This is a genomic window from Pseudomonas sp. BP01 (assembly GCF_022760795.1).
GTDB lineage: Bacteria > Pseudomonadota > Gammaproteobacteria > Pseudomonadales > Pseudomonadaceae > Aquipseudomonas > Aquipseudomonas putida_Q.
Map to the genome: position 1 here is coordinate 113327 of NZ_JAFBKA010000009.1, position 57671 is coordinate 170997.

Genomic DNA, 57671 nt, shown 5'->3' on the forward strand with positions numbered 1-57671 from the left:
ACAACAGCCGCCGCTTCGAAAACTACAACGTCGCTGACGGCCGTTATGAGCAACGGGTGCGCTGGCTGCGTTCGATCCTCGACTACCAGATCAGCGACAGCACCAGCGTGCAGAACACCCTGTACCACTACAACGCCCAGCGCGATTACCGCAACCTCGAACGCTACGCCTACACCAGCGATGGCAAGGTGCAGCGCAGCAGCCCTTACCTGCAGCGCCACGACCAGAACCTGCTGGGCGACCGCATCGAGCTGCGCCACGATAACCAGCTGCTCGGCCTGGCCAGCCAATGGTCGCTGGGGCTGGAGTACTCGCGCATGCGCCAGACGCTCTACCCCACCTCCGCCAGCTGGAGTGACGTGGTCGATGCCGAGCACTTCGACCCCGGCAGCTTCGATGACATCCCCGGGGTGAATGCCGGCCTGACCAAGCAACGCCACCACGAGGTCATCAACCGCGCAGTGTTCGCCGAAAACCGCTTGCAGCTGACCGAGCGCCTGGCCCTGCTGACCGCCCTGCGCTACGACTACCTGGACATGGAAGTGACCAACTACGGCGCAGTCTCCCCCACCTCGCCGGCCTATTTCGAACGGCGCTGGGAACCGCTGTCCGGGCGCATCGGCCTGACCTATGCGTTGACACCTTCGGCCAGCGTGTACGTGCAGTACAGCTCTTCGGCCGATTTACCGGCCGGTTCGCTGGCAGCGGCGACCTACTCCAACGTCGGGCTGTTCGACCTGTCCAAGGGCGAGCAGTGGGAAGTGGGCAGCAAGTTCGACTTCCTCGACGGGCGCGGTGCGGCCACGCTGGCGCTGTACCAGATCGTGCGCAAGGACTTTGCCGTGCGCGACTCGAACGACGCTAACCTCACAGTCCAGGCCGGGCAACAGACCTCACGCGGTGTCGAACTGTCCGGGCGCCTGCAGGTAACGCCGAAACTGCTGGCCGAGGCCAACTATGCCTATGTCGATGCGCAGTACGATGAGTTCAACGAGGCAGTCAACGGCCTATCGGTTTCACGCAAGGGCAATGCACCGACCAACGTACCGGCCAATGTCGCCAACCTGTGGCTGACCTACAGCGTGTCGTCGGCATGGTCGGTGGGCGCGGACGGGCGCTACGTGGGCTCGGTGTATGCCGACAACGCCAACAGCCTCAAGGCCCCGGCCTACACCCTGTTCGGCGCGTTCGCCCGCTACCGGCTGGATGAGCACACCACGCTGACCGGGCGGGTGCGCAACCTGACCGATGAGGTGTATGCCAAGCAGGCCTACAACAGCCAGTACTACATGGGGCCGCCACGCACTTTCGAGCTGGCGCTGGACGTGCGCTTCTGAGGTGAAGGGCGGTATCGGCCATGGCGCCGATACCGCAAAGCCATACCTTTCCTACACGAAAAGCACACAAAACCCTCAATCATTTTGAGTGATAATATTCGTTCTCATTACCACCGGCATGAAGGCCGGCTCTATCACATCAAGGAAGTTTCTGTGTTCAAATCGTTGTCTCCGGCTATCGTGGCCGCCGCAATCATTGCCTTGGCGGGTTGCCAGAACCGGCCTGTCCCCGAGGCGGACAAGCAGGCGCGCCAGACCTTCGTCAGCGACATGCAGCAAGCCCTGAAGCTGGGCATCGCCACAGCAGACACGGACAAGCAGGTCGGCGTGGTCATGCTGGATGTCAAACTCGACCAGCATTCCGCGCCCATCAGCTGCAAAGCCAGCAAGGCACCGATGAAGTACGAAAAGGTGCTGCCTGCCGACCTGACCCGCTCGGACTTCAAGGCGCTGGCCAGCATGGTCGAGGCGCAATGCTGGAAGACCATCTATCCCGTGGTGCCCAAGTCGATGCGCGACGAGGACGGCACGGTGGCAATACGTGCGCCGCTGTTCGTGGATCTGCCCGCTGCCGCCCAGGCGCCGGATACGCCACGGCGCCAGGCCAACGCACAACGTGAATTTTTCTGGCAGCACCTGTTCCGCGAACAGCCGGTAAACAGCATCGGCAGGGCCTCGCTCTATTATGAGGCGAATGCGCAGGGCAAGGTCCAAGGCTGCCTGGTACAAATCTATCCCCACCCTAACCGGCCGGATGACTTTCGTCTCGATGGCAAGCTGCAAGCCGAACTCAACAGCCGCTGCATGGCGCTTGACCTGAGCAGCCTGCCGGGCTTCAAGGCTGACATGCACGGCAAAGCCGAAGGCTACAGCGAGCTGGAATACGCGCCATGGAAGGTCGGCCGGCTGTAAACCGTTACAGCGGTTGAATCAGGTATCCCGAGGTCGCCCTCGACGAAGCACCTTCCTGTACCCGGTTATCTACTGGCAAGCACAACAATGATGGCGCGGCCGGACCGCGCCACTTTCATCATGGCTGCCAATGGAACCGGAGAGCACCCGCATGTCCGCACCTCATGAGGTATCCCCCGCCACCCTGCGCAGGGTGATCGCCGCCTCGGCCATCGGCAATTTCGTCGAATGGTTCGACTTCGCCGTGTATGGCTTTCTCGCCACCCTGATCGCCAGCCAGTTCTTTGCCAGCGAAGACCCCAGCGTGGCGTTGCTCAAGACGTTCGCGGTATTTGCCGTGGCCTTTGCCCTACGCCCGCTGGGCGGGATCGTGTTCGGCGCGCTGGGCGACCGTCTGGGGCGCAAGCGTATCCTGTCGCTGACCATCCTCTTGATGGCCGGCTCCACCACCCTGATCGGCCTGCTGCCGACCTACGCCAGCATCGGCCTGGCAGCCCCCGTGCTGCTTACCCTGGCGCGCTGCCTGCAGGGCTTTTCTGCCGGTGGCGAGTACGCGGGGGCCTGCGCCTACCTGATGGAGCATGCGCCCAATGACAGGCGGGCCTTCTACGGCAGCTTCGTGCCGGTCTCGACCTTTTCCGCCTTCGCCTGCGCCGCAGTGATCGCCTATGGGCTGGAAGCCAGCCTGTCGGCCGAGGCGATGAATGCCTGGGGCTGGCGCGTTCCGTTCCTGATTGCCGCCCCGCTGGGGCTGGTCGGCCTGTACCTGCGCTGGCGCATGGAAGAAACCCCGGCATTTCGCGAAGCCGTCGCCCAGGGCAAGGAACATGAGCATTCACCGCTCAAGGACACCCTGCGTCACCATGGCCGGGTCATTCGCAACCTGGGGGCTTTCATCTCGCTGACCGCGCTGTCCTTCTACATGTTCACCACCTACTTCGCCACGTACCTGCAACTGGTGGGCAACCTGACCCGCGCACAATCACTGCTGGTGACCACCGTGGCGCTGCTGTTCGCCGCCGTCGGCTGCCCGCTGGCGGGGGCGTTTTCGGACCGGGTGGGGCGGCGCAAGACCATTGGCTTTACCTGCCTGTGGGTGATGCTGTGCGTGTTCCCGGCGTACTGGCTGGCCAGCTCGGGCTCGATGTCCGGCGCACTGCTGGGGGTGATCCTGCTGGCGGTGGGGGCTTTGTGCAGTGGCGTGGTGACCGCGGCGTTGCTGTCGGAGAGCTTCCCCACCCGCACCCGCTATACCGCTTCGGCGATTACCTACAACGTGGCCTATACGCTGTTTGGCGGTACTGCGCCGCTGGTGGCAACCTGGTTGATCGGGCAGACCGGCAGCAGCCTGGCACCGGCGTTTTACCTGGTGGTGATTGCGTTGGTGGCATTGGTGGGTGGGTTGGCGTTGCCGGAGACTTCGCGGATTTCGTTGCATGATGAGGTGGCGGTAGACGGCGAGCGGTCTGTGGGCCGTAGCACCGTGTGAGATTTTTGGGGCTGCTGTGCAGCCCATCGCGACACAAGGCCGCTCCTACAGAGACCGCGTCATTCCCTGGCTAACGCGGCCACTGTAGGAGCGGCCTTGTGTCGCGATGGGCCGCACAGCGGCCCCAGATTATCAGCCCTCCTGCTGCTCCTCGCGCCGATACGCCCACTGATACAACGCCGGCAACACCAGCAACGTCAACGCGGTAGAAGACAGAATCCCGCCAATCACCACCGTCGCCAACGGCCGCTGCACCTCCGCCCCAGTCCCGGTAGCCAAGGCCATCGGAATGAACCCCAGCGAAGCCACCAGCGCCGTCATCAGCACCGGCCGCAAGCGCGTCAGCGCGCCCTCCTCCACCGCCACCCGCAATGGCCGCCCTTGTTCGCGCAGGCCACGGATAAAGGCGATCATCACCAGCCCGTTGAGCACCGCCACCCCCGACAGGGCAATGAACCCCACGCCAGCAGAAATGGACAACGGAATGTCCCGCAGCCACAGCGCTAACACCCCGCCGGTCAGCGCAAACGGAATGCCTGTGAACACCAGCAGGCCATCCCTGAGGTTGTTGAACATCATCAGCAACAGCGCCATGACCAGCAGCAGGGCCACCGGCACCACCACCTGCAGGCGCTCGGTTGCCGATTGCAGCTGTTCGAACTGGCCACCCCAGCGTGTCCAGTAACCCGGCGGAATCTGCACCTGCTTGATCAGGGCCTGTTCGGCATCCGCCACAAACGAACCCAGGTCACGCCCACGTACGTTGGCACTGACCACCACCACCCGCTTGCCATCCTCGCGGCTGATCTGGTTAGGCCCCAGTTGCAGGTTCAAGGTGGCCACCTGGGACAGCGGGATGAAACCGATCTGCGCCGCGCCCGCTGCGGCACTGGCCGGTACCGGAATCAGCAGGCTGGACAGCCCGTCCACATCGGTGCGCAAGGTTTCGGGCAGGCGCACCACCATGTCGAAGCGCCGGTCGCCTTCATACAGCGTGCCTGCCGTGCGGCCGCCCACGGCAATCGCGATGGCATCCTGCACGTCACCCACGTTCAGGCCATGGCGGGCCGCCTTGTCGCGGTCGATGTCGATGGTCAGCACCGGCAGGCCGGTGGTCTGCTCGACCTTCACCTCGGACGCACCCGCTACACCCTGCAGGCTGCTGGCGATCTGCGCGGCGGTGCGGTTGAGCACGTCCATGTCATCACCGAACAACTTCACCGCCACATCGCTGCGCACCCCGGAAATCAGCTCGTTGAAGCGCAACTGGATCGGCTGCGACAGCTCGTAGTTGCTGCCCGGCACGCTGGCGGCAGCACGTTGTACCTCGGCGATCAGTTCGTCACGCGGCTTGCCTGGGGCTGCCCACTGCTCGCGCGGGCGCAACATCACATAGGCGTCGGAGATGTTCGGTGGCATCGGGTCGGAGGCGATTTCGGCAGTACCGGTACGGGCGAACACCCGCTCCACTTCCGGCACCCGGGCGATGATCGCCTGCTCCAGGCGCTGCTGCATGTCGACCGACTGCGTCAGGCTGGTACCCGGCACACGCAGGGCCTGCAAGGCAAAGTCGCCCTCGCTGAGGCTGGGGATGAACTCGCTGCCCATGCGGCTGGCCATGACCCCGGACAGCACCACCAGGGTAGCCGCAGCGGCAAACGCCAGCTTGCGCCGGCCCAGCACCCAGGCCAGCACCGGGGCATAGCGCTGACGCGCCGTGCGCATCACCAGGCCTTCCTCTTCCTTGACCTTGCCGGTGACGAACAGGGCGATGGCCGCCGGCACGAACGTGACCGAAAGAATCATGGCGCCGAGCAGGGCCATGACCACGGTAAAGGCCATGGGGTGGAACATCTTGCCCTCGACCCCGGTCAGGGCAAAGATCGGCAGGTACACCACCATGATGATCAACTGCCCGTAGATCAGCGGCCGACGTGCCTCACGGGCGGCGGCGAACACCTCATGGAAGCGCTCACTTCTGGTCAGCGTGCGGCCATGGCGTTGCTGGGCATGGGCCAGGCGGCGAATGGCGTTTTCCACGATCACCACCGCGCCGTCGACGATGATGCCGAAGTCCAGAGCACCCAGGCTCATCAGGTTGGCGCTGACCTTGTTGCTGAACATGCCGGTGAAGGTGAACAGCATCGACAGCGGGATGACCATGGCCGTGATGAGTGCAGCGCGGATGTTGCCCAGGAACAGGAACAGCACGGCGATGACCAGAATGGCCCCTTCGACCAGGTTCTTCTTCACCGTGGCGATGGCTTTTTCCACCAGGTTGGTGCGGTCGTACACGGTCACCGCCACCACGCCCTTGGGCAGGTTGCGGTTGATCTCGAGCAGTTTGGCGGCTACGGCCTGGGACACTGTGCGGCTGTTTTCGCCAACCAGCATGAACACCGTACCCAGCACCACTTCCCGGCCGTTTTCAGTGGCCGCACCCGAGCGCAGTTCTTCGCCCAGGCCAACCTCGGCAACATGGCTGACACGTATCGGTGTGCCATCGACGCTGGAAATGACGATGTTGGCAATGTCTTCGGCCGAAGCCACCTGGCCCGGCGCCCGGATCAGCAACTGCTCGCCATTGCGCTCGATGTAACCGGCGCCCACGTTGGCGTTGTTACGCTCCAGGGCCGCGATCAGGTCGTTGAGGGTGAGCTTGTAGGCCGCCAGCCGTTTGGGCTCCGGTGCAATCAGGTACTGCTTGGCATGGCCGCCGATGCTATTCACTTCGGCCACCCCCGGCACATTGCGCAGCTGCGGCTTGATGATCCAGTCCTGGATCACCCGCAGGTCAGTCAGGGTGTACGGGGTGCCATCCTCCTTCAGTGCCCCCTGTTCGGCCTCCACGGTCCACAAAAAGATTTCGCCCAGCCCTGTAGAGATCGGCCCCATGCCCGCTTCTATGCCCTCGGGCAATTGCTCACGGGCCACTTGCAGGCGCTCGTTGACCAGCTGGCGGGCGAAGAACAGGTCGGTGCCGTCATCGAAAATCACCGTGACCTGCGACAGGCCCGAACGCGACAGCGAGCGGGTCTGCTTCAGCCCTGGCAGGCCGGCCATGGCGGTCTCGATGGCGAAGGTGATGCGCTGCTCGGTCTCCAGCGGCGAGTAGCCGGGCGCGGCGGTGTTGATCTGCACCTGGACGTTGGTGATGTCCGGTACAGCGTCGATCGGCAGTTTCTGGTAGCTGTGGATACCCACCGCGGCCATCAGGACCACGGCCAGCATCACCACCAGGCGCTGCTCGATGGCAAATTGGATCAGGCGTTCGAACATGCAGGTGTCCCCGTGATCAATGGCTATGCTCGGCCGAGCCCTTGCCCAGTTCCGACTTGAGGACAAAGCTGCCAGCGGCGGCTACCTGGGTGCCGGCGGCCAAGCCGCTGGTAATTTCCACCTGGCCGGCGTCGCGGCGGCCGGCCTTTACCGGGCGGGCCTCGAAGCCTTCCTCAGTGCGGGCAAACACAACGGTCTGGTCTTCCCAGGTTTGCAGGGCGCTTTGCGGCACCACCACGGCGGCATTGAAGCGCTCGACGCTGACCGCGATAGTGACGAACAGGCCGGGGCGCCAGGCGCCGTTGGGGTTGGCCAAGGTGGCGCGGACTGTGGCGGCGCGGTTCTGCTCGCCGAGCAGGCTGCCGACATAGTTGACCTGGCCCTCGACCTGGGCGCCCAGGTCCGGTGCGCTTACCGTGACATTGCGACCGGTCACCACCTTGTCCAGGTCGCGCGGCGCCACGGCGAAGGTGGCCCAGACCCGGCTCAGGTCAGACAAGGTGAAGGCGTTGCTGGTCTCGTCGACCACCTCGCCCACGCTCAGGTGCTTTTCCACCACGACCGCATCGAACGGCGCGCGCAGTTCATAGCGGTTGCCAGCGCCGGCCGGGCCTACGGCAGCGACCTTTTGCCGGGCGTTGGCCAAGGCGATCTCGGCCTCTTGCAGTGCCTGGCGCGCCTGCAGGTAATCCTGCTCGGCGCTGATGCGCTCCTGCCACAGCTGCTGTTCGCGCTGGAAGGTCAGGCGCGCCAGCTCCAGACGGCGCTGGGCGGCCTGCTGCTCGCTGCGCAGGTCAGAAATCTGCTGGCTGGCGATCACCGCCAGTACCTGGCCACGCTTCACCGCCTGGCCCAGTTCGGCTTGTACCGCCTCGACCACACCGGGTACACGCGGCACCACGTGAGCAGTGCGGTCTTCGTCGAAGCGGATCTCCCCCGGGAAGCTGAAGGCGGTGCCCAACTCACGAGGGCCGGCGGCAGCCAGCTGCACGCCGGCGGCCTCGATCTGGGCGGCGGACAGGTGCAACTGGCCCTCTTCTTCGCCGTGCCCTTCCTCTGCATGGCCTTCAGCGGCCTTGTCGGCGCCATGGCCATGGCTGTCTTCGCCATGGTCGTCGTGCCGGGCCTGCGCATTCGACGCCTGGCCGAGGTTGCCGGTCCAGGCCAGCCCGCCCAGGCCGAGCGCGGCCATGGCGGCGACCAGAAGGGCTATCTTGCGTGGGTTAGTCATTGTTGCTCCTGCTGTTCAAGGGGGTGCTCAGGTCATCGAGGTCGCCATAAATCCGCTCGACCTGCGCCCTCGCGTCGGTCGCCGATGCCAGAGCCTCCAGGTACAGCCCGCGGGCCTCGATCAGCGTGCGCTGGGCGTCGAGTACATCGAGGAACGCGAACTTGCCCATTTCAAAACCACGGGTGGCGGTGTCCACGGCCTGCTGCGCAGAAGGCAGGATGGTGCGGTCGTAGGCCTCTACCTCCTGCATCGCCGTATGCCACTGGCTGACAGCGCTGCGGGTTTCGCTGCGCAGGCGCAGTTCCACAGCGTTACGCAGGTCACGCGCCTGGTCGGCACGGCGTGCAGCCGCCAGCACGTTGCCCTGGTTGCGGTCGAACAGTGGCAATGGCATGGACAGGCCAACTACATTCACGCGCTCGCGGTCCTCGCGGCTGTACTGGCTACCGAGGCTGACGGTGAGGTTGGGAATACGCTGTGCCTTTTCCGATCCCAGCGACGCGTCGCCGCGCTCGACCTGGGCAGCAGCCAGACGCCATTCGGCCGTTTGTGCGACCCGGTCGAGCAAGGCGTCGGCACTGGGCGCCACGCCAGGCGAAAGGTTTGCGGCCTGCAACAGGTCGAAGCTTGCCAACGGGCTGCCGGTCAGCCGTGCCAGAGCCTGGTAGGCCACACTGCGCTGGGTGTGCGCGCGGCGCACTTCAGCCTGGGCCTGGGCCAGTTGCACCTGGGCACGGGTGGCCTCCACGGGCGAGGACTGGCCAGCGGCCACCCGCCCCTGCACCACGCGCAGCCCACGCTCGGTCAACGCCTGTGATTGCTGCGCCAGCTCCAGCGCGGTCTGCGCGCGCAAGGCGGCGTGAAACGCCTGCACCACATCGGCACGCAGGCCGTTGCGCTGGCGTTCCAGGCCAAGCTGGGCCATGGCCTGGCCGGTGCCGGCCACGGCAATACGTGCGCCGCGCTTGCCGCCCAGTTCCAGCGGCTGGCTGAGGGTGACGGTGGTGGTGCTGGTATCGCGGCGGGTGTCCTCGACCTCCCAGGAGAGCTCTGGGTTGGGGATCAACCCGGCCTGGCGCCGCTCACCGTCGGCAATGCCGATTTCCCGGCCGGCTGCGGCCAGTTCCGGGTTTTGCGCAAAGGCGGCGGCCAGCGCCTGCGGCAGGCTCAGGCTCTGACTGGCCTGGGCGCTGGTGACACTGGCCAGCAACAGGCAGAGCAAGGCGATCTTGCGGGGGATGGGCACGAACAAATCCTCGTCGACGCGTGTAGGCGAAGGACTGTAGAAAGCCGTGCTTATCGGGGCGGTGGCGGAAAAATTACAATTCTGTAATGCACCCGGAGATACGAATATCCCTTGTAGGAGCGGCCTTGCGTCGCGAAAGGGCTGTAGAGCAGCCCCGGCGTTATAGGCGGCGAAGCTGAAAATGTGGGGCCGCTGCGCGCCCCGTTCGCGACACAAGGCCGCTCCTACAGAGGCTCCGCCAACTTCAAGAGTTCGATAATCGCCCACTTTCCCGGTACGACGTTTTAGGCCAATTGACTAAACTAACCAGGCAGTACAAAACTAGGTGCATCCAACAACAACAAAGCGATGCTCGTCATGAAGCCCCTTATTCTCGTGCTCAACGGCCCCAACCTGAACATGCTGGGTACCCGCGAGCCTGCCCAATACGGCCACGAAACCCTTGCTGACCTGGCCCAGAGCTGTGCCGATACTGCCCATGCCCACGGCCTGGAAATCGAGTTCCGCCAAACCAACCACGAAGGCGAACTGATCGACTGGATCCACGCCGCCCGCGGCCGTTGCGCCGGTATCGTGATCAACCCCGGCGCCTGGACCCACACCTCGGTGGCCATCCGCGACGCCCTGGTGGCCAGCGAACTGCCGGTCATCGAAGTGCACCTGTCCAACGTGCACAAGCGCGAGCCGTTCCGCCACCTGTCATTCGTATCGTCCATCGCCGTCGGCGTGATCTGCGGTCTGGGCAGCCATGGCTACCGCATGGCCCTCAGCCACTTCGCCGAAATGTTCCAGGAGCGCACGGCATGAGCCAGCACGCCATCCTCGCCGGCTTGATCGGCCGCGGCATCCAATTGTCGCGTACCCCTGCCCTGCACGAACACGAAGGTGACGCCCAGGCCCTGCGCTACCTGTACCGGCTGATCGATGCAGACCAGCTGCAACTGGAAGACAGCGCCCTGCCCGGCCTGCTCGACGCCGCGCAGCACACCGGTTTCACCGGGCTGAACATCACCTACCCGTTCAAGCAGTCGATCCTGCCGCTGCTCGACGAACTGTCGGAAGAAGCCCGGGGCATAGGCGCGGTGAATACCGTGGTGCTGAAGGACGGCAAGCGCGTCGGCCACAACACCGACTGCCTGGGCTTTGCCGAAGGCTTGCGCCGCGGCCTGCCCGATGTGGCTCGGCGCCAGGTGGTGCAGATGGGTGCCGGTGGCGCCGGTTCGGCCGTAGCCCACGCCCTGCTGATTGAAGGGGTCGAACAATTGGTGCTGTTCGAAGTGGATACGGCCCGCGCGCAAGCGCTGGTAGACAACCTGAATGGCCATTTCGGCGCTGGGCGCGCCGTGCTCGGTACTGACCTGGCCACGGCCCTGGCCGAGGCGGACGGGCTGGTCAACACCACGCCAGTGGGCATGGCCAAGCTGCCGGGTACGCCGCTACCGGTCGAGCTGCTGCATGCGCGCTTGTGGGTGGCGGAAATCATCTACTTCCCGCTGGAAACCGAACTGCTGCGCGCAGCTCGGGCACTGGGTTGCCGCACGCTGGACGGCAGCAATATGGCGGTGTTCCAGGCGGTAAAGGCGTTCGAGCTGTTCAGCGGGCGCCAGGCGGATGCGGCGCGGATGCAGGCGCACTTTGCCAGTTTCACCTGATAGACAAGTGTTGGCCTCTTCGCGGCGGTTCGACGCCGCGAGGAGGCCGGTACAGGCTAATCACCTTTTTCAGCCAGCAAAGCCTGTATCACCTGTTCCTGCCCGCCATAATCCCCCTCGCCAAAGTGCACATGGCGCACCTGTCCTTTACGGTCGACAAAATAATGCGCCGGCCAGAACTGGTTGCCCCAGGCATTCCACACCTTATAGTCATTATCCACCGCCACCGGGTAACCGATACCCAACCCGGCCACCTTGTTTCGCAGGGTGCCCAGGTCGTGTTCGTAGTCGTACTCCGGCGTATGTACGCCCACCACCACCAGCCCCTGATCGGCATAACGCCGCGCCCAGTCGTTCACATGAGGCAGGCTGCGCTGGCAGTTGATGCAGTCCCAGGTCCAGAAGTCCACCAGCACCACCTTGCCCTTGAGCGCTGGCCTATCCAGCGGGGTCGAGTTGATCCACTGGCTGGCCCCCGACAGCGACGGCATGGCGCCGTAGCTGTCACGGGCCATCAGGTGCCCGGCCAAACCCAGCCCCGTCAGCACCAAGGCAATACCACCCACCTTCAGCATCAGGCGGCGATCAATTCTCATGGCAACCGCCGGTGGCATAGGTGCGGTACTGCACGCTCTGCTGATGGCCCTTGGAGTCGAGGTAGTCCATACGGGTGTTCACCAGGCCGCAGGCGTCGCTCTGGTCGTCCTGCACCGACAGCACTTTCTTCACATCCAGGTGTTCACCGTAGCGGTATTGCATGGCACCGGCATCGCCCATGGGTGCGGTGGCGGCCTGGGCGGCAATGGCGCCAAAGCTGAGCACGGCGAACAGGCTGGCGCTGGCGAAAGTCTTGAAGTTCATGGCATCTCTCCTGTGCAACGTTTGGCAGTGGGGCGTGTTGTTCCCCGGTCGAGAGCCATTTGACGCCTGCCAAGTATCCCGTCTGTGTCACTCAACGCCGGGATGTGCGTCCGCCTGTAGCTGCATCCCTGTCGGAAAAACCTCGTGTAATCATGGAAAACCCTTCGCAAGCAGGTAGTTATAAAAAAAAGGCGCCCACTAAGGGCGCCCCGGCTGTACAAACGGATACAATAGCTCCACGTAGTGACACACTAACGTTTGTTGTCACTCACAGGTTCAACTTTATCGTGACGGCTGTACAACTCAGCCCTCGAAGCACGCTCTGTAAGCGGCCCTCTGTTTTCACCTTTGCTGGAACGGGGAGTGGATTTATTGTCACCATCACCCGAGCAACTACCGCTTTGAACGGTTTGCTTATCTTTCATAAAAACCTCGATAGAGCCACCTGGTTTCAATGGCTCATCATACTGTTCTTCAATATGTGGAACGCTGGAAAAAAGCATGCTTTGTCATGCGATCTATCAGCACAGGGTCAGTGCAGCCAGGCGCGTCTCCACGGGGTATCCGGGCCGTCCGAATGGCGGCTGAATCTCGGTGCATTCGAGGCCAAAAGCTTTTCTGCAGGCACTGGCTCGGCCTCAGTAACAGGGTCAGGGTCGATGTAATCATCCCGATCATCAGTTGGAGACTGAACAAGACGATCATTGCCCGACACTTGGCGATCCTGATCAATGTCCGGATCACTTACTGGCGAGCCTTCCCCTGTCTGGTTTTTACCGTACATAAGCACCTCTCATAGGCCCAGATATTCTGAGCTTATTGAGTATGCGCCCTGCCTGAAAACAAAAGACAGGTATCAGACCACCGGACACAATCTATCAGCCGCTCTTTATAAAACGGGAAAACAATAACGACCTTCTTTGCGCATTATTGCAGTATTTAAAGCGCTTCATGGCCCAAACTCGTCGGCCTGGCGGGTATCGCCAGGCGCTCGTGAGGCTTTCAACAAGAGTGTAAAACTGCCGGTGAGTTGAAGGCGAAGCTCTTTGGGCATGATGAAAGCGAAATGCACGAGCCATGAGCCGTCTCCCAGCAGAAAGCTCTCCCGCCGGTATTGGGTCACTTGTTGTTCAGAAATACCTATGCAAACGGCGATTACACAGTCGCTCGGCTCTTCGCTCACGGGCGTGCCCCTTCAAGAATAGGTATTGAAGCGCCCGAATGGTGGTGGGTTCAGGCGCAAAGGCAGGCCATCAGGGCTTGGCTGTACGTTCCTTGTGCCACTGGGCTTTGGCTACGCCATACGGGGTACCGGTGACACCGCTGGCTACGTGCTGGATATGGCCGCCATGCTGGAGGAACGTTTCAATTTGCTCGCAAAGGCGTTCGTGGGCTCTTTGGGCTGCGCCGGGGTATGTCTGGTACATGGAGGCTACTCGGTAATGAGCCACTGAAATACAGTTACCCGAGGCGTCATTGTACGCGCTGTAGTGCAATCAGGCTCTGAACCGAACCCGTACCCGGCTTTTATCGGCCAGGCGGTCGATTCCCAGCGCGGCGCTGCCTAGGCTAGAGCCGCTTCAAGCAACCCAATGCACGGTTGCCATCCCTGCCAGATACACTCCAATACAAACCCTGCAGGCAAGCGCAAACGCGCCGGGTACACTGCGCCAACCCCACTCGAACAGGAACGCTGCGCATGGAACACGTCGATCACATCCTGATCGTCGACGACGACCGCGAGATCCGCGAACTGGTCGGCAACTACCTGAAAAAGAACGGCCTGCGCACCAGCATCGTCGCCGACGGCCGGCAGATGCGCACCTTCCTCGAAGCCAACAGCGTCGACCTGATCGTTCTCGACATCATGATGCCCGGCGACGATGGCCTGCTGCTGTGCCGCGAATTGCGCGCCGGCAAGCACCGCAACACCCCCGTGTTGATGCTGACGGCCCGCAACGATGAAACCGACCGCATCATCGGCCTTGAAATGGGCGCCGACGATTACCTGACCAAGCCGTTCTCTGCCCGCGAACTGCTTGCCCGTATCAATGCCGTGCTGCGCCGCACGCGCATGCTGCCACCCAACCTCACCATCAGCGAAAGCAGCCGCCTGCTGCGCTTCGGCCAATGGCGGCTGGACACCACCGCACGCCACCTGCTCGACAACGAAGGCACCCTGGTGGCCCTGAGTGGCGCCGAGTACCGCCTGTTGCGGGTGTTTCTCGACCACCCGCAGCGGGTGCTCAGCCGCGAACAGCTGCTCAACCTGACCCAGGGCCGCGAAGCCGACCTGTTCGACCGCTCCATCGACCTGCTGGTCAGCCGCCTGCGCCAGCGCTTGGGCGACGACGCCCGCGAACCCAGCTGCATCAAGACCGTGCGCAGCGAAGGCTATGTGTTCTCGCTGCCGGTGCAACTGCTCGAGTCGCCGTCATGAAATGGCCACGCACCCTGGCTTCGCGCCTGGCGCTGATCTTCTTCACCGGCCTGGTGCTGGCCTACGGCTTGTCGTTTGGCCTGCAGGCCTACGAGCGCTACATCAGCAGCCGCTCGATGATGCTCAGCAACCTGGAGCAGGACGTGGCCACATCGGTGGCCATCCTCGACCGCCTGCCCGCGGCCGAACGTGCGGCCTGGCTGCCGCGCCTGGAACGGCATACCTACCGCTACCGTCTCGATCAGGGCCTGGCCGGCGAGGTGATGCCCGGCAGCGACCCGCCTATGGCCGCCGAGTCGATCGTCAAGGCCATCGGCAGCGACTACCGCCTGACCTTCCAGGACATCCCCGGCCCGAACCCCCACTTCCAGGCGCACCTGAGCCTGGCCGATGGCGCACCGCTGACCATAGACGTCACCCCATCGCCGGTTCCGGTGGCCCGCTGGCTGCCCATGGTGTTGCTGATCCAGCTGGCCGTCTTGTTGCTGTGCACCTGGTTGGCCGTGCACCTGGCCATAGGCCCTCTGACCCGCCTGGCCCGCGCGGTGGACAACCTCGACCCGGACAAACCCGGCATACAGCTGGATGAAACCGGCCCGCGCGAGGTGCGCTACGCCGCTGTGGCCTTCAACGCCCTGCAGGCGCGCATTACCGCCCACCTCAAGGAACGCATGCAGCTGCTGGCGGCCATTTCTCACGACCTGCAAACGCCGATCACACGCATGAAGCTGCGTGTCGAGGTGATGGACGAAGGGGTTGAAAAAGACAAACTGTGGAGCGACCTGGGCGAAATGGAGCACCTGGTGCGCGAAGGTGTAGCGTACGCCCGCAGCATGGATACCAGCACTGAAGCCCCGTGCAGGATCAACCTCGACGCCTTCCTCGACAGCCTGGTGTTCGACTACCAGGACAGCGGCGCGCAGGTAGAGCGCAGTGGCAGCACCGGCAGCCTGCTGGAAACCCGCCCGCACGCCCTGCGCCGAGTGCTGGTGAACCTGGTGGACAACGCCCTCAAGTTTGCCGGCGCCGCCGAGCTGGAGGTGTGCCGCGAGGGCGGCATGACCGTGATCCGTGTGCTCGACAACGGGCCTGGAATTCCCGCCGACGAGCTGGATGAAGTGCTCAAGCCGTTCTACAGAGTGGAGGGTTCACGCAATCGCAGCACGGGCGGCACCGGGCTGGGCCTCGCCATTGCCCACCAGCTGATCCAGGCCATGGGGGGTCGGCTGACCCTGAGCAACCGCGACAGTGGCGGGCTGTGCGCGCGAATCGAGCTCAGCTGACAGGCGAGCGCGCACCTACAATCGGGTACACAACCCCAGCACCGCCGACACACTGCAGATACCCCACCGCCACACACTTCCGGCCACACAACCAGACCCGGGAGCCACCTTGATGAAAGCCTTTACCCTGACCACCTTCGACCGCTTCGGCAACTGGAGCGCGGACCTGCCGTTACGGCTGTTCCTGGCCTGGGAGTTTTTCGAATCCGGGCTGGAGAAGTTCAATGGCAGCAACTGGTTTGCCGACCTGCAAGGCAGCTTCCCGTTCCCCTTCAACCTGCTGCCCGCCGAGCTGAATTGGCAACTGTCGATGTGGGCGGAGCTTGTGCTGCCGTTGCTGCTGTTGCTGGGCCTCGGTACCCGCCTGGCATCATTGGGCCTGATGGTGGTAACCGTGGTCGCGATCGCTGCGGTACATTGGCCAGCACACTGGTCGAGCCTGGCCGAACTGGCCCAGGGATATGCCATTACCGACCAGGGCTTCGGCAATTACAAGTTGCCACTGATCTACCTGGTGGCGTTGCTGCCCTTGCTGCTGAAGGGGGCCGGTCGGTTTAGCCTGGATCATTGGCTCAGTGCACGATTGTGCAGGTGAAATGGCTGGGGCTGCTGCGCAGCCCCAAGGCCCTCAAACCGTACCAACGATGACGCCCTGCTCGCGTAACCCTTCCAGCAATATCCGCCCCTGCTGCAAATCCCCTCCCAATGCCTCCAGCCGCGCCCGACCGGTGCCCTGCTCCAGCGCCAGCAACTGATATACCAGCGGCGCCACCCGCGCAAAGCGCACCTGCAACCCGGCATCGCGATAAACCAGCAGCAAGGTTGGCGTCTGCGCTGCAATCGTTGGCTGATAGTCCGCGCCGATCCGCTCCACCGGCCAACGATAGGCCAGTACCCGCGCCACACAAGACAACAGCGGCTCCCCGCTCAGCAGGTCACCCGCAGGGTCATGCAGCGGGTCCTCGGCATCGCTCAGGTAGAGCTGCGACTCGATCCACTCGTAGTGGGCCAGCTCCAACTGCCAGGGCGCATCCAGCTCGACGCTTTGCAGATAATCAACGAACACTTCGGCAATCTCGGTAAACAAGGGGGTCTGGCTTCGGTAGCTGGCGTAGAAGTCACGTACCCGGGCATGCCAGCGCTGCTCGCCCAAAGCCTGGCGCATTACCGGAAAGCTCCCGGCTAACAGGCCTTCGATAGCGCCGTAGAACAATTCACGGTAAACCTTCAAGCGCCGGGCCTCCACGCCGGGCGGCGGGGCATTATGCTGGGGGTCGCGCAGGTACCGGGCCAGGGTGTATTGCTGTTCACGCAGGGGCTCATTCATCCATTTGCCCACCCGAAACACGCTGTACAGCGCGGATACGCGCCGCCTCGGCCAACAGCTCGGCCAGTGGCGGGTAGTTGAAGTCACGCTCGAGCACGGTCGGCTGCACACCAAAGCGCGCGCAGGCGACCGCGTACAGCGCCCATACATCTTCCTTGACCGGTGCCCCATGGGTGTCGACCTTGAGGTCTGGCGCTTCATCGTAATGGCCAGCCACGTGCATGCCGGTCACCCTCGCCACAGGCAGGCCCTCAAGAAACGCCTTGGCGTCGTACCCGTGATTGCAGGCATTGACGAAGACGTTATTGACGTCCAGCAGCAGGTCACAGTCGGCCTCATCGAGTACCGCCCGGATGAATTCGAGCTCACTCATCGCCTGGTACGGTGCGGCGTAATAGCTGATGTTTTCCACGGCAATGCGCCGCTCAAGGTGCGCTTGCGCCTGGCGTATGCGCGCGGCCACATGGCGCACGGCTTCATCGGTAAATGGAATGGGCAGCAGGTCGTACAGGTGCCCGTCATCGCTGCAATAACTCAGGTGTTCGCTGTACAACTGCACCTGGTGGCGGTCAAGAAACTGGCGGGTCTTGTTGAGCAGGTTGCTATCCAGCGGCGCACTGCCACCCAGCGACAACGACAATCCGTGGCAGGTGATGGTAAAACGCTCGGCCAGCTGGGCGAGGCTTTTGCCATAAGCACCGCCAACGGCAATCCAGTTTTCCGGCGCACATTCGAGAAAGTCCACTGCACCGGCGCTCATCGCCAGCAATTCGGGCAGTAGGCCGCGACGCAGGCCAAGCCCGGTATTCAACGTCGTAAGGTGCATATCCAGGTCTCCAACAGGCACAACGCCCCGCCTGAGCAGCAGGCGGGGCGTTGCGTCACTACTAGGTAAATGCGTCAGGGTTTGCCGGCCAGGTGGCTGAACAGCCCCTCGGGCATGGCCTTGCCGTTAGCCTGGTAGATCGCCTTCAGGTGATCGGCCGCTTCCTGTTCAGAGATAAAACCATCATGGTTGCGGTCGATCGTGTCGAAGTCAGCGGCACGGTCCTTGGCCACCGCCAGAAACTCTTCCCGCGAAACCTTGCCGTCGTGATTGCTGTCGGTCCTGGTGAACGAGGCGTCGCCGCACTTGCCCTCGCCGCATTTACCTTCACTCTGGCTGGCCTTGCCGCTGCCGCCGCACTTGCCTTCACCACACTTGCCCTCGCCGGCCACCTTGGCCGATGCCAGTTGATAACCCTGGGCCAACGGTTCAACTGCGAATGCATTGCTGGTCAAGGCCATGCTGCCGATCAGGGCGGCGCCCAGCAGGCCGATGGCGTTTCGTACTTGAGTCATGATGCAGCTCCACTGTGGTTGGAAGTGGAGCCATTAGGCCGTTGCGCTGTGTCGTGGTTGTATCGAGCGGGGTGCGGTTTTGTATGTGAGTGGGTCTGTTGTGCAGCCAGATACAATGCAATACACAACCCTGGAGCCAGCCCCGGGTGCACCGGGGCCGATGCAGGTGTTCAGTCTTCCAACGGCTTTGGCGGCGCAGCCGGCTTTGCAGGCTTGGCTGGCTTGGCAGGCTTGCTGTCCTTGGCCTTGGTATCCGGCGCCGCCGCTACAGGCTCAGGTGCGGCCACGGCCTTTTCGCTTGCAGGCAGCTCATCGACCGCCTTGAGGATCGCCTGCGGGTCGATGGGCTCGCCAGACTCGTCATCCTTGAGCATGTGGCGCTCGCCGTCCTTGCCCACCAGGATCACCTTGGTGCCCTTGCTCGCGCCCAGCTTCAGCTCACGAATCAGGGCCATGGTGGTCTGTTGTTCGAGGTTCTTGTCTTCGCGCTTGCCCATCATGTTCGCGACGCTGTACAGCACCAGATTGCGCTCCTTGAAGGCGGCCTGGGTGGCCGGGTCCTCGAGGGCCTTGTTCAATCCGCGCAAGGTTGGGTCTGCGCTGCTGGGCGCGATGACCACCAAGGGCCTGGCCTTGCCCACTTCCTTGGCCAGCGGTGCGTCACTGTCGGCCGCCAGCAGCGGGCCGGCGACAGCGAGCAAGGTAGCGAGGGTCAGTGACCGGACGAGCATGCGTATCTCCTTATTCTCTCGATAAACCAAAGACTACAGATCATGGAGAAAGATCCGACGCGGGAGCCTAAACCAACAGCCACAGACGTGCTCGGCACAAAGGTAACTTCCGATTTCCATGACCGGCCGGCAACATCTGCGCAAAAATCACCGCACAGTCTGAGCATAGCGCAAAGCCGCTGGCGCTACGCGGATCTGACCAAGGTCTGAACAGCTAGGGGAGCAGATGCGGCGGCGAATGCCTGTCCAGCGCTTCCAGCGTCAACTGCAGCATCACCGCGTGCTCCCGTTGCTGATTGCTGATGTGCAGCCGTGCGATTTCCGCTTCCCGGCCACCCACGGCCATCAGCCGTTCCAGCTCCGCGTGCAGATGACGCGGCACTTGCAGGCGAACCGGGAAGGTCTTGCGCAGGTAATCCTGCCAGAACCACTGCCGTGACAGATACTGAGCAATGCCTTCCCGGGTCTGCCCCGACAGGACGGTTTCACGGGCCACGCGAACGTCCTGGTTGCTCAGCGCAGCAATACCTGGATAGAGCATTTCGTCTGGCTGAGCGGGTAAGTCCAAAGCCCTGCGCAAGGCGATCCGGTATGCCAGGGCGAATTCGATCGACTCATTGCCCGCACCCAGCCGCTGGGCATGTTCAGCGGCAATCTGGTCGAGCAACGCCAACCGCCACAACCGACCACCGAGCCATAGCAATGCCCGCTCAGGCTGCCGGGCAAACTCGCCGCGTCGCGCACGCCATATCATCACGCGCAGTTCCAGGTCAGCGAAACGGGCAGTGGCGTTATCCTGGCAATCGGTGGCCGCCGCATGTTCGAACAGCTCACGCTTTAGCGCGTCATCCTCATTCATTGCCTGGAACATTTCGAGTACCCGAGATGCGAGAGAGGACGCGGTCGACGAGAACCGGAATGCTCCCGATGCCGTCAGCACCGACAGGGTGTTGAAGAAGTCAGCCGAGCGTTCTTCTGCTTCAAGATGGACCCACAGCGCGGCCATTTCGTCGCGATCCCCGGCTGCCAATACGTCCAGAAAACGCAGCCGGTATGGAACGCGGCTTGCCTCAAGCCAGTGCCAGGCAGTAAGCGCCTCAGGCGCAGCCGCCAGCAGATTACCGGAAAGCCCGACCCTGCCAGAGCGCCACAGTTGCGACCGATGAAAACCCTCGGGCAACTCGGCAATACTGTTGCCGCAAAGGTCGAGAGTATGCAGGTCCGGAACATCCATCACCCCATATGGAAACTCGGGCATCTGGGTGTGTGGCAGGTGCAGGGCATTGAGCTCGGTCATGGCGAAGACCGAAAATGCCCTGCCCAATGGGTTGTCCGAAAGGTTCAGGTACACCAGCGAACGACAACCCGCCAGGATCAGGGCCTGGCTTTCGTCGAGAACGATCTGGTTACCCGACAGATCAAGCACTTCCAGCCTTTGGGCAAGCATCAGAGGCAAAGGCAGGCGCCTGAGGCGACACTGGGTGATTTCCAGGTTGCGCAAGTTGGGAAATGCACGCAGAAACTCATCCGGAATCTGCTCCAGGCGCATGGTACGCAAGGCCAGGATCGAGACATGCGGAAAACCTACTTGCGCCGGCAATGCAGGCAGTTGCTGCAAGCGGCTGCGGGTCTGGGTCAGCATGAAGCGTCCGCCCTCCACTGGCGCATCGTCTTGAAGTTCCGGGATAAGCCAGCGCCAGCAGTCGATCAGGCCCTTTCTGAATTCACGCCGGGCGGCCAGTTCCGATGTCGGAAAGGCACTGCGGACCCATTTGTTCAGGTGAGTGCTAAGCAGTGCGTATTGCTGCTCCAGCACGCGCAACCTGGCCTGCGCGTTGTCTGACGCCAGCCAACGGCCGATCTGTTCATCACTGAGGGCTGGGTACAGGTCTCGAAGCCGTGCCTGAAATGCCCTCGGCCTGGAAAGCCCCAGCGCGGCCCATAACCTGCCGCCAGCCAGGGGGTAGCCAATCCGGCCATCATCGAGCCGTTGCGGCGCGAGAAATGACCCACTCGGCCGATCCAGCCTGAGTACATTTACCACCACCTGCCTTTGGCCGCTTGCAACCTGTGCCAGGGCCTGGCGCAGTGCAGGCGCGAAAGCGTGGCCCTGGCCGATGGCCGCCTGAGACGGCTCGTCATAAGCCGCAGCCAGGGTCTCGAACAACTCACCCGCCTCACTGGTCAATGACCGCGCAGGATCACGCAAGCGGAACACCCCATGCTGGTGAAGCAGGTCAAACGTCTGCCCCGCGCCCTCGATAGTCAGCAGCGGCTCACTGGCATCACCGTCGAGCAATCGCCACCCGGGCCCGTCAGCCCCCCGCACGTGAACCAGCAAACTCAGCACCACCCGCGCCAGGTCGAGGTTTTGCGGCGTATCGATACTCAGCGCCTCATGCACCCGCGCGACTCGGATCCGCGCAACCTGCAGCCTTGCCGCCTCGGCCATGAACAACGGCACGCGGCCGGTCTCGCGAAGCTGCTGCAGGTCCTCCTCGCTGCCATCGCGCAGCACCTCGTCCGCGGCCAAACGGTGCAGGCTGGCAAAATCCCGGCGCAATGGGCTGCCAGTTTCAGTGTCGGGATTCGGCTCTTCGTACAAACTCTGCAACAACTCTCGTCGCCCTGCCCAGGCCACATCAGCCAACGCTGCGCCGCCCTTGCCGGCTGCCTGGGGTAGATGCATCACCCGCTCCAGCAGCGGCGGATCGGCGGTGGCCACGCCCTCACGCAACTGCTGGACCAACGTGCGGATCCGGCTGGCGAGGACCACGCGGTCGACGGTATCGACCAGCACGGCTTCCGGCGCCCGGCCATACACATGCCATGCCCGTAAATGCTGGTCGTCAAGACCATGAACCGCGAGCGCCTGGTCGATTTGCGCATCATCGAGGTCGCTGAATGGCCTGCCCAGGCGACGGAACAGCTGGTGGGTGTCGTCCCACTCGGCTGGCTGCTCGCACCACAGCCGCCACGCACCGGCACCATTGTGACGTAGCGGCGGCGCATAACTTTGATAAGGGAGCAGTTGCCACTGTTCATCGGCATCGCGCCAAGCCACCTCATACCAGTGCCCCCCCATGCTGATCCAGCGACGCTCGCCCAGGCGGTGAACGCCTTCCTTGTCAAGGGCTGCCGTGTCCGGCGGGCTTTCGCAGCGATAGGGCCTGAGGTCTGCATTCCACAGTTTTTCCTCGCCGCTAGCCAGCTGCGCCGGTATCAGCTTGTCCACCTCGCTCCAGGCGCGACGGGCCGTAGCAACAACGGCAACGGTGGCACCGACGGCCAGTAGCCCTTTGCCGACATTCAGCAGATGCGCCAGCGCCGCATTGCGCTCGTTGTCCTGCCAGTCCCCGACAGCCTGAAACGTCTGTTCGAGCAGCTCCCAGGCCATCACCCCCAGCAACACCGCGCCGATGCCGGGCACGAAAAACCCTGCAATACCCAACAGGGTCCAGCCTTCAGCACGCAGACGGCGACCATGCTCGGCCTGGACCTCGCGATCAAGCTGGGCCACCGGCGGGGCAATGATTGCAGCATCGTCCTTGATCCGGGCGACCCAGTCGTCAGCAATGTGTTCGAACAGCGGCAAGGGATACGCGCAGGTCTGCTCATCAAGGTCCCGGGTTGCCCAGCCGGTCACGTCATCGAGCCGTTCGCTGACCGCCGAGAAGAACCGCTGGCTATCGCGACGGCGCACGAAGCGGTTGAAAAACCGCCGGTAGCCCTCTTCGCGCAGGCGTTTGCCAAGGACCCGGCGGGCATAATCTTCCAGGTCTGCGCGCACGCTCCAGGGGCCGTGCGGGTCACCCGGCACGTACACCAGCACGCGCTTGCTGGTGTTGTACAACACGCCCTCATCGATCACGTCCAGCACGACGATCTGCTGCAAGCTGCAACCAAACAACACCAACTGTCGGACGCGAACCGGTGCGCCTTCGAGCTTGCCCAGCGTGCCCTGGAGGCACAACTCCACCACCCACTGCAGCTGGCCTGCGCTCAATACGCCTTGCGCCCTGGCCTGCAGGGCATCCACCAACATGCTGTAGCGTTGTCGTCGCGCTATCAATCGTTCGACTTCGGGCTGCAGAACAGCGTCCAGATGCGCCTGGTACTTCTGGCCAAGGTCCAGCTCTCGACACAATTTGGCGAAGGCCGATGCAGGCAGTTCACTACGCCTTGCGCCGCACTCATCGACCAGGCAGTTGCCACGCGGCTGGGCGCGCTGCTGTTCTGCGGTGAAATTACCCAACGCAGCCTCGAGCACCGGGATGTCGTAGTAGTCGCTGGCGACAACGGGTAGCCGGCCAGTTACATAATTGATCGTAGGCGAGGGGAAGGTGTACCACTGGCGAAAGTACAGGCGATCCACGTCGAGACCGCCGTGGGCGCCAAGCGCTTTTTGCAGCAAAGGATGGGCAAATGCATCCAGATTGTTCAGCCGCGCCAGCGCTGACGACAAGCCTTCGCGACAGGCCAGCAGCTCCGGCAGCGCCTCACTCAGGAGGGTGAATTCTGCCACGCTCAGGCGCGTCATCCAGGCCGGCAGCCGCTGCGCGATGTAATGGTCCTGGCATGCTTGCGCCATGGCAAGGGTATCGGCCGCAGCCGAGGGTTGACTGCTATTGTTCTGCATCTCTGCCTCCGCGATGACGTGGAGGTGCGAGTCTGAACATTGTTGCGTCGTGCTGACGCCTAGCTATCTACCACCCGTTCAGAACAGCAGCAGCTGATGGTCGGTAAGACGAGCGAAATCATCGCCGACAAAGGGCAGGATGGCATCTGCCACTGGTTGTAGCTGACGGCTGATGTAGTGATCGTAATCGATCGGTGCCTGCAGGTTTTCCAGCGGCTCAGGGCCGGCGGTGGTGATTACGTAGCTGATCCAGCCACCGCGCTGGTACTGCAGGGGGCGCCCCAGGCGCTTGTTGTACTCGTCGGCAAGGCGTGCGGCACGCACATGCGGGGGCACGTTGCGCTGGTAATCGGCCAGCGGCCTGCGCAGGCGCTTGCGATACACCAGCAGCTCGTCCTGCTCGCCGGCCAACGTACGCCGCACATACTCGCAGACATAATCGCGGTAGGGATCGCCGCGAAACACACGGCCATAGAGCGCCTGCTGAAACTCCCGGGCCAACGGCGACCAGTCGGTGCGTACCGATTCCAGGCCTTTGTAAACCATCTCTTCAGAACCGTCGGCTTGCTGCACCAGGCCGGCATAGCGCTTCTTGCTGCCTTCATCGGTGCCGCGGATGGTTGGCATCAGGAAGCGCCGGTAATGCACTTCGAACTGCAGTTCGAGGGCACTCTGCAGGTTCATGGTTTCGTGCAAATGTGCTTGCCACCATTGGTTGACTTCGGCCACCAGCTCGCGGCCGATGCGCGCCGCGTCTTCCTCGGCATGGGCACCCTTGAGCCAGACGAAGGTGGAGTCGGTGTCGCCATAGATCACGTCATAGCCGCGCGCCTCGATCAGCGCCCGGGTCTGGCGCATGATCTGGTGCCCACGCATGGTGATGGACGAGGCCAGCCGGGGGTCGAAGAAGCGACAACCACTCGAGCCCAGCACCCCGTAGAACGCGTTCATGATGATCTTCAAGGCCTGCGACAACGCTGCGTTGCCGTCACGTTTGGCGGCTTCCCTGCCCTGCCACACACGCTCGACGATGGCCGGCAGGCAATGCTGGCTACGCGAAAAGCGCCCTCCCCGAAAGCCTTCCACCGAATGCTCGTCATCGGGAACACGCAGGCCTTCCACCAACCCCACCGGGTCGATCAGGAAGGTACGAATGATCGACGGGTACAGGCTCTTGTAGTCAAGCACCAGCACCGAGTCGTAAAGGCCTGGGCGCGAATCCATGACGAAACCACCAGGGCTGGCTTCGTCAGGGCGGCTGCCAAGGTTGGGGGCCACAAAGCCCATACGGTGCATCTGCGGCATGTACAAGTGGCAAAACGCAGCGACCGATCCACCGCTGCGGTCTACTGCCAGGCCGGTGACCGAAGACCGCTCCAGCAGGAACTCGAGCAGGCGGGTGTGGGCAAAGATACGCGTAACCAGCTCACAGTCCTTGAGGTTGTATCGCGCCAGGGCCGGTTTGTCCTCGGCAAAGCGCCGGTTGATCTCGTCCATGCGCTGGTAAGGCGTGTCGATGGCTTTGCCTTCACCGAGCAGCGTCTGGGCAACGCTCTCCAGGCTGAACGATGGGAAGCTCCAGGTTGCCGAGCGCAACGCCTCGATGCCGTCGATCAACAGCCGCCCCGGGGCATCGGCAAACACGTGGCCACCACCGGCATGGCTACGTAATGTCATCGGGGCACCTTTACGCCCCAACGCCAGCGGCACCTGCAGCGCTTTGGCGTGCTCATGCAGCAGCCGCAGGTCGAACTGCACCAGGTTCCAGCCGATGATTGCATCCGGGTCATGCTCGGCCATCCACTGGTTGAGGCAGGCCAGCAGCGCGGGGCGGTCAGCGCAGTAGTGCAGGTCAAAATCGAGGCCGTCGGCCGTGCCGTTGGCCGGGCCGAGCATGAACACCTGACGCTGGCCGCAGCCTTCAAGGGCGATGCTGTACAGCTCGCCGCGCTCGCTGGTTTCGATGTCCAACGACACCAGGCGCAGCGGCGGGCGGTAACCTGGCGAGGGCTTGAGCTGGGCCTCGCAGAGGACGCCCTGGGCGTCGGGTTGGCCGGTGAACTGGACCGGGGCAGTGATGAAGCGCTCCATCAGGTAGCGTTCGGGTGGGCGGATGTCCGCTTCGAACACCTCGACACCAGCGGTGCGCAGGCGTTGCTCCAGTTGCATCAGTTGCCGGTGCTGCCGGCAGTACAAGCCCAGCACCGGGCGCTGGTCGAAGTCTTTCAGGCGCAGTGGCCGCAGCTCGACGCCGGGCTCGTTGGCCAGCAACACCCGCGCGTGGGCCTCATGCGCCTGCGGGATGAACGCCACCGAAACCTGTGGCGCCAGGCGTAGCTGCCGTGGCCCCTGATCGGTTGCCAGCCAGAACTCCACGCAGGTGCCTTCGGGCGTGTCATGCCAATGACGGGTCAGCACAAAACCCTGCTGCAACTCCACTGCGTCGACCTCTGCTGAAAAACGCAATTCTACGCTAGCGTGCCCCCGCCACGAAGCCACTTCTGCGCGCTGCCCAAGTCAACAACAAGGCCACCGCGATCAATGCCAACACCACCCCGCCAAAGGCCTCGGTCCCGCCCCCGACGAGCAACACACCACCCACGATCCCGCCTAGGGCGATAGCGCTGTTCCACACTGTCACCAGCATCGATTGCGCCACATCCCCGCCCTCGCCAGCCGCATCGGCACAGGCGGTCTGCAGCAGGGTCGGTGCGCCACCGTAGGTCAAGCCCCACAGGGCGATGCTCAGGTACATCAACCACGACGACGCCTGCCCCAATGCCAGTGTGGCCAAGGCAAAACCGGCCAGGCTCAGCAATACCAGCGTGCGCAAATGCCGGTCGACCAGCAACCCCACCAGGCCGATTCCGGCCAGGGCCGAAAGGCCAAACACCATCAGCACCGGGCCAATGTCCGCAGCCATGCCGGCCGCTGCCAGCAACGGCACAATGTAGGTGTAGAGAATGTTGTGGCCAAGGATCCAGCTCAGGATCACCAGCAGCACGACCAACACCCCCGGCGTGCGCAACACCTGCATGGCCGCCGGGCGCTTGCCGGCGGCATGCCCCGGGTACTCCGGCACCGAGCGCAGCACCCACACCACCAGCAGCAACGCCACCAGGGTGACCACCACAAACGTTGCGCGCCAGCCCAGCCCGGCGCCCAGCCAGGTGGCAATCGGCAGCCCGAGCGACAAGGCAATCGGCTGCCCGAGCATGGCCAACGCCATGGCCCGGCCCTGCTGTGCCGCCGGCACCATACGCCGGGCATGGCCAGCGATCAGGCCCCAGGCCAGCCCGGCGGCTGCGCCGGTGAAAAAGCGCAGCACCAGGGTCAGGCTGTTGGATGTCGACAAGGCCGTCAGCCCGTTGAACAGCACAAAGCCGATGATCGCCAGCAGCAGAGCGCGCCGGCGATACCAGCCCTGGGTCAGGGTCACCAGCGGAATTGCCGTCAGTAGCGAGCCCAGGGCATAGGCTGTGACCCACTGCCCGGCCATGGCCTGACTGATGTGCATCCCGTTGGCGATCTGGTCGAGCAAGCCCGCCGGCAGGGTTTCGCTGAGGATGGCGATAAAGCCAGTCATGGCCAGCGCCAGCAGCCCGCTGACGGGCAGGCGCTCGCTGCTGGCGTCCAGCAACGGTGGGGAGGATGTCTGGGACATTGCAGTTGCCTTGAGTTGGAAAACAAGGCGGACAGTCTGCAAGCAAGGCCACTGCGGAAAAAGACGGGTACAATGCCGCTCACCCAGGACATCTGTGTCCGCAATCAGGAATGCAACATGGACAGCCTCAGTGGCTTCGTGGTGTTCAATCGCGTGGCCGAAACCCGCAGTTTCGTCGCCGCCGGCCAGTCGCTGGGCATCACTGCCTCGGCCGTGGGCAAACGCGTGGCACGCCTGGAAAGCCGCCTGGGTGTGCGCCTGTTCCACCGCAGCACGCGCAGCATTACGCTTACCGCCGAGGGCACGCTGTTCCTCGAGCGCAGCCGACGCATCCTGGCCGAAATCGAGGCCACCGAGCAGGAGCTGTCTCAGGCCAGCGAAACCCCGCGTGGCCGCTTGCGCGTCAGCATGCCGCAGGTCACAGCGCTGGTGATGCCGGCGCTGGCCGAGTTCATGGCGCTGTACCCGCAGGTGGAGCTGGACCTGGACTTTTCCGACCGCATGGTGGATATCGTCGGCGAAGGCTTCGATGTGGTGCTGCGCGGCGGGCAGCCGGTGGATTCGCGGCTCAACGCCAAGTTTCTGGGGCACTTCCAGCACCGCCTGGTGGCCTCACCCGAGTACCTGCGCGAACGCGGCACACCCCTGCACCCGCGCGACCTGGCGGCGCATACCTGCCTGCATTATCGTTTCCCCAGCAGCGGCAAGCTGGAAACCTGGCCGCTGCGCCAGGAGCACCCCGAGCAAGCCTACGACATCCCCATCTCGATGGTTTGCAACCATGTCGAGACGCGCGTCTGCTTTGCCTTGAACCACCGTGGCATCACCTGCCTGCCGGACTTCAACGTGCGCCGCGAACTGGGCAATGGCTCACTGGTCAGCGTGCTCGACAACTTCATGGAGCGGCGTGGCAGTTTCTATCTGCTGTGGCCGTCCGGGCGGCAGATGCCGCCGAAGTTGCGGGTGTTCATCGATTTCATGCTCGAGCGGGTGTTCAACCGTACAGGTAGTTGATGTCCTTGTAGGCCAGCAGTGGCACTTGGCCAAGCAGGAAGTCGCGCAGCTTGTACATTTGCCGCGCCTTGGGGCTGGCCTTGAGCCAGGTCATGTAGTAACCGTCACCAGTGGCCACGGCATGCTTGAACGGCGTGGCCAAGCGCCCGGCCTGTAGGTCGGCACTGGCCAGCACCAGGTCGACTACCGAAATACCCAGGCCTTGCTGGGCAGCCGAAATGCCCTGGTCGAGCGTATCAAACACTTGTCCCTGGTCGATGCTGATCTCCAGTGCGCCCATCCGCGCCAGCCAGCGCCGCCAGTCGCGCCGGTCGGGCGACGGGTGCAGGAACTCGCATTGGGCCAAGTCCGCCAGGGCCGGTTGAGCCTGTGCCATGTAATCGGGGTGGCACACCGGGATCAGCCATTCATCAAACAGCTTGAAGCTCTCGATATCGGCGGGGAAACGCCCGCTGGCCAATAGAATGGCGCAGTCGTAGGGCTCGGAATAGAAGTCCACGCTGTCGATATCCATCCACACGCTGGACAGTTGCACGCTGCAGTTGTCATCGGCCTTCTTGAACGCATCCAGCGCCCGCAACAGCCAGCGCATGGTGAGCGTGGACGGCGCCTTCAGGCGCAGGCCGTAGCGGTCCTGGCGCAGCAACGCGCAGGCATTTTCGATGATCTTGAAGCCAACCTTCAGCTCTTGCGCCAGCAGGCGCCCGTGCTCGGTCAGGCTCAATTTCGGGCCACGCCGTTCGAACAGGTCGCAGCCAAACAGGGCTTCCAGGGTTTTGATGTGATGGCTGACCGCGCCTTGGGTCAGGGCCAGTTCTTCCGCCGCACGGGTAAAAGAGCCATAGCGAGAGGCCACCTCGAAGGCACGCAGGGCGTGCAAGGCCTGAATCCGTTCCGACATGGCGACGTCCCGAGCATGAACAAGACTAATAGTAGGTCACAGTTCCACGCGTTTTACAACGTCGAGAGCCTCTCGGAAAATGCAGGTAAATAATAAACATAACCAAGATCCTGCCTGCATATGACTGGAACGTTCACTTAATCAACGCCTGGGGAAATCATGTTTACGGGATATGGAAATTGCTATCGCCTGGATGCGCTAGAGCTGGCCGTTGAACATGGATGCAATGCGCAACACTGGACTTTCAAAACCATAGAACACTTTCGCAGTATTCTCGCCAACCCCGACTTCCCTTGCCTGTTCGGCCGCAAGGCGGTAAATGGCGAAACCTGCCACATACTCTTCGCCCGCGCCGAACAACTGGCCGATGACATCGCCCAGGGCCTGGCCGACTACGTGTGCACAGTCGCCCCGATCACACCCAAGCAGCGCATCGGCAGCCCACTGGTGGTGTTTCTCGAAACAGCCCCCGATTACACCCTGGCCGAACAGCAGGCACTGGCATGGAAGGTGCTGCGTGGTGTGCATGCACGCGACCCGCACCCATGGCCGCAGGGCATGCCGACCGACCCCGACGACAACGGCTGGTCGTTCTGCTATGCAGGCATGCCCTTGTTCATCAACATGAACTTCCCCGGCCACCAGCAGATGAAAAGCCGCAACCTGGGGCATCACATCACCTTCGTCATCAATCCACGGGCGAACTTCGACGAAGTGGCCAACGCCAACACCGAGAGTGGCAAACGAATCCGCGAGCGCATACGCGAGCGCGTGCACCACTACAACGACGGCGTCATGCCCGACACCCTTGGCTTTTTCGGCGATACCGACAACTACGAATGGAAGCAGTACCAACTGCAGGAGGCAGGTTCGCTCAACCCGTCACGCTGCCCGTTCCACGCACATGCCGCACACCCTGCGACACCCGACTTACTGATCGAGAACTGACCGTGAATACCGCACTCACCTTCACCTATGCCCTCACCGTCCTGCTGCTCATCGCCACCCCCGGCCCGGTGGTGGCGCTGATCGTCAACACCGCGGCTGCCTCCGGCTCGCGCAAGGCCATGTTCACCGCCGTTGGCACCAACTGGGCCTCACTGGTGCTGATCGGCGCTGCGGCCTGGATCATCCTCACCAGCGCCGCCATCGACAAGGCATGGCTCAGCACCATGAGCCTGCTGGGTTGCCTGTTCATCGGCTACATCGCCGTGGGCACGCTGAGGGACGCCCTGCAGGCGCCGGCACCGCAAGCGCCGAGCGAGGCTCCCAAGGCCGCGCGTGGCGGGCTGCTGCAAGGCTTCATGGTGGGCATTTCCAACCCCAAGGACATCATTTTCTTCATCGCCTTCTTCCCGCAGTTCATCCAGATCACCGAGTCGTTCGGCAAAAGCATGGTGGTGCTGTCGCTGCTGTGGGTGGCCATCGATTTCGCCGTGCTCAGCCTGTACATCTTCGCCATCGGCAAGATCGCCTCGCAGCGCAGCAACCGCGTGATCAGCCTGGCTTCGGGCGTCGCGTTGCTGCTGATCGCCGCTGGCGGCCTGCTGTACAACCTCAACGAACTGGCTGCCTGAGTTTGATACGAAGCGCCCGGCGCAACAGAAGGACAGACCATGACAGCGACTGATACGAGCCAGTCTCCTTCACCGTTGCAGCAGGACTACCAGCGCTTTCTGCTGCTGGGCAGCCGCCGTGCGCCGCATACTGTGCACGTGCATGAAACCGGCTACCGTTCCGGCACCATCAACACCGACGCCCTTGGCCTGCGCTACAGCCATTGCGCCGGCAAGCGCTTTTCGGCGGCAGAACGCGGCGGCGCTTCACGCATCAACCTGCTGGTCGGCGGCTCGACCGCCCTGGGTATCGGCGCCAGCTCCGACGAGCACACGGTGGCTTCGCACCTGTCGGCGCTCACCGGCGAGGTCTGGCTGAGCCTGGCCGGTTGCGGGCTCAATGCCGGCCAGGAACTGCTGATGTTCCTGACGCACCAGCACCGCCTTGGCCAACTCGGCCATGTAGTGGTGCTCAGCGGCCTCAACAGCTTGGCCCATGAAGCCCTGTGCGAAGTCCTCGCCAGCCCCAACGACCCACAGCACGCCAAGGCCTACCAGGCCTTTCTCAACAGTTTCAGCGAAGGCATGCAGCCTGCCGCGCCACCCCGTAGGCCGTCACTGTGGCGGCGCATCGGCCAGGCACTGACCACGCCTGCGGTCGAAGCCCCGGTCATCTGGCCGCTGTCGCCCCCGGAAAGGCGCCTGGCCCGCGCTGCCGATAGCATTGGCCGGACCTTGCGTCAGTGGGACCGTCTGCTGGCAGACAGCCACGCCACCCTCACCTTTATCCTGCAGCCGTTGCTGCCCTGGTGTCGCAACACCCTGCCCGTTGGTGAGCAGGCCATGCTGGCCGCGCTGGAGCAACAACCTGCGAACTTCGACCGGCTGCTGGACGGCGCATTCGACAGCCAGTTGCACTCGGCCTTTTTCCGCCGTATCAAAAGCCAGGCTGACCCGGTGCCCTGCTACGACATGAACAGCATGCTCAGCAGCTCGCCAGTGTTCGGCGCCGACCTGTTCATCGACCGCCTGCACCTGAACGACCTCGGTAACAACGCCCTGGCCAAGGTGATTACCGCCAAGCTTGGCCTGGCACAGGAAAAACACGCGCAACGCAAGGTCACGCCGATCAAGCTCGTCTGACAGTTGCCGCGTGGTCTTTCGGCCACCCCCCTTGGGTGGCTAGAATAGGCCGTCGTTCCGATTTTCCCGAGGCGTACGCTTGACCGCCATTAACATCGAAGCCGTCCATCCTTGCCTGGCCGCCCCCGGGGCTTGCCTGTGAGCCGCATGCGACGCCTGCCCCCGCTGTTGGTCGCCCTGATGCCGTTGGCTGCGCACGCGCTGGAAGTGCGTATCGACCCTCACGCCGACCTGCTCTACCGCCAGGCCTTGCCGCTGCTGGAGCAGGCCGATAACCAGGGTGACGATACCAGTACCCTGCGCACCGCCTTGGGTGGCGACCCCGAGCTCAGCCGCCAGGGCCAGGCCATGGCCCACACGCTGCCGACAGCGGTTGCCCTGTTGAAAAAGTCGGTAGAGCTGGGCCACCCGGTTGCGCAGTACCGCCTGGCGCTGTACTACATGACTTACCTGCCCGCCGCGCAAATTCCGGATGCCGCCTGCCCGTTGCTCGAAGCCAGTCTCAGGCAGGGTTTTGCCGCACCCGCGCCAGCGATCGCCACCTGGTGCCGGCCCTACAACGCCAGCAGCGAGTACCGTGCAGCGCTGGAGGCCATCCCCAGCATGGCCACCGTGTACGCCCCCTATTACCCGCAACCGGCCACCCGCCTGGCCTGCAGCCGCAGCCGGCCAGAAGGCCTGCAAATGTTGTGGGGGCGCCAGCGCGACTACCAGGCCGAGGTGTACCGCCTGCTCGGCGACCTGGACCCACCGCAGCGCCTGAGCCTGTTGCAGAAAGCCGTGGACATCAACGGCTGCGCAACCGCGCGACAGCACCTGACCAGCCACCCTTGACCTTCCGACAGCTGCCGCATAAGCCTGAAGCCTGCGTTGTACCTGTGGGAGCGGGCATGCCCGCGAAGCAGGCTGCGCGGTGTATGGCACGGGCTTCGCCCGTGTTCGCGGGCGCGCCCGCTCCCACAATGATCGCGCAAATTTTCATTTACTGAGAAGCCAGTTCCTCACACAAGGAAACGCGTCGAGCAGCAAGATCGTTCAAGCCATCCCCTGCCCTGTCTGGCATGCTGATCTGCCTCGTAGACGCATCGCAGCCATCATGCCCCACATCGCTCGCCAAGCCTTCCTCCACGGCGCCATCGCCATCATGCCGTTGTCTCTGGCCGTCGCCCCCTGGGGCCTGCTGGCCGGCTCCATGGCCATCGAGGCCAACCTCAGTGCCTGGCAGGGGCAAGGGTTATCGGCCATCGTCTTCGCCGGTGCCGCGCAACTGGTTGCCATTGGCATGCTCAAGGGCGGCGCCAACCTGGCGTCGATCCTGCTCACCACCCTGCTGCTGACCTCGCAGCACCTGCTGTATGGCCTGTCGATGCGCCCGGTGCTGTCCGGCCAGCCATTGCGCTGGCGGTTGGGCCTGGGCTTCCTGCTGACCGACGAGTTCTTCGCCCTGACCAGCCAGTACGACCAGCAGCAGTTCAACCGCTGGTATGCCCTGGGGGTAGGCCTGACGTTCTACGTCGCCTGGAACCTGTTCACCCTGGCCGGCATCCTGCTGGGCCAGAACATTCCCCACCTCGATCAACTCGGCCTGGACTTTTCCATCGTCGCCACCTTCGTCGCCCTGATCGCGCCGCTGGTGCGCAACCTGGCTACCGTGGTGTGCGTAGCCGTGTCGCTGTTCTGCTCGGTGCTGTTCAGCTACTGGCATTGGGAGGCCGCCTTGGTGGCCGCAGGCCTGCTGGGCATGAGCGCCGGGTTCATCTGCCAGAAATTTGCCGGAGCCCGCGCATGACCTGGATCCTGATTTTCGCCATGGGCGCCATTGTGTTCCTCAACCGCTACGCGTTCCTTGAGCCACGCCTGCCCTTGCGCCTGAGCTCCAATGCCCGGCAGTTCCTCGGCTTTGCCGTGCCCGGTATGCTCACCGCCATCTGCGGCCCGATCATCTTCATGCCCGAACATCAGCTCAACCTGAGCCTGCTCAACCCCTATCTGCTCGGTTCACTGGTGGCCATCGCCCTGGTGCTGTTGACCCGCAGCGTGTTGCTGAGCATGCTGGTGAGCATGTTGATCTTCTTCCTTCTGCGCAACTGGCTGGCATGACCACGCCCCTGCGCGAGCAGACACACCTCTGGCAGGCGCCAGCCCTGGGCGACGTCGAGATGCTGCACGCGCGCTACTTTCAGCAGCGCTTCGCCCCGCATGTGCATGAAGGCTATGTGTTCACGGTGATCGAATCCGGCGCCCAGCGCTTCTGGCACCGCGGCAGCGAGCACCTGGCACCGGTCGGCAGCATGGTACTGATCAACCCTGACGAGTTGCACACGGGCGCCACAGCCCACGAAGCGGGGTGGCGCTACCGCGGCTTTTACCCCGAGCACGAGCGCGTCACCGGCGTGCTCGAAGAACTTGAGCTGGGCCGCCATGGCATGCCCAGCTTCAAGGACAGCGTGATCCACGACCCGGCCCTGGCCATCGCCTTCAGCCAGCTGCATCAGTTGTCCGAAAACGGCGCCAGCGCCTTGCAGCAACAGACCGCCTGGCGCCAGGCAGTGCTGGCCCTGGTGCAACGCCACGGGCAATGCGCCGAACCCTCGGCCCCCGGCCACGAGCCCCTGGCCGTGGCCCGCGCCCGCGAACTGCTGGAAAGCCAACTGGCCGACCCACCCTCGCTCGAAGCGCTGGCGGCGGCAGTGAACCTGTCGCCGTTCCACTTCGCCCGGGTATTCCGCCAAGCCACCGGCCAGCCCCCGCACGCCTGGCTGAAGCAGCGGCGCCTGGCCCGTGCCCGGGAAATGCTGAAGAGCGGCCTGGCCGCCTCGGAGGTGGCGTTCGACCTTGGTTTTGCCGACCAGAGCCATTTGAGTCGGCAGTTCAAGCAAGCCTACGGGGTTACGCCGGGGGCGTATCGGCAGGCGTGTGTTCATTCGGTCGTGCACGGCCAAGTGCTCACAGCGCCAACTCAAGTTGAAAAGGGTCCAAATGATCCCTTCGAACCCTGACGGCAATACCGACCAGTCGCACTGACCGCCCTTGCCGTTTGGTGTCCCAAAGCGCACGGCACAGGCCCTGCATCACCTGCGGCTCCAATGCCAGGGCAGGCGCCTCGGTGCTGGCGATGGAAAAATCCGAAAACTTGAGTTTGACCTGGTTCCTGACAATGCGGGGCTCGCTGCCAAGCGCGTCCAGGCGTGCTGCCAATGCAGGCAGCAGTTCATCCAGCTCTCTGGCACAGCAGGCGAAGTTATTACAGTCACTGGGCAACGTATGCTCAACACCCAGCGACTGGAAACCCCCAGGCTTCCCTTCGTAGCTCTCCTGCCCCCGACATCGCTCCCATACATAGAAACCGTGCGTCCCAAGCTGGCGCAGGAGTGCCGGTATCATCTGATCAGTGACATCAGCACATTTGATGCAGCCCATGGCCTGCAGAACAGCCCAGGTCTTGGGCCCTACCCCGGGAATCTTGCGAACGTCCATGTTCGCGAGAAAAGACTGCACCTGATCCGGCTTAACAACAAACTGGCCATTGGGTTTGTTCACTTCCGAAGCCATTTTCGCCAGATACTTTAAAGGTGCGATGCCTGCGGAAGCCGTCAACTTCAGCTCCTGTTCAATTGCTTTACGGATCTGCAATGCCATGAGCGTCGCCGAACCGTTGCAATGTACCTGCCCTGTAACATCCAGCGTGGCCTCGTCCAGCGAGAGAAATTCAACATTCGGATCGTAGCGGCGAAAGATGCTGTCCAAACTGCGGGTCACCGCTTCATAGCGCTCGAATCGCACAGGTAACAGCACCAACTCGGGGCATAACCGCTGCGCAGTGGCGGTTGCCATCCCGCTTCTGACACCAAACTGCCTGGCGATGTAGTTGGATGTGCTGATCACACCGCGGTCGATCGCCCGGCCTCCCACGGCAACAGGGCGGTCGCGCAGCCACGGTGCATCCAGCAACTCGACGGCGACGAAGTAAGAATCCATGTCGACATGAATGAACTTGCTGTCAGAGCCCGATGGTGGTTGTGCCTTTTCAGCCAAGCACGAATACCCCCAGCGACGCTGAGCCATCCGCATTACGAATGGCATGAACCCCTTGAATGTGCGGGGCGAACTCGGGGTACTGCGCCGACAACGTCTCGATCGCCAGCAGGTAGGCAACCAGAGCACTCGTCCAGCGCTCACCCGGTGCGATGCACATGATCCCCGGTGGGTAGGGGATAACACCCTCGGCTGCTACTCTGCCTGCCACCTGTCCGATCCTGACCAAGCTGGCCTCACCACGCACAAACTGCTGATTGGCCTGATAGGGTGAGCGATCTGCCTGTGCAACGTCGATGACACTGAAAATCTCGCTTTGCCGCTGATCCAGCTGATGTGCACGGTAGAACTTGTTGATGTGTTCACCGAGCGTCGCGAGCGATATCCCGTGATAAGGCTCAGGAGCAGCACGCAATGAAGGGAGCACTTGAAGCGCCTCTGTACCCTGGAGCAAATGCCCTTCAAAAGCTTCAAGGACATCTACCAGCCTCATCAGGACGGTACTGTCGCTAGAAGGCGTCATTAGAAGGGTGAAGGAGTAGAAGTCCGTTTTCTCCGGAGTAAAGTCGCAGTCTCGCAGGTACTGGGTGACCAGGCATGCCGGAATATCGAGCTTCCCACGAGTGATGAAGATGACTTTGCACGGGTCGACATGGTGCAAGCCGGGCTCGATACGCAATGCACCCTGTGGCAGGTATTCGGTTGAAGCATCCGAAACAGTCGGGGCTAGAGGCCGGATGAAGCGGCAGCGGCCTGCAACGTGATCGCGCAATGCCTGTGAAGCCGACAACGCCTGCTGCCAGTGGCGCTCGCCTTCACCATCGGCAAGCATGGCAGCATTCACTTCCAGAGACATGAACAACGGATAAGACGGACTGGTCGAAGCGTGCTGCATGAATGCGGCGTTGAACACTGGCCACCTGCAATAACGGCGCAAGTGCCTTATATGCTTGTCCTTCTTGTGAATCTGCGAGGTCTGTGAGAGCCCGGACATCTGTTTGTGCACCGACTGGGTCACGACAAGGCCGGGGGAGGTTTCGGTCAAATGCACCTTCAGCGGCGATAGCCCAGCCAGCGTAGGGACAAAAGGCTCATAGCCAGCCCAGGCACCGTCGAAGAGTACGTAATCACACAGATGTCCGATGCGTGCCAATAATGCCGCCGCATCCACCACGACTCCATCGCAGGTCGTCTGCTGGATCACGGCCAAACGAAAGGGCCTGGGCTCGTGCGCTCGGTGCTCGCATATTTGCCTCACCCGGCCGCGCAACCGGGCTTCATCCAGGGCACCCAGCCGATAGCCGCCTAGCAACCCCCGCTCATCTCGTACGTTGTCCAGGTACACCGGCAAGGCGCCGCACTGGACCAATGCACCAAGAAACACCGACTTGTGGTTATTGCGATCCATCAACACCAGATCACCGGCCGACAACAGCGCGCTGGCAACAACTTTGTTGGCTGTGGACGTGCCATTGAGCACAAACCACGTATCGTCGGCACCGAAAACCCTTGCAGCCAGTTGCTCGGCCTGCTGTACCGGGCCTTCATGACTTAACACATCACCCAGCTCCGGCGCTGCATGAGGCACATCCACATGGAAAACGCCCGGCCCCAGCAACTGCGCGAAACGAGCCCCGGCGGGATGCTGCCGCAAACACGCTCCCCCTTGATGGCCAGGACAGGCAAAAGTTGGCCGTCGTTTGCCCACAAACGATGCAACCGTACGCGTGAAAGGTGGCAGCACTTGATTATCAAAGGCGAGCGCGGCCGCCGTCAGCCTTGCCCTGTCGAACTCCGACAATGGCAAAACCAGGCACCCTTCATTGGCCGCTGGTACCGGGTCATCCACAGGGGTCAAGGCAATGAACAGCGGTATGCGCCAACGCGCCAACGCCTCGCGCACATTGGCTTGCCGCGCATCATCCGGCGTCAAGAGTAAAGCCGAAGCTAGCGCAAGATTCCCCGCCATATGCAAAGGTACAGTCTGCACGCCCTCCCATGCGTCTACATCAAACAGCACGCTATATACGATTGTCGGTGTCATGAGCACTTCCTTTCAGGTTCCAGCGTACCGGCGCGATGAACAGCATGAGCGTCATCCAGATGAAGGTGGCGGGCCCCGCAAGCACAAAGACCAAGCTGGCAACCAGACCTGAAACGGCATCACCAATGACGGCAGTGAAGTAGTAGAGGGAGAAATTTCTGCCAACCTCATGCTCGCTCGACAAGCACTGGATGTTCGTCACGATAGCGATATCGACAAATGCACCAATGAAGCCGACCAGGAACAAAATCAGCAGGAACAGCCAGCTGTTGAATTGCAGTGCCACTGCCGCGGCAAAAAAGAGTGCGCCGTAAAGCACCCAGTAACGCAGCACCAACCGTGGGGTGGTGCGCGGGTTGCAGCGTGTGTAGAGCACGCCGCCCAGTACGGTGCCTGCCGCAAGCAGTGAGAATACATAACCGACCGCCGCTTCAGAGGCGAAGTGTTCCAGCACCGACGCCGGAAGGATGAAGCGAATCACCGACGTGGCGAACATCGCGCAGAGCGTGGTGCAGCCAATAACAGCAAACAAAGGCGCATTGCTAACCCTGAGCTGACTCACACTGCGCGCCGAGTCCCGGACTATGGCCCACCCATCGAAAGCCTGCCGGACGCCCTTTCTGGCAGGCGCCAAGGTGGCGATGGAAAACGCCGACAGCACCAGGCTCGCCGCAAAAAACAAAAAGGTTGCTTCGCGAGAAAGCAGTAACACACATGCCGAGAAAACCAGCGGCCCGATAATCGAGGCAGCATCCTCGATCACCTGTATACCGCTATTGACCGAGGCCAGCTGGTCCTTTTCCACAAGGTCGGGAAAGTACGCGCGAAACGTAGGTACATAAAGGCATTCGAGCGCTGTCATGACCATCGCAAGGCAGACAAGGACGGGCAATACCGGCGACGTCAAACTGAACAAGGTAAAGAAAGCAAGTGCCAAAAGGCCCTTGGTTCCCTCTACTGCGAATAACGTTCGTTTCTTGTCGACGTTATCCGCCAGCCACCCCCCCAAAGGTGAAAACAGCAGACTCGGTAGATAGCGGAAGAAGTACGCGATGCCAATCAAAAGCAGATCCGCCTCGGTCATCGACACGATGGCCACGGCAAATGCAGCTTCGAATGCGAACTCACCACATTTGGAAAAACAATAGCCCAATGCCAGAGAACGGGTACCGTGGTTAAGACTCAACGCCTGCATAGTCCGTGTTTTCCTCAGCCAGCGGCATAGATCAACTCATGTTCGGTAATGTCACGCCCAGGTACATCAAGCCGCTCGAAAACCAGCTTCCTGAGAATGTCTTGCTCACTTGCCGGCATCAGGTAGAACATGATGTTGCTGTACCAAAGCCAGCCAAGCCGCGTCAGCCGGTAATAGTGGTGGTCTTCCAGAACCAGTCCTGCCTGGATCAGTGCATCAAGCCGCTGCATCAACGCCTCAGGCACACGGTCCAGCTCAACCAAACGCTTGTCGACGTAACCGTGATACGCCAGACGAAGCACAAGTGGCTTGACCACATCCAGCACCGGGTCATGCCCGCTCACCTGGCACAGATGCTCTCCTGCCGTCATGCTTTGGATGTATTTTTCGCGCAAGGAAACGTTGGTAATCACCTGCCCCGCCACCGACGAGATGGCACCTACCCCGAAGCCCAACAGGTCATGATCGGCATAGCCATAAACATGTTCGTGGTAGATAAAGGAGTAATCTTTGGTGAAGAGCGCACTATCAGTTCCGGATCTATGCACATAACCATGTCCATTGTAGGGGACATAGCCATACTGTCGCAGATGCTCATCGAGCATGAATTTCATGTTGAGCTTACGCATGGCGGGCATCACATCATTAAAGCGAGCCCTGATCTGCTTGTGAAGTTTTACGGATGTAGCGGCATTGTTTATGGGATAGATATCGACATTGCTGACACCCATCGCAACAGCTTTGTCTATATCGGCGAGCGTTTGCTGCTCGCTGCTGCCATTCATGCCATACAGGATGTCACATAGCACATATCCGAAATGGGTACGTAACTGTTCAACGGCACGTTCGATCTTGCCAATATCAGGGTCGAGATTGAAAAGCTGACGCCATTCGCTATCTGTCGTTTGCAGACCAAAACGCGCATGGGTTACACCAATTTCAGCCAGAACACGAGCGCGCTCTTCGGTCACACTGGTCACGTTGAACTCGAATGAAAACTCCTCTACAGTGCTCATATCAAAATGATGATGCAACGCCTCACCAATGTCATGAATATTCCGCGGCGACAATAGTGAGGGTGTTCCTCCGCCAAAAAATATTGCCCTTACAGGAACCGCCCTCAAGTCGACAATCTGCGCTTTGTACTCTATTTCACGGATGAGTGCATGTGTGTATCGGTCAATAGCCTCGGAATTCTTGTACAACCCGCGTGTGAACGGGCAGAACGAGCAGATGGCTTCGCAAAAGGGAATATGAAAATACAACGCACGCGAGCGTGCCGCCTGATTGGCGCCGGCCATTATTTCGGAAACCTGACGTTTATCAGGCTCGTAGAGATTGTGCGTCTGAGCGGGGAAGAAAAAATTATAAAGTGGAAACTGGTAGTCAAATTTTACTAGCCCTTTATCGAGCAGTCGCATACGTCACCCCCGACAGGCCAGTCACCATACTCCCGCGTAACAGTGTCCTTCTGTTGACTTGAACGTCCGCGCCAAAAAACGCAGAGATACCGTCGTTTATCGAGTGATTATTTTTCCCACAGGTATAGACATCAATACTAATATATCCACGCTCCGGATAAGTATGGTACGAGAGGTGAGACTCAGACAGAAGAAAAATCCCCGTCACCCCCTCCCCACCCGAAGAAAACTTGTGAATCATATCGCTTATGACGGTGAACCCGGACGTCTGCAATGCAGTAAGAAAAAAAAAAAAAAACGGTGCAGAACTTTTTCATTGCTCAACAACCTAGCACTGGCGCCAGTAATATCCCAGATGGTGTGGTAGCCACGATCGTTCATAAACCATGCTCCTCTCAAGGGGAATAAAGGGGCGGCATGACACCGCCCCCGTGCTTACCACATGCAAACACCTTTGGTGGTTACGCCAGTTACATCGGTCTTGAACAGTTCGATTGCAGATTTCATATGAGAACTCCTTTCAGATTATTGAAATCGCCCTTGCTTGGCTCGGGCAATATCAATCTAAGACTCACCCAGGATTGCGCACAACATGAAAACTGTAACAACAGCAACTCGCACCACATGCTCAGAACAGAACCTAGGAATAGTCCTACAGGCCAGATTTTTTGGATATAGACATTGCTACTGCTGCCAGGCAGCGCGACAGAGCGCTTTCACCCATTACTTTCAAGTGCCGCGCCTCATGCCGTACGCAACGCGCCAGCAGCAACAATAAACATGCCGTGTATAAGTAACGAGTTGTTACGGCGCTATCAGGGAAAGCCCTTGCCATGGGCTCAGCCGTTCTAGCCAAGGGAGTAGAGCCGCGCCAACCCTCTGCTACACTGTCAAGGCTGAATGGAGGATCCTGCCATGTCCGAAAGAGAGCTCACCACCCTCCTGTCGCTGATGAACCAGCGCCAGGCCTGCCTGAACAGTGCCTGCAAGGAGATTGCCGACTGGATCGACCGGCAGGGCGATGTGCCCGCCGCCGGCAAGATCCGCGCCAGCCTGAAGGCATTGGAGGCCGATGAGGCCCAGGTTCGAAAGACCCTGACCTCGCTGACGCTCGACAGGCCGCTGCCGCGCTTTCGTAGCTGAAAGACGCCGCTGAAAAAGAAAAGGGCCGCTAAGCGCGGCCCTTTGGTCTGTCAGTGCTTCATGTGCATGTGGTCATGCCCACCGCCGGCCTCGGCGTTGAGCGGACGCACTTCGGCCTGCACGTCGAGGGTTTCCTTGGCCCCCTTGGCATCCTCGATGGTCAGGGTCAGTGGCACTTTCTCGCCTTCCTTCACCTGATTGTTCAGGCCCATCAGCATCACATGCAGGCCATTGGGGTCCAGGGTCACGGCCTTGCCGGCCGGCAGCTCGACGGCCTTGACCTCACGCATGCCCATCACCTCGCCGTTCATGGTCATTTCGTGCACCTGCACGGTCTTGGCCACGGGCGAAGCCACGCTCACCAGCTTGCTGTCGCTGCTGGCGGTCAGGGTCATGAAAGCACCGGTGGACTGCTGGTGCGGCACGCTGGCACGGACCCAGGCATCGCTCACCGTTGTCTGGGCCAGGGCCGGCAGGGCCAGGCCCATCAGTGCCAGGGCAGCCAGGCCGCGTTTGATCGGTTGCATCGACATTCAGCAAATCTCCATCAGGGTGACCAGGTCTTCAGCGCATTCCTTGGCATTCAGGGAATGGCCCAGGCTCAGGCGCAGGGTGCCACGCGTATCGTAGACGTAGCTGGTGGACGAGTGAGAAATGGTATAGGTGTCACCGGCCGGGACCTTCTCGTAGAACACCTTGAATTCCTTGGCCACTGCGGCGATTTCTTCAGGGGTGCCGGTGAGTGCGGTGAACGTAGGGTCGAAGGCCTTGACGTAGGCATCGAGCACCTCGGGGGTGTCGCGCTCCGGGTCCAGGGTGATGAACACTACCTGGAACAGGTCGCGGTCGCGGCCTCTGAGCAGCTTGCGGATTTGCGCTGCACGCGCCAGGGTGGTCGGGCATACGGCCGGGCACTGGGTAAAGCCGAAGAAGACCATCGGCATGCTGCCGTAGAAGCTCGACAGGGTGCGCACGTTACCTTGCGGGTCTTTGAGGCTGAACTTGCGCCCGAGGATTTCGTTGCTCATGTTCTTGCCGTACTTGAACTCGAGCCCCCGGGCCGGGCTGCAGCCTGCCAGCAGGCCAAGCCCGAGAACGCCCATCCCGGCGACAACCGCGCGCCGGGTAAATAGATCATTCATGAAACCATCCTTTACAGGGAAGGTGCCGGCCCTCGGGACGGGCCGGCTGAAAAACCGGGGCATTCTTGCATGACACCCAAAGCGGTTCTACCCGACGAACGCGGGTATGGCCTGCAGCCCTTTGAATACGGGCTGCGGCCTGTTGTCGCAGGGGTTGAAACCGTAACAGTTTGTTGCTAAGGGAGCCGCCCTCACACAAGCCATGCAGGCGCGTCAGCCTTAGTAGTAGGCGTTCTCTTTCTGGGTGTGGTCAGTCACGTCACGCACGCCCTTGAGCTCCGGAATACGCTCGAGCAAGGTGCGCTCGATGCCTTCCTTCAGGGTGACGTCGGCCTGGCCACAACCCTGGCAGCCACCACCGAACTGCAGCACGGCAATGCCGTCGTCGACCACATCCACCAGGCTGACCTGGCCACCGTGGCTGGCCAGCCCGGGGTTGATCTCGGTCTGCAGGTAGTAGTTGATGCGCTCGTTGATCGGGCTGTCTTCGTTGACCATCGGCACCTTGGCGTTTGGCGCCTTGATGGTCAGCTGGCCACCCATGCGGTCGGTGGCGTAATCGACCAGCGCGTCTTCCAGGAACGGCACGCTGACTGCGTCCAGGTAAGCGGTGAAGCTCTTCAGACCCACGGCGGTGTCGTCAGGCTTCTCCTCGCCCGGCTTGCAATAGGCAATGCACGTCTCTGCGTACTGGGTGCCCGGCTGGGTGATGAAAATGCGAATGCCGATGCCGGGCGTATTCTGCTTGGAAAGCAGATCGGCCAGGTAGTCATGGGCGGCGTCGGTAATGGTTATAGCGCTCATGTAGGTTCCTCACAGACTTGCGGCCAAGTGTACGCCAACCCGGCCTTTGAACAAAGTCCTAGTAATTGACTCGGGAAAGCGCATATTCAGGGGAACGCCCACGTGGCGCCGCCAGCCAAGCCTGCATTCGCCGGTACAGGCCGCGCTCCAGCCACCGATAGCTGAACCACGACATTAGTCCAATGGACGGCACGCACAGGGCAAATACCAGATACGGGTTCAGGTGCAGGCGCTGGCTGGCGAACCAGCCGGCATACAGCACCAGCACATGAATCAGATACACCGAGTACGAGCAATCGCCAAGTGCCTTGAGCAGCCGATTGCCCTGGAACAGTGGTTCCAGGGCCACGAAGGCCAGCACGATCATCGCACTCGGCAGCCCCCAATGCAGCAAGCGCTGGGAAGCGTCCAGATGGTAGATCGCCAGGCCGGCCACGCCCAGCAATGCCAGCGGCAACCACCTGCCCTGCCGGATCATCCCACGACGGTACAGTACGCCCACACCGATGCCGAGCAGGAATTCGTAGATGATGTCGTTGTTATAGAAGCGGCTGAGCACGCCCATGCGCCCCAATACCTCGCTGACCAATAACAGTGCAACAGTCACCAACAGCAAGTGATGCCGCTGGCGTACCAGGAAGGCCAGGCCGAACAGCAGGTAGAAGAACATCTCGAAGTTCAGCGTCCAGCCCACGTTCAGGGTTGGGTACAGGCCATAGCCACCGGGGTTTTCCGCCGGGATGAACAGCATCGACAGGAGCAGGTGATGCCAGGCGAATTCCTGATGTGGCATCCATTGGCTGAAGGCCAGCAGCAAAGCGGCCATCAACGCGGTGTAAAACCAGTAGGCAGGGACGATACGCAGCACCCGGTTGAGCAGGAACTGACGCGGTTCGATGGTTTTGTCGCGGGTCGACAGGTAGATGACCAACCCGCTGATGACGAAGAAGATGTCGACCCCCACGGCGCCACGGTCAGTAAGCAGTTGGCCGACAGGCCCGGTGGCGTGGAAGTCGAAGAAGATCTGCATGAAATGGTGGCACACCACCACCCAGGCGGCGAACGCCCGCAGTGCCTGAAGCGAATACAGCATGAAATACCCTGCGCTTGCCGGTGCATTGAGGCCTTTGGGAGCGCTTTGCGCTCCATCGCCGGCAAGCCAGCTCCCACAGGGACCGCACTCACCGGCAATCGGGCTGCATAGCAGCCCCCGGACCACCCACCATTTCCGACCGCAGGGTACTCGGAAAGGTCAGCCTACCCGATCAGAGGTTCTCATAGCGGTTCATGTCCAGCACGCCCGCCTCCACCGGCGTGGTCTCCTTGATGAAGCTGTTCAGGTCATGGAAGTAGCGCCAGAATTCAGGGTGACTGCGGCGCACGCCCCAACGCATGACAATGCGCTCGAACCTGGCTGCATCGTCCTTCGCATACTCCATGTCCTCGACAAACTCCGCCACATCCCCGGTCGGCACATTGAAGATGAAGTTGGGGTAGCTGCTGAGCACGCCGGGGTACAGGGTCAGGGTATCCAACCCCGGCTGGTAGCGGTACGCCTCGCCCAGCAGGAACGCCACGTTGCTGTGGGCGCGGTTGCGCAGCAGGCTGTACACCTGGCGCTGGCCGCCCTGCCCTTCGATGCGCAGCATGGTCGCCTCGGGCAACTGGTTGATCACCTTCAGCCCGGCAGCCGGGCGCGACACCAGGCGGCTGAGCGACTGCTCGGCATTGCGGAACTCTTCGCTCATCTGCGGCCGTGAGCAGAACGCGCCCTGGCAGCGGTTGATCGGGTCGGGCGCAGCATTCAGGCTGCCGGTGCGCTGCACCAGCTTCAGGCCAAAGTCGCGCTTGGGGTCGAGTGGGTCGAGCTTGATGCCACTCGGGGTGTCGGTGTCGATGTCTTCATAATCCATCCACATCTTCACCTTGCCGCTGTTCTGGTACCAATCGCTGAGAATCGCCTGGCGATGGTCGGCCGGCATCAAGCGCAGGAAGTTGACCTCGGCGCCATTGCGGATCAGGTCGAAGTACAGGCGCGTCTGCAACTGGTGCGAAACGTTGCCGAACACGTCGAAGTTTACCGCCAGCTGGTAATAGGTGCGTTCCAGCAGCGGGTAGTCGAACAGCCACACGGTCTGCGGCACATCACCGATCAGGCCCTTGCTGACCGAAGCGCTGTCGAAGTGGCGGAAGATGCTCAGCAGCGCGTTGTCGTTACCGGCCCACAAGGTCGACCAGCCCGGTGCCGGCATGTCGGCATAGGCGTCGCGGCGCAGCTTTTCATATGCGTTGCGCTTGTCGCGGTAAGCGTGCCACAGGCTCAGCACACTGCCCACGTCATCGATCTGCCCGGGCATGGCCAGCAGCGGCGTGGCCTCGCCACGGTACTCGGCGTCGGTGATGTAGCGGTCGAAGGCCGGCTCCTGGAACAATGCCCAGAAGTTGTCGCGGATCACATCAGTAGCGATCTGCCCGCGGCACACCGGGCCGCGGATGAACGTGCGCACGAAGTACTCGGCGTTATCCAGCATGAACTGGTAGCGCGCCACTGCCGGGATGGCTTCGAAGGTTTCGAACGGGTTGGCCCGGTGACGCGGGCCGTAGCCTGGCAGCGCGGCGGCATGCCAGTCGCCGGCGTAGAACAGCTGCTTCACCCGCTTGAGCTTCTGCGGCCCCATCGGGTAGGTGATGTGCGTCTTGTGCACGATCACGCCCTGCACCGGGATCAGGCGGTAATAGAAGTCGGTGCCAGGTGGGTCGTTGGGGCGACGCGTGGCAATGATGTCGGCCGGCTGGCCGCTGGGCGTGCGTGACCGCACCCACTGGAAGAAGTGGCCCTGCTCGCCGCCGACGAAGTAGATGTGCGCCAGGAACAGATGCTCGTAAAGCCAGCGGCCGACCAGCGCCTCGGTGGAACCCGGGCGGTTGAGCAGCTCTTCCCAGTCGGCGATCTGCCTGGCTTCGGTATCACTGGGCTTGATCGGCTGGTACTCCACCGGCGCCCCGGCCGCCAGCCAGCGGCGCATGGTGTCGTATTCCTTGTCGGTTAGCCCGGTCACCGCCAGCGGCATGCCCTCCTTGGGGTGCGCACCGGCATAGGCGTCGAACTCATGGGGCAACGGGCACATATTGTTGCGGCTCAGGCCCAGGACGATTTCCTCGGGCAGCTTGGCATTTGGCGTGAGCGGGGTCTTGTGCCCCAGCTCCAGCATGCGCGCCATCAGCGCTGCCTGGCTGCCCTGGTTGTCGAGCACCGAGTAGAAGCCTTTCTTGCGCCATTGTTCTTCGCTGTGGGCGTCGTAAAACAGCCGCGTGGTGGGCACCGCCTTGCTGCGGTCGCCCTCGTAGACCGGCACTTTGCTGGCCCCGCGTACCGCGCCTTCCGGGCTTTCCAGCTTCAGCTGGCAGGCAGCGTCGTTGCAGGCGTGGCAGGCCACGCATTTCTCGGTGAAGATCGGCTGGATGTCCCGGGTGTAGGATATTGCCGGGCTCGACTGGGGGGCTTGCCCGAACGCCGCGCTGCTGATGAGCAGAGCGAAGGCGCCGGCAAGGATACGATGCACCATGTGCGAAAAGTCCTGGTTCTAGAAAGCCATCACGATTGTTGCCTGGTCGTCCTGGGTGCTGTTTACCGTGCCAGCAACATGAACAGTTTTCATGCAAATGGGCAATGCGCCTAAAAACCGCGCAACTTTGATATGATTTCGCACCTTCTGATATTTGCCCGACCAGGTAGTTCCTATGTCCGACCGCAGCGCTCGTCTCCAAGCACTCCAGAACGCCCTCAAAGAGCGCATCCTGATCCTCGACGGCGGCATGGGTACTATGATCCAAAGCTACCGTCTCGAGGAACACGACTATCGTGGCACGCGCTTCGCCGATTGGCCAAGCGATGTAAAAGGTAACAACGACCTGTTGCTGCTCAGCCGCCCGGACGTAATCGCTGCTATCGAAAAAGCCTACCTCGATGCCGGGGCGGATATCCTTGAAACCAACACCTTCAATGCCACGCAGATTTCCCAGGCCGACTACGGCATGGAATCGCTGGTTTATGAGCTGAACGTGGAAGGCGCGCGCATTGCCCGCCAGGTGGCCGATGCCAAGACCCTGGAAACGCCCGACAAGCCGCGCTTTGCCGCAGGCGTGCTCGGCCCTACCAGCCGCACCTGCTCGATTTCACCGGACGTCAACGACCCCGGCTACCGCAACGTCACGTTCGATGAGCTGGTAGAAAACTACGTCGAGGCCACCCGTGGCCTGATCGAGGGCGGCGCCGACCTGATACTGATCGAAACCATCTTCGACACCCTCAACGCCAAGGCGGCCATTTTTGCCGTGCAGCAGGTGTTCGAAGAGGACGCTGTCGAACTGCCGATCATGATCTCCGGCACCATCACCGACGCCTCCGGCCGCACCCTGTCGGGCCAGACCACCGAAGCGTTCTGGAACTCGGTGCGCCACGCCAAGCCGATTTCCGTGGGCCTGAACTGCGCCCTTGGCGCCAAGGACCTGCGCCCGTACCTGGAAGAGCTGTCGACCAAAGCCGACACCCATGTTTCCGCCCACCCCAACGCCGGCCTGCCGAACGCCTTTGGCGAGTACGACGAAACCCCGGCCGAAATGGCTGCGGTGGTCGAGGAATTCGCTGCCAGCGGCTTCCTCAATATCATCGGCGGTTGCTGCGGTACTACCCCAGGCCACATCCAGGCCATTGCCGAAGCGGTGGCCAAATACAAGCCACGCGAGATCCCGGAGATTGCCAAGGCCTGCCGCCTGTCGGGCCTGGAACCGTTCACCATCGATCGCCAGTCGCTGTTCGTCAACGTCGGCGAGCGCACCAATATCACCGGTTCCGCCAAGTTCGCCCGGCTGATCCGTGAAGAGAACTACACCGAAGCCCTGGAAGTCGCCCTGCAGCAGGTCGAGGCCGGCGCCCAGGTGATCGACATCAACATGGACGAAGGGATGCTCGACTCCCAGGCTGCCATGGTCCGTTTCCTCAACATGATCGCTGGCGAGCCGGACATTTCCCGCGTGCCGATCATGATCGACTCCTCCAAATGGGAAGTGATCGAAGCCGGCCTGAAGTGCATTCAAGGCAAAGGCATCGTCAACTCCATTTCCATGAAGGAAGGCGTCGAGCAGTTCAAGCACCACGCCCGCCTCTGCAAGCGCTACGGCGCCGCCGTGGTGGTGATGGCCTTCGACGAGGTAGGCCAGGCCGACACCGCCGCACGCAAGAAGGAAATCTGCAAGCGCAGCTACGACATTCTGGTCAACGAAGTGGGCTTCCCGCCGGAAGACATCATCTTCGACCCGAACATCTTCGCCGTCGCCACCGGCATCGAAGAGCACAACAACTACGCCGTCGACTTCATCGAGGCCTGTGCCTATATCCGTGACCACCTGCCCCATGCCCTGAGCTCGGGCGGGGTGTCCAACGTGTCGTTCTCGTTCCGTGGCAACAACCCGGTGCGCGAGGCGATCCACTCGGTGTTCCTGTTCCACGCCATCCGCAACGGCCTGACCATGGGTATCGTCAACGCCGGCCAGCTGGAGATCTACGACGAGATCCCGGCCGAGCTGCGTGAAAGGGTCGAGGACGTGGTGCTCAACCGCACCCCGGAAGGGACCGATGCCCTGCTGGCCATTGCCGACGACTACAAAGGCGGCGGCGCCACCAAGGAAGTCGAAAACGAAGCCTGGCGTTCGCTGCCGGTCGGCAAGCGCCTGGAACACGCACTGGTCAAAGGCATCACCGCGCACATCGTCGAGGACACCGAGGAGTGCCGCCAGCAATGCGCACGCCCCATCGAGGTCATCGAAGGCCCGCTGATGAGCGGCATGAACGTGGTGGGCGACCTGTTCGGTGCAGGCAAGATGTTCCTGCCCCAGGTGGTCAAGTCGGCACGTGTGATGAAGCAGGCGGTGGCGCACCTGATCCCGTTCATCGAGGCCGAAAAAGGCGACAAGCCAGAAGCCAAGGGCAAGATCCTGATGGCCACGGTCAAAGGTGACGTGCACGACATCGGCAAGAACATCGTCGGCGTGGTACTGGGCTGCAACGGCTATGACATCGTCGACCTCGGCGTGATGGTGCCGGCCGAGAAAATCCTGCAAACCGCCCGCGACGAGAAGTGCGACATCATCGGCTTGTCCGGCCTGATCACCCCGTCGCTGGACGAGATGGTCCACGTTGCCCGCGAAATGCAGCGCCAGGGCTTCGAACTGCCACTGATGATCGGCGGCGCCACCACGTCCAAGGCGCACACTGCAGTCAAGATCGAGCCAAAGTACAGCAACGACGCCGTCATCTACGTCACCGACGCCTCGCGTGCGGTCGGCGTGGCCACCCAGTTGCTGTCCAAGGAGCTCAAGCCGGGCTTCGTCGAGAAGACCCGCCTGGAATACGTGGATGTGCGCGAGCGCACCGCCAACCGCAGCGCCCGCACAGAGCGCCTGAGCTATGTCCAGGCCATCGCCGCCAAGCCGCAGTACGACTGGGCCGGCTACCAGCCAGCAGTGCCCTCCTTCACCGGGGTCAAGGTGCTGGAAGACATCGACCTGCGCACACTGGCCGAATACATCGACTGGACCCCGTTCTTCATCTCCTGGGACCTGGCTGGCAAGTTCCCGCGCATCCTCACCGACGAAGTGGTTGGCGAAGCTGCCACCTCGCTGTACAAGGACGCCCGCGAGATGCTCGACAAGCTGATCGACGAGAAGCTGATCAGCGCCCGTGCGGTGTTCGGCTTCTGGCCGGCCAACCAGGTGGCCGACGACGACATCGAGGTATACGGCGAGGACGGCCAGGCGCTGGCCACCCTGCACCACCTGCGCCAGCAGACCATCAAGCCGGACGGCAAGCCCAACTGGTCGCTGGCTGATTTTGTCGCGCCAAAAGCCAGCGGCGTCACCGATTATGTGGGCGGGTTCATCACCACTGCCGGCATTGGTGCCGAGGAAGTGGCCAAGGCTTACCAGGACAAAGGCGACGACTACAGCTCGATCATGGTCAAGGCCCTGGCCGACCGCCTGGCCGAAGCCTGCGCCGAGTGGCTGCACGAGCAGGTGCGTAAAGAGCACTGGGGCTATGCCCGCGACGAGCACCTGGACAACGAAGCGCTGATCAAGGAGCAGTACAGCGGCATTCGCCCGGCCCCAGGCTACCCGGCCTGCCCCGACCACACCGAGAAGGAAACCCTGTTCCGCCTGCTCGACGGCACCGCCATCGGCGAAACCGGGCCAAGCGGCGTGTTCCTTACCGAGCACTTTGCGATGTTCCCGGCGGCGGCGGTCAGCGGCTGGTACTTTGCCCACCCGCAGGCGCAGTACTTTGCCGTGGGCAAGGTCGACAAGGACCAGATCGAGCGTTACAGCGCGCGCAAAGGGCAGGATGTGAGCGTGAGCGAGCGCTGGCTGGCGCCGAACCTCGGGTACGACAACTAAGACTATTGGGGCTGCACAGCAGCCCCAATAGGCACCTACACTGTCCTTGATTGCCTCTGATTCTTCAGGAGCCACCATGGACGATTCCAGCCAGGGCAAACCCCCAACCTTCTGGCAGATGCTGCACAGCATCCTCGCCGCCGCCTTTGGCGTGCAAAGCGGCAAGAACCGCGCTCGCGACTTCACCCACGGCAAAGCCAGCCATTTCATTGCACTGGGGACGCTCTTCACCCTGATATTCATCATGGTGCTGATCGGGTTGGTGCAGCTGGCCCTGCACCTTACCCGCTAGCCGGTACAGGCAACACAAAAACGCCCGCAGGACATCCCCCCGCAGGCGCTGTTGCTACATCACGGTCTAAAAGAAAAGCCTACTGGTGGCTGACCCAATACACGGCAGTGACCACCACCAGGACGATCAGGCAGAGGATCGCCCAGGCATCGACGCTGCTGTCAGCTTTGCGGACCTTGGTTGAGTTTCCCATTGCATTGCCTCTTGTAGTGGTTATGGGAATGCACTTCACAACCAGCAGTTAAGACGAGCAATGCCCTTCCCTCAAGCAGGGTCTTTCAATAGTCGACCGGTGACGTCAGAAACGGGTACTGGTAGCTGGCCGGCCGCCCTTCGGCGCTGTAATGCAAAAAATCTACGCCATAGTCGGGCCGTTCCAGCAGTTTCAGCCACCGCCTGGCCTTGGCCTGGTCGATTGCCTGCAGTACCGGGGCACTGTGCACGCGCTGGCCGTCGCGGTTCAGCGCCACACCCTGGGCATCGTCGTGCAACATCACCATGGCCCAACCGCCAAGGGTGAAATGCCCGCCCATCAGCGCGCTCAAGCGCCCGTCGATGCGCGCACGCAAGGCCTCGGGCGAACTGTTGACGGCGCCGAACAGCACGTCACGCCCCGGTGTATGCCCGGCCTCCTCGAACGCCTGCATGGCGCCAAAGGCCATCTCGTCATTGGCAGACCACACCAGGCGGGTGGCCGGGTATCGCTCCAGCAATTGCTGCGCCTGCTCGTAGGCGCGCTCGCGGCTCCAGCCGCCGTATACCACCTGGCGCAAGCGGACCTGAGGGAAGTCGGCCAGGGCGCGGCGCATGCCCTCCTCGCGCAACTGCGAGGCCGGTGTGGTCTTGAGCCCGGCAAAGGCCACCAGGTCCACCGGCCCTGCGTCTCGAGGCAGTTGCGCAACCATCAGGTGCAACATCTGGAAGCCCGCCTGCTCGTCGTTGCTCATCAGGGTACCCAGTGGCTCGACATACTTGTCGGGCTGGGCCTGTATGCTGCGGGCCTGGCTGGCGGTCAGGCCATTATTGACCAGCAGCAGCTTGACCCCGGTGCCACGCGACAGCCGCAGGATTTCCGGTGCCACGTACTGCTCGTTGACCAGCACCAGGTAATCCGGCCGCTGCGCCCCGTTCAAGATTGCCCTGGCCTTGCTCAGCGCCAGGTCGGGACGGCGCTCGCTGTACTCCACGCGCAGGGACATGCCCAGTTCGTCCGCAGCGGCCTGCATGAAGCGGGTGTAGCTGGTCCAGAATGTCTCGGTGGACAACCCCGGATTGAGGAACACCACCGAGGCCGGCTGCGCATTTGCCGCCAGTGGCAGGGCAAGACACAAGCTTTGGCACAGGGCCTTGAGCATGGGGTCACATCTCTGCGAAGCAAACGCCGGATTATAACCGCCTGGCTGCACACGGCGCACAAATGGCACTCAGTCTCACATAGTCCATTTGGTTCTTTTCATATGCAAAAACATCACTTTAGCGCATAACCGCAACCTGATATCGTTCCACGGCTCCGTACCGGAGTGCGCGGCCGTGCGCGCGAATAGCTGCATGCCTGAGACAGGACTTTTATGTACGTATACGACGAGTACGATCAGCGGATCATCGAGGACCGCGTCAAGCAGTTCCGTGATCAGACCCGCCGCTACCTGGCCGGTGAGCTGAGCGAAGAAGAATTCCGCCCTCTGCGCCTGCAGAACGGCCTATACATCCAACGTTTCGCGCCAATGCTGCGTGTCGCCGTGCCGTACGGCCAGCTGAGCGCCCGCCAGGTCCGCACCCTGGCGAAGATCGCTCGCGACTACGACAAGGGCTACGCGCACATTTCCACCCGCCAGAACGTGCAGTACAACTGGCCGGCGCTGGAAGACATCCCAGACATCCTCGCCGAGCTGGCCACCGTGCAGATGCACGCGATCCAGACCAGCGGCAACTGCCTGCGCAACACCACCACCGACCAGTTTGCCGGTGTGGCCGCAGACGAAATCATCGATCCGCGCCCATGGTGCGAAATCGTCCGTCAGTGGACCACCTTCCACCCGGAATTCGCCTACCTGCCGCGCAAGTTCAAGATTGCCATCAACGGTTCGCAGGAAGACCGCGCCGCCATCGAAGTGCACGACATCGGCCTGGAGCCGGTGCGCAACGCTGCTGGCGAACTGGGCTTCCGGGTACTGGTCGGCGGTGGCCTGGGTCGTACCCCAGTGGTCGGCTCGTTCATCAACGAGTTCCTCCCGTGGCAAGACCTGATCAGCTACCTGGACGCCATCCTGCGCGTGTACAACCGTTACGGTCGCCGTGACAACAAGTACAAGGCGCGGATCAAGATCCTGGTCAAGGCGCTGACGCCTGAAGTATTCGCCGAGAAGGTCGAGGCCGAAATGGTCCACCTGCGCGGCGGCAGCACCACCCTGACCGAAGACGAAGTGCAGCGCGTTTCGCGCCACTTCGTCGACCCGGAGTACCTGGCCCTCGACAACGTCGACTACGCCGCCCAGGACGCCGAAAACCCAGGCTTTGCCCGTTGGCGCTCGCGTAACACCCGTGCCCACAAGCGCCCTGGCTACGTCGCTGTAACCCTGTCGCTGAAGCCTACCGGCGTTGCCCCGGGCGACCTGACCGACAAGCAGCTGGACGCCGTGGCCGACCTGGCCGAGCGCTACAGCTTCGGCTTCCTGCGCACCTCGCACGAGCAGAACATCATCCTCGCCGATGTCGAGCAGCGCCAGCTGCACGCGCTGTGGCTGGAACTGCGCGAAGGCGGCTTCGCCACCCCGAACATCGGCCTGCTGACCGACATCATCTGCTGCCCGGGCGGTGACTACTGCTCGCTGGCAAACGCCAAGTCGATCCCGATCGCCGAGTCCATCCAGCGCCGTTTCGACGACCTGGACTACCTGTTCGACATCGGTGAAATCGACCTGAACATCTCTGGCTGCATGAACGCCTGCGGCCACCACCACGTGGGCCACATCGGCATCCTCGGCGTGGACAAGAAGGGTGAGGAGTTCTACCAGGTGTCGCTGGGCGGCAATGCCGCGCGCGGCGCGAGCCTGGGCAAGATCCTCGGCCCATCCTTCGCCCAGGATGCCATGGCCGATGTGATCGAGAAGCTGATCGCCGTGTACGTCGAGCAACGTACCGAGGAAGAGCGTTTCATCGACACCTACCAGCGTATCGGCATCGACCCCTTCAAGGAACGCGTCTATGCAGCGAATCATTAAGAACAACCAGATCGTCGACGAAACCTGGCACCTGCTGCCCAAGGAAACCTCGTTCGACGAGCTGACCAACTGCGACGACTACATCGTGCCGCTGCAGCTGTGGCGTGACCATGCCCACGTGCTCAAGGCCCGCGACGGCGGCCTGGGCGTGTGGCTGGACAGCGACGAAGAAGCGGAAGAAATCGGCGAAGACGTGCAGTACTTCCAGGTCATCGCACTGAACTTCCCGGCCTTCACCGACGGGCGCAGCTACTCCAATGCGCGCCTGCTGCGCGACCGCTACAAGTTCAAAGGCGAGCTGCGCGCCATCGGCGACGTACTGCGCGATCAGCTGTTCTTCATGGCCCGTTGCGGTTTCGATGCGTTCGCCATCCGTGCCGACAAGGACCCGGAAGACGCGCTGCAAAGCCTCAAGGACTTCTCGGTGACCTACCAGGCCGCCACCGACGAGCCGCTGCCGCTGTTCCGCCGCCGCTGACCGTCCCGCTCCAGCGAACAGCCCGCCTCTCGGCGGGCTTTTTCGTTCCTGGCCCCTGGCGTTGAAGGGCCTTACGACTTCTATCCAGTTAAACCTGCCGTTGCGCTCCTTCACACTCTGAACAGATGTGCCCGGAATCATTCTTGCCTGCAGTTCAAATGACTTTGACGCAGCAGCCGCTTATTCGCTGCCTTCTGAACCGGCACACTGGCCGTTACATGATCCTCCCCCACTTTTCAGGAGTAACCCCATGAGCGTTCCTTCCTTCGGCCTCGGTACCTTCCGCCTCACCGGCCAGGCCGTCATTGACTCGGTCAAGTCGGCCCTGGCGCTGGGCTATAGGGTCATCGACACCGCACAGATCTACAAGAACGAAGCCGAAGTCGGCCAGGCCATCGCCGAAAGTGGCGTGCCGCGCAGCGAGCTGTTCATCACCACCAAGATCTGGGTCGACAACTATGCGACCGACAAACTGATTTCCAGCCTGCGCGAAAGCCTGGAGAAACTGCGCACCGACCACGTCGACCTGCTGCTGATCCACTGGCCGGCGCCAGGCAACGGCGTGGAGCTGAGCGAGTACATGACTGCGCTGGCCGAAGCGAAGAAGCTGGGGCTGACCCGCCAGATCGGTGTCTCCAATTTCAATATCGAGCTGACCCGCCAAGCCATCGATGTGGTCGGCAAGGGCGAAATTGCCACCAACCAGATCGAGCTCAGCCCGTACCTGCAGAACAGCAAGCTGGCCGCGTTTCTCAAGGAGCAAGGCATCACCGTCACCTCGTACATGACCCTGGCCTATGGCAAGGTCCTGAAAGACCCGGTACTGGCCGAAATCGCCTCCAAGCACAAGGCCACCGTCGCCCAAGTTGCGCTGGCCTGGGCCCTGCAGCTGGGCTACGCGGTAATCCCGTCTTCGACCAAACGCGAAAACCTGGCCAGCAACCTGCTTGCCCGTGACCTGAAGCTGGACACCGACGACATGGCACGCATCGCCACGCTGGAACGCAATGGCCGCGAGGTCAGCCCTGACGGCCTGGCGCCTGCATGGGACTGATGTAGGGTTGGGCGGCCGCAGCCAGTATTGCCCGACTGCGACCACCTGTACCCGCACATGCACTATGCATGAAATCATGCATTGTTCCACGCACTGCAATTATGAAGTGCCTGGCGGGAGTTTGCCGAAGATGGGCTGATGCAGAACCGGCATTCGAGCATCAACGAACACCCCATCAGCGAAGCCGAACGCAAGTTCCACTGGCCGCTGGGGCGCCGCCTGGATGACCACCCCGGGCTCAGCGAACTGGGCCTCTGATCAACCCAGCGGCAGCACGACCCTGGCTTGCAAACCGCCACTGGGGCGGTTGCTCAGGGTCAGGCTGCCGCCTTGCTCCAGCACGATGGCCCGTGCTGCGGGCAGGCCCAGCCCCACACCGCCCGTGTCGCGATTGCGCGAACCTTCGATACGGTAAAACGGCACAAATACCTGCTCCTGCAGCGCCGGCGCGATGCCCGGGCCGCGGTCCTGCACGGTTATCTCGATCTGCCTGGCACTTACCGCCAACACCACCGATGGCTCGCGGCCGTACTTGGCGGCATTGTCGATCAAGTTGACCAACACCCGCTTGATACCCACCGGCCGCCCTGTATACACACAACGGCGCGGCCCGCTGAGGCCGACCTCGACACCCGCATCCTTGAAATCGTCCACCACCGTGAGCAGCAGCTCGCCCAGGTCGAACACGGTCGTCTGCTCCAGCCGCGCATCATCACGGAAAAACGCCAGCGCGGCGTCGACCATCGCCTGCATCTCATCCACGTCCTTGAACAACTTGGCCTGTAGCTGGGCATCGTCGATGAACTCGGCGCGCAAGCGCATGCGCGTCAGCGGTGCGCGCAAATCGTGGGAGATTGCCGCCAGCATCTGAGTACGGTCGTTCAGGTAATGCTTGAGCTGGGCCTGGGTGGCATTGAACGCAAGAATGGCCTGGCGCAGGTCGTGCGGGCCAACCACCGGAATCGGCGGGGCGTTGAAGTCCTTGCCAAAACGCCGCACCCCCTCGGCAAAGCGCTCCAGCGGCTTGGCCAGATAGCGTGTGGCCAACAGTGCGACGGCCAGGCTGGAAACCAGCATCAACACCAGGACGATCAGGTTGCGCGGCAGCTCGTCCAGGCCCCAGCTGCGGTCTGTGGCGCGAAACAGCACCCACGACTTGTCGGCCAGCTCGATCATCAAGGCATAGCCACGTTCAGAGGTGTATTCCGGCATGTCGGACGGCTCGAACGACTCGACCCTGGCATCCGGGCGCTTGAGCAGTGCACGCAGGATAGGCGTGCCCTCGCGGAACTCGGCATCGACCAACGCCGGCACACCCGCCTCGTCATGGCGTCGCAACCATCGCAC

The 57671-nt window shown here is 62.2% G+C and carries 50 protein-coding genes and 1 pseudogene (2 of these 51 running past the window's edge); 23 read left to right on the top strand and 28 right to left on the bottom strand.

Annotation, left to right across the window (positions count from 1 at the left end; all coding sequences use genetic code 11):
• The 3 genes from JOY50_RS10510 to JOY50_RS10520 form a co-directional block, all read left to right on the top strand.
• A protein-coding gene (locus JOY50_RS10510) for a TonB-dependent siderophore receptor (RefSeq protein ID WP_138736854.1) crosses the window boundary here: on the top strand, window positions 1-1337 show its 3' portion. 814 nt of this gene lie to the left of the window's left edge; 1337 of the gene's 2151 nt are visible here — the last part of the coding sequence; its start codon lies off the left edge, out of view; the stop codon is at window positions 1335-1337.
• A 153-nt stretch (window positions 1338-1490) separates the two neighbouring features.
• Entirely contained in the window at window positions 1491-2249 is a 759-nt protein-coding gene (locus tag JOY50_RS10515; protein WP_138736855.1) for a hypothetical protein, read from the top strand.
• Between the two features lie 151 nt (window positions 2250-2400).
• The gene (locus tag JOY50_RS10520; RefSeq protein WP_132839640.1) at window positions 2401-3738 is read left to right on the top strand and encodes an MFS transporter; all 1338 of its coding nucleotides are present in this window, start codon (window positions 2401-2403) and stop codon (window positions 3736-3738) included.
• A gap of 132 nt (window positions 3739-3870) precedes the next feature.
• On the opposite strand, the gene JOY50_RS10525 is transcribed toward JOY50_RS10520, so the two are convergent.
• The 3 genes from JOY50_RS10525 to JOY50_RS10535 are packed head-to-tail and all read right to left on the bottom strand — an operon-like array spanning window position 3871 to window position 9494.
• On the bottom strand, window positions 3871-7017 hold the full coding sequence (locus JOY50_RS10525) for an efflux RND transporter permease subunit (RefSeq protein WP_138736856.1): 3147 nt from the start codon (window positions 7015-7017) through the stop codon (window positions 3871-3873).
• A gap of 16 nt (window positions 7018-7033) precedes the next feature.
• Window positions 7034-8248, bottom strand: a complete 1215-nt coding sequence (locus JOY50_RS10530) for an efflux RND transporter periplasmic adaptor subunit (RefSeq protein ID WP_132839638.1) — start codon at window positions 8246-8248, stop codon at window positions 7034-7036.
• The gene (locus JOY50_RS10535; protein ID WP_132839637.1) at window positions 8241-9494 is read right to left on the bottom strand and encodes a TolC family protein; all 1254 of its coding nucleotides are present in this window, start codon (window positions 9492-9494) and stop codon (window positions 8241-8243) included. The genes JOY50_RS10530 and JOY50_RS10535 overlap by 8 nt, the downstream gene beginning before the upstream one ends.
• A 357-nt stretch (window positions 9495-9851) precedes the next feature.
• Between JOY50_RS10535 and aroQ the strand changes: the two genes are divergently transcribed.
• Both aroQ and JOY50_RS10545 read left to right on the top strand, forming a co-directional pair.
• Window positions 9852-10301, top strand: coding sequence for a type II 3-dehydroquinate dehydratase (gene aroQ / locus JOY50_RS10540; RefSeq protein ID WP_019471118.1), 450 nt, complete (start codon window positions 9852-9854; stop codon window positions 10299-10301).
• Window positions 10298-11146 carry a shikimate dehydrogenase gene (locus JOY50_RS10545; protein WP_132839636.1) on the top strand — a complete coding sequence of 283 codons (849 nt, stop codon included), beginning with the start codon at window positions 10298-10300 and terminating at the stop codon, window positions 11144-11146. The genes aroQ and JOY50_RS10545 overlap by 4 nt, the downstream gene beginning before the upstream one ends.
• A gap of 56 nt (window positions 11147-11202) precedes the next feature.
• Here JOY50_RS10545 and JOY50_RS10550 read toward each other — a convergent pair whose 3' ends face one another.
• The 5 genes from JOY50_RS10550 to JOY50_RS29260 all read right to left on the bottom strand — a co-directional run bounded on the left by JOY50_RS10550 (window position 11203) and on the right by JOY50_RS29260 (window position 13434).
• A complete protein-coding gene (locus tag JOY50_RS10550; protein ID WP_132840919.1) occupies window positions 11203-11721 on the bottom strand; it encodes a thioredoxin family protein in 519 nt (172 codons plus the stop codon).
• A 10-nt stretch (window positions 11722-11731) separates the two neighbouring features.
• Window positions 11732-12007 carry a DUF2790 domain-containing protein gene (locus tag JOY50_RS10555; protein WP_132839635.1) on the bottom strand — a complete coding sequence of 92 codons (276 nt, stop codon included), beginning with the start codon at window positions 12005-12007 and terminating at the stop codon, window positions 11732-11734.
• A 251-nt stretch (window positions 12008-12258) separates the two neighbouring features.
• A complete protein-coding gene (locus JOY50_RS10560; RefSeq protein ID WP_132839634.1) occupies window positions 12259-12510 on the bottom strand; it encodes a hypothetical protein in 252 nt (83 codons plus the stop codon).
• 446 nt (window positions 12511-12956) lie between these two features.
• A complete protein-coding gene (locus JOY50_RS10565) occupies window positions 12957-13190 on the bottom strand; it encodes a hypothetical protein (RefSeq protein WP_080956801.1) in 234 nt (77 codons plus the stop codon).
• A 70-nt stretch (window positions 13191-13260) separates the two neighbouring features.
• Entirely contained in the window at window positions 13261-13434 is a 174-nt protein-coding gene (locus JOY50_RS29260; protein ID WP_192904210.1) for a hypothetical protein, read from the bottom strand.
• A gap of 272 nt (window positions 13435-13706) precedes the next feature.
• Here JOY50_RS29260 and JOY50_RS10570 point away from each other — a divergent pair, with 272 nt between their 5' ends.
• The 3 genes from JOY50_RS10570 to JOY50_RS10580 all read left to right on the top strand — a co-directional run bounded on the left by JOY50_RS10570 (window position 13707) and on the right by JOY50_RS10580 (window position 16325).
• Window positions 13707-14447 carry a response regulator gene (locus JOY50_RS10570; RefSeq protein ID WP_132839631.1) on the top strand — a complete coding sequence of 247 codons (741 nt, stop codon included), beginning with the start codon at window positions 13707-13709 and terminating at the stop codon, window positions 14445-14447.
• On the top strand, window positions 14444-15730 hold the full coding sequence (locus tag JOY50_RS10575) for a HAMP domain-containing sensor histidine kinase (protein ID WP_132839630.1): 1287 nt from the start codon (window positions 14444-14446) through the stop codon (window positions 15728-15730). The genes JOY50_RS10570 and JOY50_RS10575 overlap by 4 nt, the downstream gene beginning before the upstream one ends.
• Before the next feature lie 112 nt (window positions 15731-15842).
• A complete protein-coding gene (locus tag JOY50_RS10580; RefSeq protein WP_132839629.1) occupies window positions 15843-16325 on the top strand; it encodes a DoxX family protein in 483 nt (160 codons plus the stop codon).
• 33 nt (window positions 16326-16358) lie between these two features.
• Here the strand turns inward: JOY50_RS10580 and JOY50_RS10585 are convergent, their stop codons facing one another.
• The 7 genes from JOY50_RS10585 to JOY50_RS10615 all read right to left on the bottom strand — a co-directional run bounded on the left by JOY50_RS10585 (window position 16359) and on the right by JOY50_RS10615 (window position 27432).
• Window positions 16359-17057 carry a DUF2063 domain-containing protein gene (locus JOY50_RS10585; RefSeq protein WP_138736859.1) on the bottom strand — a complete coding sequence of 233 codons (699 nt, stop codon included), beginning with the start codon at window positions 17055-17057 and terminating at the stop codon, window positions 16359-16361.
• Window positions 17050-17883, bottom strand: coding sequence for a DUF692 domain-containing protein (locus JOY50_RS10590; RefSeq protein WP_132839627.1), 834 nt, complete (start codon window positions 17881-17883; stop codon window positions 17050-17052). Before JOY50_RS10590 ends, JOY50_RS10585 begins: the two co-directional genes overlap by 8 nt.
• Window positions 17884-17957: 74 nt before the next feature.
• Window positions 17958-18398 carry a hypothetical protein gene (locus JOY50_RS10595; RefSeq protein WP_019471108.1) on the bottom strand — a complete coding sequence of 147 codons (441 nt, stop codon included), beginning with the start codon at window positions 18396-18398 and terminating at the stop codon, window positions 17958-17960.
• A 170-nt stretch (window positions 18399-18568) separates the two neighbouring features.
• Window positions 18569-19129, bottom strand: a complete 561-nt coding sequence (locus JOY50_RS10600; RefSeq protein ID WP_019471107.1) for a DUF4174 domain-containing protein — start codon at window positions 19127-19129, stop codon at window positions 18569-18571.
• 214 nt (window positions 19130-19343) lie between these two features.
• Complete coding sequence (locus JOY50_RS10605; protein WP_243055167.1) at window positions 19344-23768, bottom strand: NEL-type E3 ubiquitin ligase domain-containing protein; 4425 nt, start codon at window positions 23766-23768, stop codon at window positions 19344-19346.
• A gap of 78 nt (window positions 23769-23846) precedes the next feature.
• The gene (locus tag JOY50_RS10610; protein WP_132839624.1) at window positions 23847-26207 is read right to left on the bottom strand and encodes a DNA polymerase II; all 2361 of its coding nucleotides are present in this window, start codon (window positions 26205-26207) and stop codon (window positions 23847-23849) included.
• A gap of 34 nt (window positions 26208-26241) precedes the next feature.
• A complete protein-coding gene (locus tag JOY50_RS10615) occupies window positions 26242-27432 on the bottom strand; it encodes an MFS transporter (protein ID WP_132839623.1) in 1191 nt (396 codons plus the stop codon).
• Window positions 27433-27549: 117 nt separating this feature from the next.
• Here JOY50_RS10615 and JOY50_RS10620 point away from each other — a divergent pair, with 117 nt between their 5' ends.
• Complete coding sequence (locus JOY50_RS10620; RefSeq protein ID WP_132839622.1) at window positions 27550-28446, top strand: LysR family transcriptional regulator; 897 nt, start codon at window positions 27550-27552, stop codon at window positions 28444-28446.
• On the opposite strand, the gene JOY50_RS10625 is transcribed toward JOY50_RS10620, so the two are convergent.
• Window positions 28427-29347, bottom strand: coding sequence for a LysR substrate-binding domain-containing protein (locus tag JOY50_RS10625; RefSeq protein ID WP_132839621.1), 921 nt, complete (start codon window positions 29345-29347; stop codon window positions 28427-28429). The genes JOY50_RS10620 and JOY50_RS10625 overlap by 20 nt on opposite strands.
• Before the next feature lie 159 nt (window positions 29348-29506).
• On the opposite strand from JOY50_RS10625, the gene JOY50_RS10630 reads away from it, so the two are divergent.
• The 7 genes from JOY50_RS10630 (at window position 29507) to JOY50_RS10660 (ending at window position 35045) form a co-directional block, all read left to right on the top strand.
• Window positions 29507-30295 (top strand): YqcI/YcgG family protein, encoded by a 789-nt coding sequence (locus JOY50_RS10630; RefSeq protein ID WP_132839620.1) that lies wholly within the window; start codon window positions 29507-29509, stop codon window positions 30293-30295.
• Between the two features lie 2 nt (window positions 30296-30297).
• A complete protein-coding gene (locus JOY50_RS10635) occupies window positions 30298-30924 on the top strand; it encodes a LysE family translocator (RefSeq protein WP_019471100.1) in 627 nt (208 codons plus the stop codon).
• A 39-nt stretch (window positions 30925-30963) separates the two neighbouring features.
• A complete protein-coding gene (locus JOY50_RS10640) occupies window positions 30964-32046 on the top strand; it encodes a hypothetical protein (protein WP_132839619.1) in 1083 nt (360 codons plus the stop codon).
• Window positions 32047-32193: 147 nt separating this feature from the next.
• Complete coding sequence (locus JOY50_RS10645; protein WP_019471098.1) at window positions 32194-32880, top strand: hypothetical protein; 687 nt, start codon at window positions 32194-32196, stop codon at window positions 32878-32880.
• A gap of 262 nt (window positions 32881-33142) precedes the next feature.
• A complete protein-coding gene (locus tag JOY50_RS10650; RefSeq protein WP_138736865.1) occupies window positions 33143-33835 on the top strand; it encodes an AzlC family ABC transporter permease in 693 nt (230 codons plus the stop codon).
• On the top strand, window positions 33832-34146 hold the full coding sequence (locus JOY50_RS10655; protein WP_132839618.1) for an AzlD domain-containing protein: 315 nt from the start codon (window positions 33832-33834) through the stop codon (window positions 34144-34146). Before JOY50_RS10650 ends, JOY50_RS10655 begins: the two co-directional genes overlap by 4 nt.
• Window positions 34143-35045 (top strand): AraC family transcriptional regulator, encoded by a 903-nt coding sequence (locus JOY50_RS10660; RefSeq protein ID WP_138736866.1) that lies wholly within the window; start codon window positions 34143-34145, stop codon window positions 35043-35045. The genes JOY50_RS10655 and JOY50_RS10660 overlap by 4 nt, the downstream gene beginning before the upstream one ends.
• Here JOY50_RS10660 and dinB read toward each other — a convergent pair.
• Genes dinB through speD form a run of 5 tightly spaced genes read right to left on the bottom strand, consistent with a single transcriptional unit; the run spans window position 34993 to window position 40982 of the window.
• A complete protein-coding gene (gene dinB / locus JOY50_RS10665; RefSeq protein WP_238342316.1) occupies window positions 34993-36081 on the bottom strand; it encodes a DNA polymerase IV in 1089 nt (362 codons plus the stop codon). The genes JOY50_RS10660 and dinB overlap by 53 nt on opposite strands.
• Complete coding sequence (locus tag JOY50_RS10670; protein ID WP_243055168.1) at window positions 36074-38125, bottom strand: ornithine decarboxylase; 2052 nt, start codon at window positions 38123-38125, stop codon at window positions 36074-36076. The genes dinB and JOY50_RS10670 overlap by 8 nt, the downstream gene beginning before the upstream one ends.
• The gene (locus JOY50_RS10675) at window positions 38103-39320 is read right to left on the bottom strand and encodes an MFS transporter (RefSeq protein WP_138736868.1); all 1218 of its coding nucleotides are present in this window, start codon (window positions 39318-39320) and stop codon (window positions 38103-38105) included. Before JOY50_RS10675 ends, JOY50_RS10670 begins: the two co-directional genes overlap by 23 nt.
• 14 nt (window positions 39321-39334) lie before the next feature.
• Window positions 39335-40741 (bottom strand): coproporphyrinogen-III oxidase family protein, encoded by a 1407-nt coding sequence (locus tag JOY50_RS10680; RefSeq protein ID WP_138736869.1) that lies wholly within the window; start codon window positions 40739-40741, stop codon window positions 39335-39337.
• On the bottom strand, window positions 40725-40982 hold the full coding sequence (speD, locus tag JOY50_RS29100; RefSeq protein ID WP_310737997.1) for an S-adenosylmethionine decarboxylase: 258 nt from the start codon (window positions 40980-40982) through the stop codon (window positions 40725-40727). The genes JOY50_RS10680 and speD overlap by 17 nt, the downstream gene beginning before the upstream one ends.
• A gap of 674 nt (window positions 40983-41656) precedes the next feature.
• Here speD and JOY50_RS10690 point away from each other — a divergent pair.
• Window positions 41657-41884 (top strand): hypothetical protein, encoded by a 228-nt coding sequence (locus tag JOY50_RS10690; RefSeq protein ID WP_016500485.1) that lies wholly within the window; start codon window positions 41657-41659, stop codon window positions 41882-41884.
• A gap of 50 nt (window positions 41885-41934) precedes the next feature.
• On the opposite strand, the gene JOY50_RS10695 is transcribed toward JOY50_RS10690, so the two are convergent.
• The 5 genes from JOY50_RS10695 to JOY50_RS10715 form a co-directional block, all read right to left on the bottom strand.
• Window positions 41935-42417 carry a copper chaperone PCu(A)C gene (locus JOY50_RS10695; protein ID WP_019471092.1) on the bottom strand — a complete coding sequence of 161 codons (483 nt, stop codon included), beginning with the start codon at window positions 42415-42417 and terminating at the stop codon, window positions 41935-41937.
• Window positions 42418-43026, bottom strand: coding sequence for an SCO family protein (locus tag JOY50_RS10700; protein WP_132839614.1), 609 nt, complete (start codon window positions 43024-43026; stop codon window positions 42418-42420).
• A 219-nt stretch (window positions 43027-43245) separates the two neighbouring features.
• Window positions 43246-43830: a Fe-S biogenesis protein NfuA gene (gene nfuA, locus JOY50_RS10705; RefSeq protein ID WP_012271640.1), complete on the bottom strand. Its 585-nt coding sequence runs from the start codon at window positions 43828-43830 to the stop codon at window positions 43246-43248.
• Between the two features lie 58 nt (window positions 43831-43888).
• Window positions 43889-44923 carry an acyltransferase gene (locus JOY50_RS10710; protein ID WP_132839613.1) on the bottom strand — a complete coding sequence of 345 codons (1035 nt, stop codon included), beginning with the start codon at window positions 44921-44923 and terminating at the stop codon, window positions 43889-43891.
• A 172-nt stretch (window positions 44924-45095) separates the two neighbouring features.
• Window positions 45096-47396 carry a fatty acid cis/trans isomerase gene (locus tag JOY50_RS10715; protein WP_132839612.1) on the bottom strand — a complete coding sequence of 767 codons (2301 nt, stop codon included), beginning with the start codon at window positions 47394-47396 and terminating at the stop codon, window positions 45096-45098.
• Between the two features lie 175 nt (window positions 47397-47571).
• Here JOY50_RS10715 and metH point away from each other — a divergent pair, with 175 nt between their 5' ends.
• A complete protein-coding gene (metH, locus tag JOY50_RS10720) occupies window positions 47572-51279 on the top strand; it encodes a methionine synthase (RefSeq protein WP_243055169.1) in 3708 nt (1235 codons plus the stop codon).
• A 76-nt stretch (window positions 51280-51355) separates the two neighbouring features.
• Window positions 51356-51571, top strand: coding sequence for a DUF2970 domain-containing protein (locus JOY50_RS10725; RefSeq protein ID WP_016500492.1), 216 nt, complete (start codon window positions 51356-51358; stop codon window positions 51569-51571).
• 278 nt (window positions 51572-51849) lie between these two features.
• Here JOY50_RS10725 and JOY50_RS10730 read toward each other — a convergent pair whose 3' ends face one another.
• Window positions 51850-52926, bottom strand: coding sequence for an ABC transporter substrate-binding protein (locus JOY50_RS10730; RefSeq protein ID WP_019471087.1), 1077 nt, complete (start codon window positions 52924-52926; stop codon window positions 51850-51852).
• 213 nt (window positions 52927-53139) lie between these two features.
• Here JOY50_RS10730 and JOY50_RS10735 point away from each other — a divergent pair, with 213 nt between their 5' ends.
• The 4 genes and pseudogenes from JOY50_RS10735 to JOY50_RS10750 form a co-directional block, all read left to right on the top strand.
• On the top strand, window positions 53140-54792 hold the full coding sequence (locus JOY50_RS10735; RefSeq protein WP_019471086.1) for a nitrite/sulfite reductase: 1653 nt from the start codon (window positions 53140-53142) through the stop codon (window positions 54790-54792).
• Window positions 54776-55270: a DUF934 domain-containing protein gene (locus JOY50_RS10740; RefSeq protein ID WP_016485947.1), complete on the top strand. Its 495-nt coding sequence runs from the start codon at window positions 54776-54778 to the stop codon at window positions 55268-55270. The genes JOY50_RS10735 and JOY50_RS10740 overlap by 17 nt, the downstream gene beginning before the upstream one ends.
• 250 nt (window positions 55271-55520) lie before the next feature.
• Complete coding sequence (gene dkgB, locus JOY50_RS10745) at window positions 55521-56324, top strand: 2,5-didehydrogluconate reductase DkgB (RefSeq protein WP_243055170.1); 804 nt, start codon at window positions 55521-55523, stop codon at window positions 56322-56324.
• A gap of 117 nt (window positions 56325-56441) precedes the next feature.
• Window positions 56442-56582, top strand: a pseudogene (locus JOY50_RS10750) (DUF1348 family protein); the annotation flags it as partial.
• On the opposite strand, the gene JOY50_RS10755 reads toward JOY50_RS10750, so the two are convergent.
• Window positions 56583-57671, bottom strand: partial view of an ATP-binding protein gene (locus tag JOY50_RS10755; protein ID WP_132839608.1) — the 3' portion only. The gene runs 267 nt beyond the window's last position; only the last 1089 of its 1356 coding nucleotides appear in the window; its start codon lies off the right edge, out of view — the gene reads right to left on this strand; the stop codon is at window positions 56583-56585.

What these genes read in the sequence shown, in the direction of transcription:
- JOY50_RS10545 (WP_132839636.1), top strand. Translation starts at nt 10,298, where the DNA reads ATGAGCCAGCACGCCATCCTCGCCGGCTTGATCGGCCGCGGCATCCAA.
- JOY50_RS29260 (WP_192904210.1), bottom strand. Translation starts at nt 13,434, where the DNA reads ATGTACCAGACATACCCCGGCGCAGCCCAAAGAGCCCACGAACGCCTT.
- JOY50_RS10575 (WP_132839630.1), top strand. Translation starts at nt 14,444, where the DNA reads ATGAAATGGCCACGCACCCTGGCTTCGCGCCTGGCGCTGATCTTCTTC.
- JOY50_RS10660 (WP_138736866.1), top strand. Translation starts at nt 34,143, where the DNA reads ATGACCACGCCCCTGCGCGAGCAGACACACCTCTGGCAGGCGCCAGCC.
- JOY50_RS10530 (WP_132839638.1), bottom strand. Translation starts at nt 8,248, where the DNA reads ATGACTAACCCACGCAAGATAGCCCTTCTGGTCGCCGCCATGGCCGCG.
- JOY50_RS10700 (WP_132839614.1), bottom strand. Translation starts at nt 43,026, where the DNA reads ATGAATGATCTATTTACCCGGCGCGCGGTTGTCGCCGGGATGGGCGTT.
- JOY50_RS10735 (WP_019471086.1), top strand. Translation starts at nt 53,140, where the DNA reads ATGTACGTATACGACGAGTACGATCAGCGGATCATCGAGGACCGCGTC.
- JOY50_RS10605 (WP_243055167.1), bottom strand. Translation starts at nt 23,768, where the DNA reads ATGCAGAACAATAGCAGTCAACCCTCGGCTGCGGCCGATACCCTTGCC.
- JOY50_RS10590 (WP_132839627.1), bottom strand. Translation starts at nt 17,883, where the DNA reads ATGCACCTTACGACGTTGAATACCGGGCTTGGCCTGCGTCGCGGCCTA.
- JOY50_RS10710 (WP_132839613.1), bottom strand. Translation starts at nt 44,923, where the DNA reads ATGCTGTATTCGCTTCAGGCACTGCGGGCGTTCGCCGCCTGGGTGGTG.
- JOY50_RS10555 (WP_132839635.1), bottom strand. Translation starts at nt 12,007, where the DNA reads ATGAACTTCAAGACTTTCGCCAGCGCCAGCCTGTTCGCCGTGCTCAGC.
- JOY50_RS10525 (WP_138736856.1), bottom strand. Translation starts at nt 7,017, where the DNA reads ATGTTCGAACGCCTGATCCAATTTGCCATCGAGCAGCGCCTGGTGGTG.
- dkgB (WP_243055170.1), top strand. Translation starts at nt 55,521, where the DNA reads ATGAGCGTTCCTTCCTTCGGCCTCGGTACCTTCCGCCTCACCGGCCAG.
- JOY50_RS10585 (WP_138736859.1), bottom strand. Translation starts at nt 17,057, where the DNA reads ATGAATGAGCCCCTGCGTGAACAGCAATACACCCTGGCCCGGTACCTG.
- JOY50_RS10520 (WP_132839640.1), top strand. Translation starts at nt 2,401, where the DNA reads ATGTCCGCACCTCATGAGGTATCCCCCGCCACCCTGCGCAGGGTGATC.
- JOY50_RS10625 (WP_132839621.1), bottom strand. Translation starts at nt 29,347, where the DNA reads ATGTCGGAACGGATTCAGGCCTTGCACGCCCTGCGTGCCTTCGAGGTG.
- aroQ (WP_019471118.1), top strand. Translation starts at nt 9,852, where the DNA reads ATGAAGCCCCTTATTCTCGTGCTCAACGGCCCCAACCTGAACATGCTG.
- JOY50_RS10595 (WP_019471108.1), bottom strand. Translation starts at nt 18,398, where the DNA reads ATGACTCAAGTACGAAACGCCATCGGCCTGCTGGGCGCCGCCCTGATC.
- JOY50_RS10630 (WP_132839620.1), top strand. Translation starts at nt 29,507, where the DNA reads ATGTTTACGGGATATGGAAATTGCTATCGCCTGGATGCGCTAGAGCTG.
- JOY50_RS10675 (WP_138736868.1), bottom strand. Translation starts at nt 39,320, where the DNA reads ATGCAGGCGTTGAGTCTTAACCACGGTACCCGTTCTCTGGCATTGGGC.
- speD (WP_310737997.1), bottom strand. Translation starts at nt 40,982, where the DNA reads ATGATTCACAAGTTTTCTTCGGGTGGGGAGGGGGTGACGGGGATTTTT.
- JOY50_RS10650 (WP_138736865.1), top strand. Translation starts at nt 33,143, where the DNA reads ATGCCCCACATCGCTCGCCAAGCCTTCCTCCACGGCGCCATCGCCATC.
- JOY50_RS10715 (WP_132839612.1), bottom strand. Translation starts at nt 47,396, where the DNA reads ATGGTGCATCGTATCCTTGCCGGCGCCTTCGCTCTGCTCATCAGCAGC.
- JOY50_RS10570 (WP_132839631.1), top strand. Translation starts at nt 13,707, where the DNA reads ATGGAACACGTCGATCACATCCTGATCGTCGACGACGACCGCGAGATC.
- JOY50_RS10600 (WP_019471107.1), bottom strand. Translation starts at nt 19,129, where the DNA reads ATGCTCGTCCGGTCACTGACCCTCGCTACCTTGCTCGCTGTCGCCGGC.
- JOY50_RS10670 (WP_243055168.1), bottom strand. Translation starts at nt 38,125, where the DNA reads ATGACACCGACAATCGTATATAGCGTGCTGTTTGATGTAGACGCATGG.
- JOY50_RS10725 (WP_016500492.1), top strand. Translation starts at nt 51,356, where the DNA reads ATGGACGATTCCAGCCAGGGCAAACCCCCAACCTTCTGGCAGATGCTG.
- JOY50_RS10695 (WP_019471092.1), bottom strand. Translation starts at nt 42,417, where the DNA reads ATGTCGATGCAACCGATCAAACGCGGCCTGGCTGCCCTGGCACTGATG.
- JOY50_RS10620 (WP_132839622.1), top strand. Translation starts at nt 27,550, where the DNA reads ATGGACAGCCTCAGTGGCTTCGTGGTGTTCAATCGCGTGGCCGAAACC.
- nfuA (WP_012271640.1), bottom strand. Translation starts at nt 43,830, where the DNA reads ATGAGCGCTATAACCATTACCGACGCCGCCCATGACTACCTGGCCGAT.
- JOY50_RS10680 (WP_138736869.1), bottom strand. Translation starts at nt 40,741, where the DNA reads ATGCGACTGCTCGATAAAGGGCTAGTAAAATTTGACTACCAGTTTCCA.
- JOY50_RS10615 (WP_132839623.1), bottom strand. Translation starts at nt 27,432, where the DNA reads ATGTCCCAGACATCCTCCCCACCGTTGCTGGACGCCAGCAGCGAGCGC.
- JOY50_RS10740 (WP_016485947.1), top strand. Translation starts at nt 54,776, where the DNA reads ATGCAGCGAATCATTAAGAACAACCAGATCGTCGACGAAACCTGGCAC.
- JOY50_RS10580 (WP_132839629.1), top strand. Translation starts at nt 15,843, where the DNA reads ATGAAAGCCTTTACCCTGACCACCTTCGACCGCTTCGGCAACTGGAGC.
- JOY50_RS10690 (WP_016500485.1), top strand. Translation starts at nt 41,657, where the DNA reads ATGTCCGAAAGAGAGCTCACCACCCTCCTGTCGCTGATGAACCAGCGC.
- JOY50_RS10560 (WP_132839634.1), bottom strand. Translation starts at nt 12,510, where the DNA reads ATGCTTTTTTCCAGCGTTCCACATATTGAAGAACAGTATGATGAGCCA.
- JOY50_RS10645 (WP_019471098.1), top strand. Translation starts at nt 32,194, where the DNA reads ATGCGACGCCTGCCCCCGCTGTTGGTCGCCCTGATGCCGTTGGCTGCG.
- JOY50_RS10730 (WP_019471087.1), bottom strand. Translation starts at nt 52,926, where the DNA reads ATGCTCAAGGCCCTGTGCCAAAGCTTGTGTCTTGCCCTGCCACTGGCG.
- JOY50_RS10640 (WP_132839619.1), top strand. Translation starts at nt 30,964, where the DNA reads ATGACAGCGACTGATACGAGCCAGTCTCCTTCACCGTTGCAGCAGGAC.
- metH (WP_243055169.1), top strand. Translation starts at nt 47,572, where the DNA reads ATGTCCGACCGCAGCGCTCGTCTCCAAGCACTCCAGAACGCCCTCAAA.
- JOY50_RS10655 (WP_132839618.1), top strand. Translation starts at nt 33,832, where the DNA reads ATGACCTGGATCCTGATTTTCGCCATGGGCGCCATTGTGTTCCTCAAC.
- JOY50_RS10550 (WP_132840919.1), bottom strand. Translation starts at nt 11,721, where the DNA reads ATGCTGAAGGTGGGTGGTATTGCCTTGGTGCTGACGGGGCTGGGTTTG.